56 protein-coding genes (1 of these 56 running past the window's edge) are annotated in these 57,671 nt (G+C 48.3%); 11 read left to right on the top strand and 45 right to left on the bottom strand.

The features are described 5' to 3' along the window. A protein-coding gene (gene msbA, locus Q3O60_RS12095; protein ID WP_305894197.1) for a lipid A export permease/ATP-binding protein MsbA crosses the window boundary here: on the bottom strand, positions 1-264 show its beginning. The gene continues 1,500 nt to the left of window position 1, outside the view; the window shows 264 of its 1,764 coding nt (coding positions 1-264); the start codon lies at positions 262-264; its stop codon lies off the left edge, out of view. 1 nt (position 265) lies between these two features. Further along, positions 266-2,482, bottom strand: coding sequence for a DNA internalization-related competence protein ComEC/Rec2 (locus tag Q3O60_RS12090; RefSeq protein ID WP_305894219.1), 2,217 nt, complete (start codon positions 2,480-2,482; stop codon positions 266-268). An 82-nt stretch (positions 2,483-2,564) separates the two neighbouring features. On the opposite strand from Q3O60_RS12090, the gene Q3O60_RS12085 reads away from it, so the two are divergent. Continuing rightward, entirely contained in the window at positions 2,565-3,086 is a 522-nt protein-coding gene (locus Q3O60_RS12085) for a DUF2062 domain-containing protein (protein ID WP_305894196.1), read from the top strand. Between the two features lie 8 nt (positions 3,087-3,094). Here the strand turns inward: Q3O60_RS12085 and Q3O60_RS12080 are convergent, their stop codons facing one another. The 3 genes from Q3O60_RS12080 to Q3O60_RS12070 are packed head-to-tail and all read right to left on the bottom strand — an operon-like array spanning position 3,095 to position 6,255. After that, on the bottom strand, positions 3,095-4,357 hold the full coding sequence (locus Q3O60_RS12080; RefSeq protein ID WP_305894195.1) for a lipoprotein-releasing ABC transporter permease subunit: 1,263 nt from the start codon (positions 4,355-4,357) through the stop codon (positions 3,095-3,097). Beyond that, entirely contained in the window at positions 4,350-5,051 is a 702-nt protein-coding gene (lolD, locus tag Q3O60_RS12075; protein ID WP_369812666.1) for a lipoprotein-releasing ABC transporter ATP-binding protein LolD, read from the bottom strand. Before lolD ends, Q3O60_RS12080 begins: the two co-directional genes overlap by 8 nt. A gap of 4 nt (positions 5,052-5,055) precedes the next feature. Continuing rightward, positions 5,056-6,255 carry a lipoprotein-releasing ABC transporter permease subunit gene (locus Q3O60_RS12070; RefSeq protein ID WP_305894194.1) on the bottom strand — a complete coding sequence of 400 codons (1,200 nt, stop codon included), beginning with the start codon at positions 6,253-6,255 and terminating at the stop codon, positions 5,056-5,058. Positions 6,256-6,348: 93 nt separating this feature from the next. On the opposite strand from Q3O60_RS12070, the gene Q3O60_RS12065 reads away from it, so the two are divergent. The 6 genes from Q3O60_RS12065 to ylqF all read left to right on the top strand — a co-directional run bounded on the left by Q3O60_RS12065 (position 6,349) and on the right by ylqF (position 14,120). Further along, complete coding sequence (locus Q3O60_RS12065; protein WP_305894193.1) at positions 6,349-6,957, top strand: PilZ domain-containing protein; 609 nt, start codon at positions 6,349-6,351, stop codon at positions 6,955-6,957. After that, on the top strand, positions 6,935-8,020 hold the full coding sequence (locus tag Q3O60_RS12060; RefSeq protein ID WP_305894192.1) for an agmatine deiminase family protein: 1,086 nt from the start codon (positions 6,935-6,937) through the stop codon (positions 8,018-8,020). The genes Q3O60_RS12065 and Q3O60_RS12060 overlap by 23 nt, the downstream gene beginning before the upstream one ends. A 32-nt stretch (positions 8,021-8,052) precedes the next feature. Next, positions 8,053-11,547, top strand: coding sequence for a transcription-repair coupling factor (mfd, locus tag Q3O60_RS12055; protein ID WP_305894191.1), 3,495 nt, complete (start codon positions 8,053-8,055; stop codon positions 11,545-11,547). Further along, positions 11,544-12,698, top strand: a complete 1,155-nt coding sequence (locus tag Q3O60_RS12050) for a CsiV family protein (RefSeq protein WP_305894190.1) — start codon at positions 11,544-11,546, stop codon at positions 12,696-12,698. Before mfd ends, Q3O60_RS12050 begins: the two co-directional genes overlap by 4 nt. Before the next feature lie 127 nt (positions 12,699-12,825). Continuing rightward, positions 12,826-13,125, top strand: coding sequence for a hypothetical protein (locus Q3O60_RS12045; RefSeq protein WP_305894189.1), 300 nt, complete (start codon positions 12,826-12,828; stop codon positions 13,123-13,125). A 59-nt stretch (positions 13,126-13,184) separates the two neighbouring features. Continuing rightward, positions 13,185-14,120 carry a ribosome biogenesis GTPase YlqF gene (gene ylqF / locus Q3O60_RS12040; RefSeq protein WP_305894188.1) on the top strand — a complete coding sequence of 312 codons (936 nt, stop codon included), beginning with the start codon at positions 13,185-13,187 and terminating at the stop codon, positions 14,118-14,120. Positions 14,121-14,159: 39 nt separating this feature from the next. Here the strand turns inward: ylqF and Q3O60_RS12035 are convergent, their stop codons facing one another. The 17 genes from Q3O60_RS12035 to Q3O60_RS11955 form a co-directional block, all read right to left on the bottom strand. Beyond that, positions 14,160-16,256: a YjbH domain-containing protein gene (locus tag Q3O60_RS12035; protein WP_305894187.1), complete on the bottom strand. Its 2,097-nt coding sequence runs from the start codon at positions 16,254-16,256 to the stop codon at positions 14,160-14,162. Further along, positions 16,253-17,029 (bottom strand): capsule biosynthesis GfcC family protein, encoded by a 777-nt coding sequence (locus Q3O60_RS12030; protein WP_305894186.1) that lies wholly within the window; start codon positions 17,027-17,029, stop codon positions 16,253-16,255. Before Q3O60_RS12030 ends, Q3O60_RS12035 begins: the two co-directional genes overlap by 4 nt. After that, on the bottom strand, positions 17,026-17,718 hold the full coding sequence (locus Q3O60_RS12025; protein WP_305894185.1) for a YjbF family lipoprotein: 693 nt from the start codon (positions 17,716-17,718) through the stop codon (positions 17,026-17,028). The genes Q3O60_RS12030 and Q3O60_RS12025 overlap by 4 nt, the downstream gene beginning before the upstream one ends. Positions 17,719-17,859: 141 nt before the next feature. Further along, entirely contained in the window at positions 17,860-18,186 is a 327-nt protein-coding gene (locus Q3O60_RS12020) for a hypothetical protein (RefSeq protein ID WP_305894184.1), read from the bottom strand. A 112-nt stretch (positions 18,187-18,298) separates the two neighbouring features. Then, the gene (locus tag Q3O60_RS12015; protein WP_305894183.1) at positions 18,299-20,278 is read right to left on the bottom strand and encodes a polysaccharide biosynthesis protein; all 1,980 of its coding nucleotides are present in this window, start codon (positions 20,276-20,278) and stop codon (positions 18,299-18,301) included. 83 nt (positions 20,279-20,361) lie between these two features. Continuing rightward, positions 20,362-21,285 (bottom strand): UTP--glucose-1-phosphate uridylyltransferase GalU, encoded by a 924-nt coding sequence (gene galU / locus Q3O60_RS12010; RefSeq protein WP_305894182.1) that lies wholly within the window; start codon positions 21,283-21,285, stop codon positions 20,362-20,364. Positions 21,286-21,296: 11 nt separating this feature from the next. Continuing rightward, the gene (locus tag Q3O60_RS12005; protein ID WP_305894181.1) at positions 21,297-22,472 is read right to left on the bottom strand and encodes a nucleotide sugar dehydrogenase; all 1,176 of its coding nucleotides are present in this window, start codon (positions 22,470-22,472) and stop codon (positions 21,297-21,299) included. 30 nt (positions 22,473-22,502) lie between these two features. Then, positions 22,503-23,918 (bottom strand): MBL fold metallo-hydrolase RNA specificity domain-containing protein, encoded by a 1,416-nt coding sequence (locus Q3O60_RS12000; RefSeq protein ID WP_305894180.1) that lies wholly within the window; start codon positions 23,916-23,918, stop codon positions 22,503-22,505. Between the two features lie 329 nt (positions 23,919-24,247). Further along, complete coding sequence (locus Q3O60_RS11995; protein ID WP_369812667.1) at positions 24,248-24,412, bottom strand: hypothetical protein; 165 nt, start codon at positions 24,410-24,412, stop codon at positions 24,248-24,250. Between the two features lie 103 nt (positions 24,413-24,515). Then, positions 24,516-25,073, bottom strand: coding sequence for a sugar transferase (locus tag Q3O60_RS11990; protein ID WP_305894179.1), 558 nt, complete (start codon positions 25,071-25,073; stop codon positions 24,516-24,518). Between the two features lie 53 nt (positions 25,074-25,126). Next, positions 25,127-26,077 carry an NAD-dependent epimerase/dehydratase family protein gene (locus Q3O60_RS11985; protein WP_305894178.1) on the bottom strand — a complete coding sequence of 317 codons (951 nt, stop codon included), beginning with the start codon at positions 26,075-26,077 and terminating at the stop codon, positions 25,127-25,129. 9 nt (positions 26,078-26,086) lie between these two features. Then, the gene (locus tag Q3O60_RS11980; RefSeq protein WP_305894177.1) at positions 26,087-26,893 is read right to left on the bottom strand and encodes a glycosyltransferase family 2 protein; all 807 of its coding nucleotides are present in this window, start codon (positions 26,891-26,893) and stop codon (positions 26,087-26,089) included. Then, a complete protein-coding gene (locus Q3O60_RS11975) occupies positions 26,880-27,740 on the bottom strand; it encodes a glycosyltransferase family 2 protein (protein ID WP_305894176.1) in 861 nt (286 codons plus the stop codon). Before Q3O60_RS11975 ends, Q3O60_RS11980 begins: the two co-directional genes overlap by 14 nt. Then, a complete protein-coding gene (locus Q3O60_RS11970; RefSeq protein WP_305894175.1) occupies positions 27,737-28,861 on the bottom strand; it encodes a glycosyltransferase in 1,125 nt (374 codons plus the stop codon). The genes Q3O60_RS11975 and Q3O60_RS11970 overlap by 4 nt, the downstream gene beginning before the upstream one ends. A 4-nt stretch (positions 28,862-28,865) precedes the next feature. Next, the gene (locus Q3O60_RS11965) at positions 28,866-30,101 is read right to left on the bottom strand and encodes a hypothetical protein (RefSeq protein ID WP_305894174.1); all 1,236 of its coding nucleotides are present in this window, start codon (positions 30,099-30,101) and stop codon (positions 28,866-28,868) included. After that, positions 30,074-31,213 carry a polysaccharide pyruvyl transferase family protein gene (locus Q3O60_RS11960; protein ID WP_305894173.1) on the bottom strand — a complete coding sequence of 380 codons (1,140 nt, stop codon included), beginning with the start codon at positions 31,211-31,213 and terminating at the stop codon, positions 30,074-30,076. The genes Q3O60_RS11965 and Q3O60_RS11960 overlap by 28 nt, the downstream gene beginning before the upstream one ends. A 1-nt stretch (position 31,214) precedes the next feature. Further along, complete coding sequence (locus tag Q3O60_RS11955) at positions 31,215-32,276, bottom strand: nitroreductase family protein (RefSeq protein ID WP_305894172.1); 1,062 nt, start codon at positions 32,274-32,276, stop codon at positions 31,215-31,217. A 333-nt stretch (positions 32,277-32,609) separates the two neighbouring features. On the opposite strand from Q3O60_RS11955, the gene Q3O60_RS11950 reads away from it, so the two are divergent. Together Q3O60_RS11950 and Q3O60_RS11945 are read left to right on the top strand one after the other, a co-directional pair. Next, positions 32,610-33,233 (top strand): DUF6088 family protein, encoded by a 624-nt coding sequence (locus Q3O60_RS11950; RefSeq protein WP_305894171.1) that lies wholly within the window; start codon positions 32,610-32,612, stop codon positions 33,231-33,233. Further along, positions 33,230-34,276 carry a nucleotidyl transferase AbiEii/AbiGii toxin family protein gene (locus Q3O60_RS11945; RefSeq protein WP_305894170.1) on the top strand — a complete coding sequence of 349 codons (1,047 nt, stop codon included), beginning with the start codon at positions 33,230-33,232 and terminating at the stop codon, positions 34,274-34,276. The genes Q3O60_RS11950 and Q3O60_RS11945 overlap by 4 nt, the downstream gene beginning before the upstream one ends. Before the next feature lie 49 nt (positions 34,277-34,325). Here the strand turns inward: Q3O60_RS11945 and Q3O60_RS11940 are convergent, their stop codons facing one another. The 16 genes from Q3O60_RS11940 to rfbB all read right to left on the bottom strand — a co-directional run bounded on the left by Q3O60_RS11940 (position 34,326) and on the right by rfbB (position 50,317). Then, complete coding sequence (locus Q3O60_RS11940) at positions 34,326-35,627, bottom strand: flippase (protein ID WP_305894169.1); 1,302 nt, start codon at positions 35,625-35,627, stop codon at positions 34,326-34,328. 175 nt (positions 35,628-35,802) lie between these two features. After that, positions 35,803-36,726 carry a Wzz/FepE/Etk N-terminal domain-containing protein gene (locus Q3O60_RS11935; protein WP_305894168.1) on the bottom strand — a complete coding sequence of 308 codons (924 nt, stop codon included), beginning with the start codon at positions 36,724-36,726 and terminating at the stop codon, positions 35,803-35,805. Between the two features lie 277 nt (positions 36,727-37,003). Further along, a complete protein-coding gene (locus Q3O60_RS11930; protein WP_305894167.1) occupies positions 37,004-38,071 on the bottom strand; it encodes a Slr4 family S-layer protein in 1,068 nt (355 codons plus the stop codon). Beyond that, entirely contained in the window at positions 38,068-38,955 is an 888-nt protein-coding gene (locus Q3O60_RS11925; RefSeq protein WP_305894166.1) for a type II secretion system F family protein, read from the bottom strand. Before Q3O60_RS11925 ends, Q3O60_RS11930 begins: the two co-directional genes overlap by 4 nt. Next, complete coding sequence (locus tag Q3O60_RS11920) at positions 38,955-40,616, bottom strand: GspE/PulE family protein (protein ID WP_305894165.1); 1,662 nt, start codon at positions 40,614-40,616, stop codon at positions 38,955-38,957. The genes Q3O60_RS11925 and Q3O60_RS11920 overlap by 1 nt, the downstream gene beginning before the upstream one ends. Further along, positions 40,613-41,029 (bottom strand): type II secretion system major pseudopilin GspG, encoded by a 417-nt coding sequence (gene gspG / locus Q3O60_RS11915; RefSeq protein WP_305894164.1) that lies wholly within the window; start codon positions 41,027-41,029, stop codon positions 40,613-40,615. The genes Q3O60_RS11920 and gspG overlap by 4 nt, the downstream gene beginning before the upstream one ends. Before the next feature lie 100 nt (positions 41,030-41,129). Then, the gene (locus Q3O60_RS11910) at positions 41,130-43,886 is read right to left on the bottom strand and encodes an SLBB domain-containing protein (RefSeq protein WP_305894163.1); all 2,757 of its coding nucleotides are present in this window, start codon (positions 43,884-43,886) and stop codon (positions 41,130-41,132) included. A 137-nt stretch (positions 43,887-44,023) separates the two neighbouring features. Next, positions 44,024-45,031 carry an NAD(P)H-dependent glycerol-3-phosphate dehydrogenase gene (locus Q3O60_RS11905; protein WP_305894162.1) on the bottom strand — a complete coding sequence of 336 codons (1,008 nt, stop codon included), beginning with the start codon at positions 45,029-45,031 and terminating at the stop codon, positions 44,024-44,026. Between the two features lie 110 nt (positions 45,032-45,141). Next, on the bottom strand, positions 45,142-45,702 hold the full coding sequence (gene rfbC / locus Q3O60_RS11900; protein WP_305894161.1) for a dTDP-4-dehydrorhamnose 3,5-epimerase: 561 nt from the start codon (positions 45,700-45,702) through the stop codon (positions 45,142-45,144). Positions 45,703-46,135: 433 nt separating this feature from the next. Further along, positions 46,136-46,297, bottom strand: a complete 162-nt coding sequence (locus Q3O60_RS11890) for a YhfG family protein (protein WP_305894160.1) — start codon at positions 46,295-46,297, stop codon at positions 46,136-46,138. Positions 46,298-46,410: 113 nt separating this feature from the next. Then, positions 46,411-46,872: a hypothetical protein gene (locus Q3O60_RS11885; RefSeq protein ID WP_305894159.1), complete on the bottom strand. Its 462-nt coding sequence runs from the start codon at positions 46,870-46,872 to the stop codon at positions 46,411-46,413. Then, on the bottom strand, positions 46,869-47,171 hold the full coding sequence (locus tag Q3O60_RS11880) for a nucleotidyltransferase domain-containing protein (protein WP_305894158.1): 303 nt from the start codon (positions 47,169-47,171) through the stop codon (positions 46,869-46,871). The genes Q3O60_RS11885 and Q3O60_RS11880 overlap by 4 nt, the downstream gene beginning before the upstream one ends. A 124-nt stretch (positions 47,172-47,295) precedes the next feature. Next, positions 47,296-48,024, bottom strand: a complete 729-nt coding sequence (locus tag Q3O60_RS11875; protein WP_305894157.1) for a nucleotidyl transferase AbiEii/AbiGii toxin family protein — start codon at positions 48,022-48,024, stop codon at positions 47,296-47,298. An 8-nt stretch (positions 48,025-48,032) separates the two neighbouring features. Next, complete coding sequence (locus Q3O60_RS11870; RefSeq protein ID WP_305894156.1) at positions 48,033-48,239, bottom strand: hypothetical protein; 207 nt, start codon at positions 48,237-48,239, stop codon at positions 48,033-48,035. Positions 48,240-48,320: 81 nt separating this feature from the next. Next, on the bottom strand, positions 48,321-49,205 hold the full coding sequence (gene rfbD, locus Q3O60_RS11865) for a dTDP-4-dehydrorhamnose reductase (RefSeq protein ID WP_305894155.1): 885 nt from the start codon (positions 49,203-49,205) through the stop codon (positions 48,321-48,323). Next, complete coding sequence (gene rfbB, locus Q3O60_RS11860) at positions 49,202-50,317, bottom strand: dTDP-glucose 4,6-dehydratase (protein ID WP_305894154.1); 1,116 nt, start codon at positions 50,315-50,317, stop codon at positions 49,202-49,204. The genes rfbD and rfbB overlap by 4 nt, the downstream gene beginning before the upstream one ends. Positions 50,318-50,445: 128 nt before the next feature. Between rfbB and Q3O60_RS11855 the strand changes: the two genes are divergently transcribed. Then, entirely contained in the window at positions 50,446-50,754 is a 309-nt protein-coding gene (locus Q3O60_RS11855) for a DUF6170 family protein (RefSeq protein WP_305894153.1), read from the top strand. Positions 50,755-50,775: 21 nt separating this feature from the next. On the opposite strand, the gene Q3O60_RS11850 is transcribed toward Q3O60_RS11855, so the two are convergent. The 7 genes from Q3O60_RS11850 to Q3O60_RS11820 form a co-directional block, all read right to left on the bottom strand. Further along, positions 50,776-51,669, bottom strand: coding sequence for an aspartoacylase (locus Q3O60_RS11850; RefSeq protein ID WP_305894152.1), 894 nt, complete (start codon positions 51,667-51,669; stop codon positions 50,776-50,778). A gap of 135 nt (positions 51,670-51,804) precedes the next feature. Next, complete coding sequence (locus Q3O60_RS11845; RefSeq protein ID WP_305894151.1) at positions 51,805-52,011, bottom strand: bacterioferritin-associated ferredoxin; 207 nt, start codon at positions 52,009-52,011, stop codon at positions 51,805-51,807. A 198-nt stretch (positions 52,012-52,209) separates the two neighbouring features. Continuing rightward, positions 52,210-53,412, bottom strand: coding sequence for an ABC transporter permease (locus tag Q3O60_RS11840; RefSeq protein ID WP_305894150.1), 1,203 nt, complete (start codon positions 53,410-53,412; stop codon positions 52,210-52,212). Then, positions 53,412-54,218 carry an ABC transporter ATP-binding protein gene (locus Q3O60_RS11835; protein WP_305894149.1) on the bottom strand — a complete coding sequence of 269 codons (807 nt, stop codon included), beginning with the start codon at positions 54,216-54,218 and terminating at the stop codon, positions 53,412-53,414. The genes Q3O60_RS11840 and Q3O60_RS11835 overlap by 1 nt, the downstream gene beginning before the upstream one ends. Positions 54,219-54,322: 104 nt before the next feature. Next, entirely contained in the window at positions 54,323-54,622 is a 300-nt protein-coding gene (locus Q3O60_RS11830) for a type II toxin-antitoxin system RelE/ParE family toxin (protein ID WP_305894148.1), read from the bottom strand. Next, positions 54,623-54,880 (bottom strand): type II toxin-antitoxin system ParD family antitoxin, encoded by a 258-nt coding sequence (locus tag Q3O60_RS11825; protein ID WP_305894147.1) that lies wholly within the window; start codon positions 54,878-54,880, stop codon positions 54,623-54,625. Positions 54,881-54,988: 108 nt separating this feature from the next. Next, positions 54,989-55,819, bottom strand: coding sequence for a DUF3025 domain-containing protein (locus Q3O60_RS11820; RefSeq protein WP_305894146.1), 831 nt, complete (start codon positions 55,817-55,819; stop codon positions 54,989-54,991). A gap of 154 nt (positions 55,820-55,973) precedes the next feature. On the opposite strand from Q3O60_RS11820, the gene asnB reads away from it, so the two are divergent. Beyond that, complete coding sequence (asnB, locus tag Q3O60_RS11815) at positions 55,974-57,638, top strand: asparagine synthase B (RefSeq protein WP_305894145.1); 1,665 nt, start codon at positions 55,974-55,976, stop codon at positions 57,636-57,638. Positions 57,639-57,671 lie beyond the last annotated feature (33 nt).

Here is a 57,671-nt window from a genome sequence, read left to right as displayed (position 1 = left end):
ATAGGTAGCAATAAAATGCGAAGCGCCACGAAACAAAAACATCACGATGATAAACAGAGGGGCATACTTTAGAAACTCAGTATCCTTTCCTTCGATGCCCTCATCAATAAAGGGTTGCAGCATGGAAATAAAGCCTACATCCACCAGAGCATAGCCCACCATGCCAAGCATAGCGCAGACAAAACCAATCTTGTAGGGCTTCAGATAGCTAAATAATCGCCGGCTTGTCGTGTTCGAGACATCACTAATCTGCAAATTGATCATCCTATGGTTCATTTGACTCTATTCTAACGCGTTGCTCCGATTGTGACAGCTTTGCTTGCACCGAATCCAACCAAAACGGCAATCGAGACGCTCGATTGCTATATATTTGCACAAAATCAGGGCTTAAGGCTATCTGTATTGCGCCATGATCAGCCGTGTTCCATAGCGGGATCTGCAATACATCCAATCGATCCTGTACCTGCGCAGAAGGATGTTGGAAACCGCGATGTCGCCCTGCACTATTCAAAGCAACACGAACCTGCAACTGCTGTAAAAAAGCTAAACTGCTGGACGTATTGCTGCCATGGTGTGGCAGCACCAATAGATCGGCGGTTAGATCAGGGTAACGTTGCAACAGCTGTTGTTCCTGCTGCCGGTGAATATCACCGGGTAACAAAATGTTCCAGCCATGCAGCTCTATCCAGACCACGCAAGAGCCATCATTACGTGGCCCATGTTCAGTGCCATCGTGCAATACCACCAGCCGGGCATCAAAAAATGTCATCGGCAATTGCTGACAAGGCAGCGACGCCGCTGCAGTAGGTATATCCGTCACCAGAGTTACCTCAGGGAAGGCTTGTCGGATATCGGGCCAGGTCCCGGTATGATCACTGTCATCATGACTCAACACTAAATAGTGCAATTGCTGAATGCCTACCTGCTGCAAATAAGGTAAAACATAGCGACGAGTGGCGCTAAAATCGCCCTGTCGTGGCCCGGCATCGTACAATACACCATGCTGTTGGTACTGCAACAACACAGATAACCCCTGCCCGACATCAATCACGTGCAATCGCCAGCCCGCATCCTGAGACCAATGTTGAGCCAAAGGCAGCAAACAGAGTAACGCCAGTATGACCGCCAGACGATGCCGAAATAAACAGAGCATAACCAGCGCCAGCATGCTCAGCACCGCCATAAACCAAGGTACTCCTTTTGCCGACCACCACAATACCGGCCGCTGTGCAGCCTGATCCAGCCACAGCACCAACGGACGAAACAGCAGATCAACCCAAGGCCACAGCCAGGCAGCCCAATCAGCATGCAGCCATTCAAGCAAGCATGTCAGCAATAGTGCAGGGATAGCAACCAGTGAACACCAGGGCACAAAGATCAGATTCGACAGCAGCGATATCAGTGAGATGCCATCAAAGAATAACAGCGATATAGGAATTAAACCGATGGACAACCACAGATGAAAACCAAACAGATGTTTGAGACGAGCCAACCAGCCATGATCTGGCATAGGAAAGCGCCACAAATAAAATAAGATCAAAGCCACTGCACTGACTGATAACCAAAAGCTTGCACTGAGAGCCCACATCGGCTGCACCAGCAACAGCAATGCCACCAACAGCAACCAGAAACGATGATAACTCAGCCGGTGATAAAACCAGCTGACACCGGCCACCAAGACCAAAGCAATCAAAGCTCTTACTGTAGGAATGGCAAAACCAGCCAGGGCGGCATACCCCAGTGCAGCACTGAGCGCCAGCATCGTTCGCACTCGTAGTTGTGTAGCGGGTAACCAGCCAGTCCAACGGATCGGTATGACCAACCACAAAACCCACCCATAAATCAGGCCAATATGCAGCCCGGAAATAGCGACCAGATGCCCCAACGAAGTATGACGCAATCCTTGCCATAACTCAGGACTAAAATCACGCTCTCCCATCGTTAATGCTAACAACAAGGGCGATGAAGGCAAATCGGTAGTCGCCTGCTGCAATCGCTGATACCAACGGTGGCGTTGCCCCATGGTTTGATGCAACAACTGAGCCTGTGCCGGATCGCTAACATAACCTCGTGCCAGTTGACCATGAATCAAAGCCGCACGCTCGGCAGAATAGCCTCCCGGGTTTGAGATATCATGTACCGGCTTTAAGCGCACGCTCAATTGCCAGTGCTGACCTTGCTGCAGTATGTCTGAGGCTTGAAACCAACTCAATCGTAATCGATAGCCTTTGGCAGAGCCTGATGTGACTAAGAAATCAAACTGACTCAACGGTCCGTGTTGCCGGGGTATTCCAATGATCTGCCCTTCAACCTGCTGCTGAACGTCTTGCAGTAAAGCTGCACCTGCCTGCTGATGCATAAGCAGGGTTCCATGCCAACTGAGCAAGTACAAACAAAGGCCGCAGTAAAACCAGCAGCGGCGCCACAGTAATAATGCTAGACTAAGTAACAGTAGGAAAAAAACAAAAAAAGGTGGCACCATTGGTAAAAATAGCGACAATATGCAGCCAAAGAGTACACCTAACCCCAGTGAAGTCATGTTTACTTTGAGTAAATGAGTTGTAATGCCAAAGAAGACTATTCGAAAGTTCTTACCAAATCCAGAGGTAATTCGACAAAGTAAGCTGCTGCAGCTGTTCGGTAACTTACTGCACGATGCCAACCTCTGGCATTTAAACCGGCGCTCGGCACGCGGGGGCATTGCTATTGGCTTATTTTGGGCCTGGATGCCAATGCCATTTCAAATGGTTGCATCGGCGGCAGCGGCCATCTTATTTCGGGTGAATTTACCGCTGGCAGTTGGTACCGTCTGGCTCTCCAACCCCTTTACCATGCCAGTGATGTTCTATCTCAGCTATCTGGTTGGGGCGGTGGTGTTGTCATCCCCTATCGAGCCTTTTGCGTTTGAAGCCAGCATTGAATGGTTAATCAGTAGCATGGCAACCATCGGCAAACCATTTTTATTGGGCTGTGTTTTAATGGGGTTAACGGCCAGCATTGTGGGCTACTTTGTGATTGACTGGCTCTGGGTGCTGTCTATCCGCCGTGCTCAACGCGATCGCCGTAACGGCATTAAGTGGCGTTAGGCTTTTTCTTACTTCTGCCCCAGCACAGCAGCAGGTAACGTTTTACTGGCCCGCCAGGCCGGATATATGGTTGCCACCAGGCTAAGAACCAAGGCAATAAGCACCGTCCAGACTAAATCGGTCCAGAGAAACAAAGAGGGAACAAAATCAATAAAATAAATATTGGGATCGAGCAGTGAGGTACCGGTCAACTCTGTGCTCCAAACAAAAATAGGCTCAATGTAGCGGCTAAGCAACCAGCCTATGACCGCTCCGCTCAAAGTACCTATCAGGCCATTCAACCACCCCAGCCACATAAAGGTTCGGATCACAGCGGCCGGAGCTAATCCCATGGTTAGTAAAATAGCAATGTCAGATTCTTTCTCCCGCACCGCCATCACCAGGGTCGCCACAATATTAAAACAGGCCACACCAATCACCAGTGCCAACACCAGATACACGATGGTGCGAACCATCTGAATGTCCTGATACAAATGACCTTGGGTCCGCATCCAATCCTGAAGATAGACATAGTCATCCGACAACATACCCAGTTCACGGGCTATCCGCGGCGCAGCGAATAAATCCTCCAACTGAAAAGCGAAGCCATGCACACTATCGGTTGGCATCTTTAGCCAGCCCGCCAACGCCGAGCTATCGACCCATACTTGCTGATAATCAAGCTGGCCACCGACCTGAATAATGGCCGTTACGGTTAACACCACCGTTTGACTGCTGGCCAATCGACCATCAGGGCGAAACTGTGGCAACATCAACTGCAGCTGGTCACCAGCACGAACACTCAGTGCATCTGCGACCCCTTGACCCAACACAATCGAGCGGCCATCCAACGAAGCAATATCGCCCTCGGTTAGGTACTGCTCAAAATTGGTGATCTGCCGTTCGGCATCCAATTCAATGCCTCTGATCATAGCGCCTTTCACTTGCTGGCCTTGCCGTAAAATGCCATTGCTCTTGATAAAGGGAGCGGACGCCGTTACCTCAGGATGTTGGCTCAAATGCTGCAGTTTAGCAGGCCAATCCATGATCTGAGCATCAACCGCTTGCAGCTCAACATGCGGGATCACCGCCAGTAAGCGATCTTTGAGTGCCTGCTCAAAGCCATTCATCACCGACAGTGCCAAAATCAATACCGCCACGCCCAGCGCAATGCCGATGGTTGATGAGGCAGAAATAAAGCGGATAAAGGCATTACTATGGCGTGTCGCCCGATAACGTCGCGCTAATTGCCACGAGAGACCTGCTTGCCTCAGCAGGGCTAACTTAGCCATCCGATCGCTCCAATACGCCGTCTTGCATCAGATAGTGCAGATCGCATTTAGCAGCCAGTTGCAGATCGTGGGTCACAATAATAAAGCTGGTGCCTAATTGCTGATTTAGCTCACGCAGCAACGCGTAAATGCTTTCGGCAGTTGTGTGGTCAAGGTTGCCTGTAGGCTCATCAGCCAGAACCAGCGCTGGTTTAGCCACTAGCGCGCGGGCTATGGCAACGCGTTGGCGCTCGCCGCCACTGAGCTCCGAAGGCCGGTGTGTCAGACGATGCGCTAAACCAACCCGGGTCAGCATGGCCTCAGCTTGCTGTTCCGCCACAGCTTTAGTTTCACCCCGGATCAACAAGGGCATCGCCACGTTTTCCAGAGCAGTAAAATCCATTAATAAATGATGAAACTGATAAATAAACCCGAGGTGCTGGTTACGCAGTTTAGCTTTTTGCCGCTCGGATAAACGAGCTACTTCCTGCCCCATCAGCTGCAGGCTACCGCTATCGGCCTGCTCAAGTGTACCAAGCAAATGCAGCAGGGTGCTTTTACCCGAACCTGAACTGCCGACAATAGCGACCATCTGCCCGGCGGACAACTCTAAACTCACCCCATTCAGTACCGGAGTCAGGTGCTGACCATCCCGAAACGACTTTACCAGTTGCTGGCCAGCTAACACTTTTTTATTCACGTTTGCATCATCCATCACGCTATTCATCACGAAGTACTTCCGCTGGTTCAATTTGCACCGCCCTCCAGGCAGGATAAATCACTGCCAGCATAGTTAACAGCAGGGCACTGCAAACAATCACAAGAATTTGAGAGACATTCATCACCACCGGCAGTTCAATCCCTCCGGCAATATAGATGCCAAACATACTGAGTAATGGGTTAATAAAATGACTGAGTAATGCACCAGCGATAGCCCCGGTGGTCGCGCCAATGACACCATTGCTCATGCCCTGCATAGCAAAAATGGTAAATAACTGGTAATTCTGCATGCCCTGAGTTTTCAAAATAGCCACTTCGGCCTGTTTTTCCGTCACCATCATCACCAATGCCGACACAATATTAAAAGCCGCTACCGCAACAATCAGCAACAGCATCAACCACATCATGGCTTTTTCCATCGCTACAGCGGCAAAAAGTTTACCATGGCTTTGCCGCCAATCCCGCACCTGGGTAAAATCAACTTGCTTGCTTAATAAGGTACTGAGTTTTGGTGCTTGAAAAGGCTCAGCCAATTGAATACGCCATTGCAATGGCGCCTGTGGTGCTAACTGCTGCAATTCGGAGAGCTTCACCACTGCCAACACCTGATCCAACTCGGACCCCGTATCCAACAGACCAGTAACCGTAAATAAACGTTGTCGCGGCATCCAGCCTAAAGGGGTATAACTGCCGCCTTGTGCCAGGGATAAACGCACAGAGTCGCCAAGAGAGACTTCGAGCTCTTCAGCCAGTTCCCGGCCCAATACAATGGGGAAACGGCCATTGTCTAACTCTTGCCAGCGCCCCAGAATCAAGCTTTGCGCCATAAATTCTGGTAACTGATCGACCTCAACACCTTGCAATTGTACCGGAGTAAGTTGACGAGGGGATTGCACCAGGGCTTCAGCTTCAACAAAAGGACTGATAAGGGCAATACTGGCATGGCGCTGCATGAGCCTTGCTTGCCAATCGTCAGCTGCCTGCTCTGAGGTTTGCACCACCAGATGTGGTAAAACGCCAAGAATGCGTTTTTTCAATTCGCCTTCAAAGCCATTCATCACTGAGCTGACAAGCGTCAACGCCATCACGCCCAGAAAAATTCCGGCGATAGAAAACAATGTGATAAAGGAAATAATGGCATTTCCTTTGCGGCTTTGGCTGTAACGCAGGCCGATCCATAAACTGACTGGAAGTTGCATCCTAATCTTCAGGACAATGTCACCGTAAAGTGGTAAAGTTGGACGCAATAGTATCAGACAATTCATCGTTCAGCATCCGCAAAAGGCCGCCTTATGGATCAAAATCAGCTGACACAGCTCAAAGAAGACTTTGCCGACTATTTCCAGATTGAAGATCGGATCCGTATCAATGCCGAGCCACTGGATAAAGATGGCGCAAACCTGTCGAAAGATGACTTCCTCGCGCTGATCCCGGAGCCTTTTTTGATGGCCGGCGAAATGATGCAACTGAACTCATCTTCACTACGCAGCTTATCGCGGCTAGGCGATGTTGCCGATGAACTCTGTCGATACTTGCAGCACATGGCCAGAAAAATGGATCTAATGATGCATTACGTGCTGCAACAACAAGATCAAATTGAGTTTCGTTACTACACCCATAGCTATGGTGGTTCAGGCTTATGTTTACTGAGCGAGCAACCCATGCAGGCAGGCGATTGGTTGCAGTTAAAAGTCTTTTTAGCGCAAGGTGAAGGCGCTGTTTTTTGCCTGGGACAAGTTATAGAATGTCGTCCACAGCAAGAACAATGGCTGGTCGATGTGGTGTATCGCCATATCCGCGATGAAGATCAAGAACTGATTGTCCGCGCCAGCTTGCATGAACAAACCCGGCAGTTAAAATTAAAAAAAGAACGTCGCTATGCTGACGACGCAAGCGAATAAAGGATCCAAAGTGTCAGATTACAAGCTGCCCAGTGAATGGGCCCCTCAAGACGGCATTATGCTCACCTGGCCTCACCACGACACCGACTGGGCCTACATGCTCGATGACGTTGAAGCGGTCTATCGTGAACTTGCCAAAGCCATTACCAGCCGGCAACAGCTGGTTATTGTCTGTCATAACGACTCGGTGCAACAGCATGTGGTGTCCTTGCTGAAAGACGATGGTATCGACTTTGATAGAGTGCATTTGGTGCAAGCTCCCTGCAATGATACCTGGGCACGTGATCATGGCCCCATCACGGTACTCAATCAGGATGGTGTGCCTTGTTTACTCGACTTTACCTTTACGGCCTGGGGCGACAAATTCAGCGCCAACCTCGATAACGACATTAATCAACGGTTGTTTCAGGCCGACTGCATCGCCGATGTGCCCAAAAAACGCATTGATCTGGTGCTGGAAGGAGGTGGCATTGAATCCGATGGAGCCGGAACCTTGCTGGCGACTAAAAAGTGTCTGCTCAACCCAAACCGCAACCCGTCACTCACTCAAACAGACATAGAGCAGCAGCTAAGCCATCATTTTGGCCTGCAGCGTATTCTCTGGCTGGAGCATGGCTACCTGGCGGGTGATGATACCGATGCCCATATTGATACGCTGGTTCGCTTTGCGCCAGATCGTACCCTGGTGTACGTTAGTTGCAGCGATCCAAAAGATGAGCACTTTCGCGAATTGCAAGCCATGGCGCAAGAACTAACCGAGTTAAAAACACTGGATGGCAACCCCTATCACCTGATCCCTCTGCCCTGGCCCGCCGCAAAATTTAGTGCAGAAGGCGAACGGTTACCGGCCAGTTATGCCAATTATTTGATCATGAATGAGGTCGTGCTGGTACCCACCTACCACGACAGTCAGGATGCAGTGGCACTGGCACAGATTCGCCGTGCCTACCCAAATCATGAAGTGATTGGCATCCATTGCCTGCCCCTTATTCAGCAATATGGCAGCCTGCATTGTGTCACCATGCAACTGCCCAAAGGTGTGCTCAAACCCCGTTCATGCTAACTGTTCATGCTAAAAAAGCGACAAGCCAACCTATGACCAAAAAAACCACTGCAGCTGTGTTGCAACAGCTGCCTGCGCTGAAGAAACAGGGCGACTTGATTAGCTGGGGCCAACTGCATGGCGCAGGTTTACCGCTCACGCTGGTTGAGCAGGCTCGTCAACACCCCTCGATTTACCTACTTGTGGTCGCAGATACGCCAACCGCTTTGCGGTTAGAGCAAGAGCTGCGGGTATTCGCTGACGAAGATGTCAGCATCCTCACACTACCCGATTGGGAAACGCTGCCGTACGATGTATTTTCACCGCATCAGGATATTATCTCGCAACGGCTGAAAACCCTGTATCAACTGCCACAACAGCAGCAAGCCATCGTCATTGTCCCGGTCAATACGCTGTTGCTTCGGGTCTGCAGCCCAGAATATCTTGCCCAGCATAGCTTGTTGATCGAAACCAAACAGCAACTCGATCTGGTGAAACTCAAGCAACAACTGACTGCTGTCGGCTATCGCGCCGTTGATCAAGTGATGGAACATGGCGAATTTTCCGTTCGTGGTTCCTTACTCGATTTATACCCGATGGGCAGCCAGTTGCCGTATCGCATCGACTTTTTTGACGATGAAATTGACGGCATCCGTATTTTCGATCCAGACAGCCAACGTACCTTAGAATCGATCGACCGCATTGAACTGCTGCCAGCACACGAGTACCCAACCGATCAAGCCGCCATCGATCGCTTTCGCAGCAACTACCGGGAACAATTTACGGCGCGTACTGAGCCGGAATCCTTATACCAACAAGTCAGCAAGGGCGTATTTCCAGCTGGAATCGAATATTACTTTCCTTTCTTTAGTGAAAGCAGTGCAACCCTGTTCGACTACCTGCCAGCCAACAGTCGTTGTTTGTTGGTAGGTGATATCGAGTTCAGTGCTGATAAGTTTTGGCGCGAATTGCAAAAACGCTACGATGATCGATGTGTTGATCCATTGCGGCCCATCTTGCCTCCGACTAGCCTGTATCTGCCTGTCGATCAGTTATTTTCCAAGCTCAAAGCCTTTGAACGGATAAAGCTGAGTAGTGCCACTCTGCCCGCTAAAGCAGGTAGCGGCAACGCCCCTTTTGCACCACTGCCTGAACTCAGCATTGTGCATCAAAACAAGCAGCCACTGCAGTTGCTGCAGCAGTTTTTACTGCAACTCAAGCAGCAGCAGGGTCAGGCACTGTTTTTTGTTGAAAGTGAAGGTCGCCGCGAAAGCCTGCTGCAGTTACTAAAAACCATTCAGCTCAGCCTGCCTCAGTTTGATAGCTTGACTGCGTTTTTACGCAGTAAAGATGATCTGGGTATTTTGGTCGGCCAACTGGAACAAGGTGCATTGGTGGAAGGCGCCACGCCATTAGCACTGATCAGCGAAAACGAGCTATTTGGTCAAAAAATCAGTCAACGCCGACGGCAAAAACGCAGCCAGCAAGTGTCTTCCGACACCATTATTCGTAATCTGGCCGAGTTGAGCCCCGGCCAGCCCGTCGTGCACTTACAGCATGGCATCGGCCGTTACCAGGGTTTACAAGTTCTGGACGCCGGTGGCATGAGTGCGGAGTTTGTTACCATAGAGTACGCTGGTGCCAGCAAGCTCTATGTACCTGTGGCCTCATTGCATCTGCTCAGCCGCTACAGTGGTGCTGAACCAGAGCATGCGCCGCTACACAAGCTGGGCACCGATACCTGGGAGCGAACCCGAAAAAAAGCGGCTGAAAAAGTACGGGATGTCGCTGCCGAGTTACTGGATATCTATGCCCAACGCGCTGCTCAAAAAGGCTATGCATTTAAACTGGATCAGGCCGAATATGCTGCTTTTGCCGATAGCTTTCCATTTGAAGAAACAGCCGATCAGCACGACTCCATTCAAGCCGTCTTAAACGACATGCAGCAAGCCAAAGCGATGGATCGTTTGGTGTGCGGGGATGTCGGCTTCGGTAAAACCGAAGTCGCCATGCGTGCAGCTTTTGTTGCAGTGCATGATCGCCATCAGGTTGCTATTTTGGTACCAACCACCCTACTGGCGCAGCAGCACTTTGAAAATTTTAGTGATCGCTTTGCCAACTGGCCAGTTCGGGTTGAAGTCGTCTCTCGTTTTATCAGCCCCAAACAACAAAAAGAGATTTTGGCCGATGCCAACGCCGGCAAAGTGGATATTCTGATCGGTACTCATAAATTACTGCAGGATGATATTCACTTTCAGAACCTCGGCTTGTTGATTGTCGATGAAGAACATCGTTTTGGCGTGAAACAAAAAGAAAAAATTAAAGCATTGCGGGCCAATATTGATATCCTGACGCTGACGGCAACACCGATACCGCGAACACTGAATATGTCGCTCTCCGGTATGCGTGATTTGTCCATCATCGCCACACCACCCGCCAAACGTCTGGCCGTGAAAACGTTTGTTCGCGAGTTCGATAGCGCACTGATCCGCGAAGCGGTACTCAGGGAAATTCTGCGCGGTGGTCAGGTCTACTTTTTGCACAATGATGTAGCCACCATCGAGAATATGGCGCAAGAGCTGGAAACCTTGTTGCCGGAAGCCCGTATCGCCATCGCTCATGGCCAAATGCGCGAGCGTGATTTAGAGCGCATCATGGCCGATTTTTACCATCAACGTTTTAATGTCTTGCTCTGCTCGACCATTGTTGAAACCGGTATCGATGTGCCAACCGCCAACACCATGATCATCAACCGGGCCGATAAATTTGGTCTGGCGCAATTGCATCAGTTACGCGGCCGCGTTGGTCGCTCTCACCATCAAGCCTATACCTATTTACTGACTCCACCGGTGAAGCGACTCACCAAAGATGCGAGCAAACGGTTAGACGCTATTGCAAGCTTAGAAGACTTAGGTGCAGGCTTTACCTTAGCGACCCACGATTTAGAAATACGGGGCGCTGGTGAATTGCTCGGTGATGAGCAAAGCGGCCAGATCCAATCGGTCGGCTTTCACCTCTATATGGACATGCTGGAACACGCCGTCGAGGCCTTGAAATCAGGCAAACAACCCTCACTCGACCAGATACTAAGCCAGCAGAGTGAAATTGAGCTGCGCATTCCGGCACTTTTACCAGAAAGTTATATTCCTGACGTCAGTATGCGGCTATCTTTTTATAAAAAGCTGGCCTCTGCTCAATCGGAACAAGAACTGGATGAAATTCAGGTTGAGTTAATTGACCGTTTCGGATTATTACCCGATGCCAGCAAGCATTTGGTCGCTGTGTCCGTCTTTAAATTGCAAGCACAAAGCTTAGGCATCAAACGCATTGAAGCGCATGCAAAAGGTGGCCTGGTTGAATTTATGGAACAAACACCGGTCGCACCAGGCTATATTATTGAATTGATCCAAACGCAGGCGAATACCTTTAAATTAGAAGGTGGGCAGAAGCTACGCTTCAGCGCCGAACTAACGGATACGCAGCAACGGCTAGCCTTCCTGCAGCGATTACTGCATAATTTCGCCAATCACCAGATGGAGAACGCATGAAACACAATTGGTTTACCGGCGCCCTGCTTTTGTTTATTAGCGTACTAGCGAGCCTGACTGCTAACCTGGCAGTTGCAAATGTGATTGATGCCTCCCGTGTTGCCAGTGGTGATCGTTGGTTTGAAGTGGAAATGATCGTCTTTCAGCGTCAACCCGATACCAACCTGATTGAGCAGTTTAATCCGGATGCCCAGCTGACTCCGCCCGCTCGCTACTTTGATCTGCTGCAGCCCTTGTATCAACCAGATATTGCCCCATTGTTACGTCAGCTTGAGCTCTGCCCAGAACAACAATCCGCAAACCAGAGCCAATCAATTGCGACTGGCCAATCAATTATGACTGATAGTATCGGGCAACCGGTTGATCTTAATCTCTATGTGGATGTGTTCACCCCACCTGTCATCGAAGGGTTTTGTATCTTCGAGCCCCAACCGTCACCATGGCAACACTCTTTGTTTGCCGACAATCAGTGGATAGCCAAGACACCAATGCCTGCATCATTGATGCAACAGCCGGTTGGAAAGTCCGCACATCAACCAATACCCTACTTGCTGCGACGCGACGCATTGCAGCTCGACTCCATTGCTCGTCAGCTGCAACAACAAGCGAATATTGACGTACTGTTGCACAGTGGCTTTCGTCAAGCTCCGGTGACCGATCGTCGCAGTATCCCCAGCCGCTGGTATGCCGGACACAATCTACGCCATAAAGACCCAGTTCAAACCAATGCCATGGGCCCACGGACACCAGCAAGCAGCCTTTCGCTACGGCCAGATCACTTGCTGGAGCGCATAGAACAACGCTATCAGCAACTAAGCACAGATGAACCGCTGCGACTTTATCGCCTCTCCAGTGCTGCTTATCAGGCAGATACACAGCAGGATATCGATGAAAACTCACCGTTATGGCAACTTGATGGCTTTGTGCGCGTTCATCTTGATCACTATTTATTTATCAATACCGACTTCATTTTGCGGCAACTGGCTAAGGACGATGAAGGTGCAATCCATCAGCATCGTATCCAGTTTAGTCGCCGGGTGATCAGTGGCGAAATGCATTACATCGACCACCCTCGCCTGGGAATGGTGGTGCAAATTCGTCGCTATCAACCGCCAACGGCAGAATCTGACCGCTCAAATTCCGCCCAATGATGGGTTGACAAGTGGTTTACCTTGAAGTAACCTCTTTTCGGTAACAAAACGATACATTTTCAGACTTACAATACACTCTGTGTCGCCCTAGAATGGTGCTATATCATAGAGTTTAACTGGGTGAAGCATGGAGCCACTACAGTCACAACCACAGTTTTCTGCATGGCAAATTATTATTCTTTTGTTACTGCTGGTTCTTACTACCTTAGGTCAGCCCTTGGTGTTATGGCTTTTTCCTATGCTAAGTGCATTGATCTCTGAACAAAGTCTGCAAATCCTGTTTCCTCTGCTTGGTATTGGTTTTATTACCCTTTTATTTGAGCAATGGGGCGTCATCCAGATGCGGCCCTACTTTATCAACTCAGGATTAACGTTGCCATTATTGGCTAGTTTTGCACTACTTTACCCCTTGTTGTCCTATTTTTAACAGAACCTTTCGGCAATAATCCAGTATACTAGGCGCTCATTTAGCGTTAAGAGTTCATTATGTCTATCAACTGGTTCCCCGGCCATATGCACAAGGCCCGCAAAGAAATTGCCGAGGTGATGCCTCAGGTTGATATCATCATCGAAATGCTGGATGCCCGTATTCCCTACTCCAGTGAAAACCCACTGGTGGCACAACTGCGCAAGCAAACCCCTTGTATCAAAGTACTCAATAAAGCCGATCTAGCCGATCCGGCCTTAACTCAGCAATGGGTTAGCCACCTTGAGCAAGAGCGAGGCATTCGTGCTCTGCCTACCAGCCAGCATGAACCAGAGCCCATTAAGCGCTTACTGGCTTTGTGTGAACAGTTATTGCCCGAACGGAATCTGAGCTTAAAAGGCGCCAGAGCCATGATCATGGGGATCCCCAATGTTGGCAAATCCACGTTTATCAATATCCTCGCAGGGCGCACCATCGCCAAAACCGGTAATGAAGCAGGCGTCACCAAAACCCAGCAACGTATTAAACTTGATAAAAATATCGTGCTTACCGATACTCCCGGTTTTTTATGGCCCAAGTTAAACCCACCCAGCTGCGGTTATCGTCTGGCCATCACAGGGGCCATCAAAGATACGGCGTTTGATTATGCAGATATCGCCCTGTTTGCGGCTGATTACCTGTTACAGGCCTACCCTGAAGCCTTAAAACAGCGCTTTCAGATCGATGAGCTGCCAGAGCAAGGGATCGAGCTGATGGATATCATCGGTGCTAAACGTGGCTGCATGCGTAAAGGCGGCGTGGTCGATTTGCAAAAAACCGGCAGCCTGTTGATTAGCGAGATCCGTACCAACCAACTGGGCCCTGTTACACTTGAAACCCCGGCCATGATCGTGCAGGAATGTGCAGAAGCCGAGGCCGAAAACGCCCACAAAGCAGCAGAAAAAGCAGAACGGGAAAAGCTTCGCCAGCAGCGCGCTAAAAAGAAATACCGCTAAAGAGCGGTATTTGCATCCATGCATGGCTTACGGTAAGGCTTAACCACCAAACCGGGAACGTCGCTCAGTGCTATCAATTAACTTATTGGGCCGGTTCAGCGGTTGGCCTCCATCACGAGCTATCGGGATCCATGGGATGTAACCACCACCACGCGATGGCCGCAACGACATCAGATCAAATGGGATTTGCAGATAAAATCCTTTCGTAAAGCTACCTTCACCATAATCCTCAGCTGACACATTAGTAATTGCAGCGAAAGCACCAACCTGAATACCGCTATCAAATCGTTTAGTAAAATCAAAGGTGACGCCGGTATCACGGGCTAAATAACGACCAATATTGAAGGTAAGTCGAGTGTCCTCTAAAAACTCAGGCTCCCAATACACGTTAACATGACCAGTCAATACCTTGTAATCACGCAAAGCAAAATCACTTTCGAATGAACGTTGCTGAACATAGTTGAGATCAAAGCCAATAGCCCAGGCACTATCAACAGGACGATACAGTACCTCGGTGCCAACACCTGCGTACATGGTTTCCAGATAACCACCGTAGGCCTGCGCATAAACATCTGGCAATATGCGCTGCTCGTAGTTAGCAAACAGTGCTTCCATGGTAAAACGGCTACGAGTTACATATTCCCTGATGTAGGTCCTCACACGAGGCAGAGGCGTATCCTCTGCATCCACGGTAAAATTAAATTTATCAAAATTCTCAACTAGTGTGATTTTCCCCACTGCGTTCAGACTAAACCGCTCATTTAAGCGATAACCTACCGATGGCATTACACCACCCTGAAACATATAAAAAGCTTCAGGGCTTCCGAACATTTGCAGCCAAAACGTCTCAAGCCCATAACCCAATCCACGGTTTCTCGCCTGATAGTTCCATTCGGTACCGTCATAAGTGGCTGGAGCGGTACGAATATAAGTGGACCGGATATCTGGTTGTAAACTTTCATAGCGTGCAGCAGCCTTAAACTCGGTGGCATTAACCACGGTTTCCAAGACTGGGTAGGTTCCGCCTTGTTCAATAATGCGGTACTCAGTTACAGTATCAGGTAACTCCGTCGCCAAAATACGGGCGATACGGTTGATGGACTCATCGTAATCACGGTATTTCACTTGAGAGCCGGCTAAGATGACCTGTTCATCAGTCACCTTTAACTTTGTGACCAGATAGCCAGCCTCTGCACGAAGCATTGCACGTAAGCGCCGATCTACAGGTCGCTCGTCGACGGGTCGCTCTGCCATTAAATCACGTGGTGCCCGATCAATTTTTGGTTGTTGCAACTGATGAAAATTCATCACATAACTCACGCCAAAACCCATCGTATTGCCACGTTGATAGTTCAGATTGACATCCAGATTATTCCAACGATACACCGCAGCAGCATTCCAACGGCTATCCTGCACCATATCACCTGCACGATCACGCGAGTAATCATTAGCTTCGTATTCAAGCTTTAATCGAAGTGGCTGCCATGGCGTCTGGTATTCCAAGCCACCAAACAAAGCAACTGGCCCTTTAAAAAAGTTTTGATAATCAATTTTTCCGCCCCGGCCTCCAAAGCCACCACCTCGGCGACAAAAGGAATCGCGAAGCTGACAAAAGGGGTTACTGATATCATCGGAACGCCCTAAATATCCCCAGCCCATGCCAAGATGTACGTCCAGATTACCAAAACGTTTGCTGGCACTGATAAACTCACTGTCAAAAAATCCGGTACCGCCAAAATCACGAAAACCCACACTGAGTTCTGGCCACCAGTAATCCTCTTGCAGCAAACGGAACTTAACATCAATGCCTTTATCTTTAAGAGTCTGGTCACCACTAAAGCCGGGAAAAGGGCTATAAAGTTGGGTACGAACATCGGTGTACCGAACCGTCGACTCCATCCAGGGAAAAAGCTGTATGCTCGCGGACCAGAAGCGATACTCTTCGTTATCAGAGTAATTTATGCTGAAACTACCCGCTTGCTTCATACGGGCTGTTGGCGTTTGAATTAAACCAGTCCCACCATGAGCTGCTTCTGACAAGAAAAACTCCCGCGAAGTAAACCCATTCTCTGCTAAGGCAGCCGTCCATGGGGCCAAAGCAAGCCCAATAGCAACAGACAACATCCGTTTTTTCATTCAACCACTATCCTATGAAGCGCAAGTTCTAATAAATCATCGTTTAAATGACGGTAAGCACGCGGTAACGCTCGCGGAGCAAAGGGGATCAACAGCTGCGCGCCAGGTTGCAACTCATCATACTGACGATTCCAGTAGGCAACACCAACCTGCTTCACCGTCGCATCAGGCTGCAGTATCCATACATGGCTCCGCGCCGAAAGCGGTAACCGATAACCAGACACCAAATAGTCCTTAGCAGGCGTAGCTCGTTGATGCTGCATCGGTGCCGCCTCTTGATACAAACCAATCGGGTGTATCACGCGAGGGCGTGTAGGAACTGATAAATAATACGCTCCCTCATCCAATTGTGGATTAAATGCCAACTGGGTACGGGCTTTGTCTACATCAATGACGATAGGGATCCGAGACGCAACCCGCCATTGCCGAACTTGCAAATACAACAACTGAATCGCATTCGCTTTGTGTTGTTGCTTTTTCGTCTGGTAATGATCGCGTAGTTGCTGTAGTTGCTGCAAAAATTGCTGCTGCTTCTCCTGCATACGCTCATCCCGCCGATGCAAGCTAGCTGCGGGCCAATAGGTACTGGCATTCGTAATTGCATACTGCAATACATCAAGTAACCGTGGCTGCTCGGTAAACTGCAGAAGCTGATCACCGAGCTGGACCTCAACAACGATCTGCGAAACTGATTGATCAGACGTATCAGAAGCAACAAGACTCGATGTAGACAACATCAAGATAAGTAATAAGGTATAACGGAAGTATCTCATGGTGAAGGCGACTCAATGACCATTTTAAGCTGCCGGGCCAACGGACTTATATAAGTAAATTCCAACGTAGGTCCTTGATGGGTTAGTTGTTGCTCACTTTTGACTAACAAGCCACTTTGGGCGTCAAACCAGAAGTAATTTTGAAAGCTTTTGTCAATATCCGGCAAGTGAACCGTTTCAACAAATACCCGGGTCGGGATCGCCTGCTCAAACAGTTGTAATGTTTCCATTTTCACTTCACGAAAACCAGACTCCATGGCATAACCACTCGCACCCATCCCCCAATCCACCAACCGAAGCCAAGAGGCGGCTTGAGCTAACTGATCAGGTCCTTGTTTCAGTGGGTCTGAGTGAGTATTGCTGACAAAGTTCAGCTCAGTAGTGAAATTCGCACTACGAACCAATCGTCCTTGCTCCAGCACCAGAACGGCTGAATCAGCAGAAACCCATTTATGCTGACCATGCTCAAGAAAAGCCAGTGTTAAAGCCACACGCGGGCCATCATTCACACGAACATACAGCAAGTCATAAGAGGAGCTTTGAACCTGATCCAAGGTCAGCTCGACATCAGGTGTGGTAGAAAAAGCTGTTTTCAAATCATTATAATAGACCCTTGGTGTGCCGCCACACGCCAACACCATACTCGCCAGGCCTGACACCGCAATGAGCCGGAAAAAAAATCGTTTCAACGTTGCATCCATTTAAAGCTCAACCAAATAGAACTCACGAAAACATAGCTTTTCAAAGCTTATTCATCCTGAGTTCATCAAAGCAATACGCATTAAAAAGCCGCCTGTAAGGCGGCTTAAATAATCAACACTGAAACGAGCTTAGCCGCCAGTGGTCGTTACTGTCATGGTGCCAGTACCGGTGCCGGTAACTGTGCCAGTCACTGGTGGTTCAATTGGCTGACACTCGCCGTCAACCAGCTCTTCACCCGGACCACAATCTTCACCGCCGCCGTCATCAATAGACGTACTACGGCTGTTAGAGATGATAGCTGCAGCAACTGCAACACCAACAACACCAGCCACAACATGTTCAGTTTTAACATCACCAAAAGCACCAGCGGCGCTTCCGCCAGCCTGGTCTTGAGCAGCAACACTACCAGCAGTGAATGCCAGAGTAGCTGCCATTGCAATAAATACTTTTTTCATTAAAGATCCCTCAAATGATTGCATTACGAATAATGTGATTAGAGTAAACGATAGAGTGGCTAAAAACAAGCACTTCACGCTGAAAATCTGAATATTTACATTTCATAACAAGTTAGGGGGCCAACTTAGCTTCAACTTCATTCATCACCGCTGGTTTGGCAACATTATCGACCAACAAGGTTGGCCCGGTTAGCTCATCTGTGGCCTGCGAATTAGTCACATTGTACACCAGATCACTCGGAGCTTCCTGATAAAAGAACTCAGCAGGAGCATTACGTAACAACTGAATAATACTCTTTACTGAGAAATGATGGCAGTGGTGATCCAATTCCTGCAACAATGGCATCATTTCGCTCCAATCCAGGCAAATTTCATCCGCCGCCATTATACGAGGATGATCTGTTTGTCGAACATTTTCACCAATCAATAGTTCTTCATACAGTTTTTCACCCGGCCGTAGCCCCGTATAACGAATTTCGATATCACCATTTGGATGTTGAGCATCTTTGACTTCCAGACCCATCAAATGGATCATTCGCTTGGCTAAATCAGCAATCCGTACCGGCTCCCCCATATCCAATACGAAAACATCACCACCTTGCCCCATAGCCCCGGCCTGAATCACCAACTGAGCCGCTTCCGGGATGGTCATAAAATAACGGATAATTTCTTTGTGAGTCACGGTTACCGGACCACCACGACGGATTTGCTCACGAAACAGCGGTACCACTGAGCCAGAGGAACCAAGCACATTACCAAAACGTACCATGCAAAAACGAGTGTAGCTCTGGCGTTGCGACAATGCCTGCAGCACCAGCTCAGCCAGGCGCTTGGATGCCCCCATCACATTGGTTGGCCGCACTGCTTTATCGGTTGAAATCAATACAAAATTTTCTACCCCAGCCGCTATAGCAGCTTCAGCAGCATACCAGGTACCAAAAACATTGTTACGAACCCCTTCCACCACATTGTATTCCACCAAGGGCACATGTTTATAGGCTGCGGCATGGTAAACGGTTTGTACTGAAAAGCTCTTCATCACCGTTTCAATCCGGCTGCGGCGCTGAACCGTTCCCATCATGGGCAGTAGCTCAATATCCAACTGCTCTTTACTGATAATGGACGAAATCTCCTGCTCTATGCTGTACAACGCATACTCTGAGATCTCAAACAAGATCAGACTTTTGGGTTCGTAGTGGATAATTTGACGACAGAGCTCTGAACCAATAGAACCACCGGCTCCGGTAACCATGACGACTTTACCGCGAATATTGGCATGCATTAACTTCAATTTAGGAGATACTGCGTCACGCCCCAGCAAGTCTTCAATTTTTACATCCTGCAACTCATCGATGCGCATGGCACCATCCACCAAGTCACTCATGCCGGGAATGGACTGCACAGGCACTGGCAACTCTTCCAGTTTATCCAACACATCCCGGCGGCGGGAGCGCCCAACGGAAGGAATTGCGAGTAAAACACGATTGATGCTGTACGCTTTCGCCAGGCTGGCAATATGAACCGGGTTACCAACCGGAATACCCAAAATAGTCGAGCGCTGTAAGGTTGCATCATCATCAACAAACAACACCGGATGGTACTGCTCACCATTAAACAGTGACAAAGCCAGTTGCCGGCCAGCTGAGCCTGCGCCATAAATCAGTACCCGCTCTTTATGTGCATTATTGCGTTGCACCAAAAACATCCGGGCCAACAAACGGCTACCGCCGGATGTCAACAATGCAATCAAGGCGTATACAAAAATGAGATTGCCTTTATCTTCAACGTGAAACACTGCAAACAATAAGGTCAGTACAAAAGCGCTGGAAACAATACCGGCCAACACCGCACCCAGCGCATGCTGACCAATGTACCGTATCACCGCACGATAAAGTCCCAACTTTGTAAAAATAAACAAGGTGATAGGTAACGATATAGCAAAAGACAAGGCGATATCAGGCACCGAGACCATAGAGCCATTTTGGGTCAGAAAGTAAGCGACGACCAAAGAAAACATCAGAAAACCAATGTCGGCGCACACCAAAATAATACGTTTAAACGAACGCGGAAGGTTTAATAACCAGCTCAGCACAATGATTCTCCAAAGGCCCAATGCAAAACAAAACAGCGAGAGTATAACGTAAAGTTATCTTTGCGCAAAACTCTGGCGCGGCATCAAGATGCCGCATCCTCAGGTAAGAGTGGCTTTTCGACAAGCAACCGCTGTAAAAACTGCCGAAACTCCGCTCCTAAAACAGGGTCACGCATGCCATACTCGACAAAAGCAGCCATATATCCTAATTTATTACCGCAATCGTGACTTCGACCGGCAATGTGATAGGCATTAACCGCTTCTTTCTCCATCAGCATGGCAATGGCGTCGGTTAACTGAATTTCATCACCTGCCCCAACTGGTGTTTTTTTCAGGCAAGGCCAAATGTTAGCACTGAACACATAGCGACCAACAACCGCCAAATTGGACGGTGCTTCTTCTTGCTTTGGTTTTTCCACAATCGCGGTCATGCGCGATGACTGATTCGTCATCAACTGATGCCCTGCGACATCGGCCACACCATAGCTACTGACGCTTTCAATAGGTACCGGCTCGACCATAACCTGACTGGTCCCACTTTCAGCAAAGAGCTGTACCATTTTTGCCAGGTTATCTTTGCGTAAATCGCTGTCGTATCCATCGACCAATACATCAGGTAACACCACAGCAAATGGTGATTCACCAATTAACGGTAACGCACAAAGTACAGCATGCCCTAACCCTTTGGCTTCCCCCTGACGAACATGCATGATAGTGACATCTTTCGGGCAGATCCCTTGCACTTCATCCAGCAACTGACGCTTCACCCGCTTTTCTAACATCGACTCCAGCTCAAAGCTTTTGTCAAAGTGGTTTTCAATCGAGTTTTTAGACGAATGCGTCACCAGTACAATATGCTTAATACCGGCCGCAATGCACTCCTTGACCACATACTGGATCAATGGTTTATCAACCACAGGCAGCATTTCCTTCGGGATAGCTTTGGTGGCAGGTAACATCCTGGTTCCTAATCCCGCAACGGGGATCACAGCTTTTTCGACGTTCATAAGACTCCCTTTTAGTCGTTCCCGAACAAATCCCGGGTATATACTTTCTCAGCAACATCACTTAATGCATCGCTACGCCGGTTGGCAACAATCACATCAGATAGCTGTTTAAATTCGTTCAGGTCACGGATCACCCGGGAATGATAAAATGAATCAACCTGCAATTCAGGCTCAAACACGATCACTTCAATGCCTTTGGCCTTAATGCGCTTCATGATGCCCTGAATCGCTGAGGCTCTGAAGTTATCAGAACCAGTCTTCATCACTAACCGGTAAACACCGACTACCTTGGGCTTACGCTTTAGAATGGCTTCAGCAATGTAATCTTTGCGGGTACGATTCGCATCAACAATCGCCTGAATAATGTTGTTTGGTACATCCTGATAATTGGCCAGCAGCTGCTTGGTATCTTTTGGCAAACAATAGCCGCCATAACCAAAGCTAGGGTTATTGTAATGATTGCCAATACGAGGGTCGAGCCCAACACCATCAATAATTTGCCGTGAATCCAGACCATGACTCTCAGCATAGCTATCAAGCTCGTTAAAGTAAGCAACCCGCATCGCCAAATAGGTATTGGAAAACAATTTAATGGCTTCGGCTTCGGTATTGTCGGTAAACAGTACCGGAATATCCTGCTTGATAGCACCTTGGCACAACAAGTCAGCAAAGCGCTGAGCTCGCTCAGAGCGTTCCCCCACAATAATACGCGATGGATACAGGTTATCGTACAAAGCCCGGCCTTCCCGGAGGAATTCGGGCGAAAAAATCAGATTATCGGTTGTCATTTTTTTGCGTAAATTCGCAGTAAAGCCAACCGGAACCGTGGATTTAATGATCATCACTGCCGAAGGGTTCACTTGCATCACGTCCCGGATCACAGCCTCAACGCTACTGGTATTAAAAAAGTTGGTTTCAGGGTCGTAATCCGTCGGAGTAGCAATAATAACAAAGTCTGCATGGCTGTAAGCGGCAGCTTTATCCATCGTGGCTTGAAAGTTTAGAGGCTTATTGGTAAGAAAGTCTGCAATCTCAGCATCATCAATCGGCGACTGGCCCGCATTTAACATGGCCACTTTTTCTGCCACGATATCCACAGCGATCACCTTATTGTGCTGTGCTAGTAGCATGGCATTCGATAAGCCCACATAACCTGTCCCGGCTATGGCGATATTTAAACCCGACATTATCTGCTGTTTTCCCTAATGTAAGAATGACTAGCGCGCAATAATAGCATTAATATTTTGAACTAAAAATGAATGACGTAAACTTTGCTTGGCCGGCTCATCACCATGCACTATACGCACTTCGGTGGGTTTATGCCGCATCCGGCCAACAAAGTTTAACAAATCTTTTTTATCAGCATGGGCTGAATAGCCTCCCAAGCTGATAATTTCAGCCCGAATAGAGATTTTTTCACCATCTATCATGGCATAACCATCCGGCCGGTTGCCATAACGCAAAATAGCAGCGCCAAGTGTACCGCGTGCCTGATAACCGACAAACACCACCTGATGCACAGGGTCAGGCAGCATTTGCTTCAGATAGTTCACCACACGGCCACCTTCGCACATTCCACTGGCGGCGATCACTACAGCGGGCAAGCGACTTTGCGCTAAGCGTTGCACCAATTGGTGATGCCCGGCAGCACTATCCACCGTGATTAATTGCTCAAAGTTAAGCGGATGACGACCCTGGCGCAGCCGTTTTTTTGCTTCCGCATCCCAGTGTGGCTTCAATTGCCGATACGCCGCCGTAAACCGAGCCGCCAACGGTGAATCTACAATCACCTGCAGTTCATCCCAGCGTAAATGCTGATGAATTTTCTGTCCGCGCAAACGGTGGATCAGCCCTTCCAGTTCGTACAACAACTCCTGGGTACGGCCAATACTAAAAGCCGGAAACAACACAGTGCCATTATCTTGTAATGCATGCAGCAAGGTTTGTTGCAACCGCTGACTGCGCTTGCGCCTGTCTTCATGCTCACGATCACCATAGGTGCTTTCCAACACCACGACATCAGCTTTATAGGGCGGCTTTGGCGCTGGCAACAAGGGGGTGTGTGGCGCTCCCAGATCGCCAGAAAACACCGTATAAAACCAGGGCTGCTTGCTGGCGATGCGATGCCGTATTTCCAGATAGGCCGATCCCAGAATATGGCCAGCCACCTGAAAACGCACCTGTGCTTGCAACCCCTTCGAGCCAGCAGGCGGTGATGGTAAATCACACCACTCTTTATAGCGACAAGGCACCAACTGCCGCTGCAGCACCTTTAAAAACGTCTTAATCAGCTTGGCATCGCGTGTGACACCCACTTTTAAGGCATCTTCCAGTACCAGTGGCAGCAACGCAGCTGAGGCTTCCGTGCAGTAAATTGGCCCGCGAAAACCAGCCGCCAGTAAATACGGAATACGCCCGACATGATCAATGTGCACATGGGTCACCAGTAGCGCCTGTACCCGAGACAAATCGAACTCTATGCTGGGTGAACCAGCAGAACCACCAGCAGCGGTTTCATCGCCCTGAAACAAACCACAATCAACCAGAACGCTGTACTGCTCAGCAATCACATACTCATGGCAAGAACCTGTGACGCCATTAACGGCGCCATGGTGAATGAATTGGGGATGCATATTAAGTTCCTTTTTATGCGGGATCACCGGGTAGACCTTTTACAAATTTGATGTACTCACAGCATCCTTGCACTCTATTGTTCAGAATATAATCCCTCTAAACTCAAATCCCCCCTGTATCCCCCCTTTACTGAAGTGGGGAAAAAGCATGGCAATCTGAGAGTGCAGCGACCTTATACCCTTTAATGGAGAAAGACCAAAATACTTACACAAAATATAAATAAATAAAACAACAAAAGAAAGTAAAAAAGACACACTTGAATGCAATCGCCGATTACAGCGCTCACTCCCCCTCTTTGAAAAAGAGGGAGACGGGGAGATTTACTTCATCATTTAACTGCCTGTGAGTGGTCGCCGCAGGGATGGCCGAACAGATCGGCAGCATGCTGCGCACTGTCAAAACTGAATGAGCTGGTCTGATGGATAGGCACTGCCACCGAATGTTGATTATCCGGCTGGTAGCCATGGTGCAAAGCAATGGTTTCACGTTTCATGTGGTATCCTTGTAAGCAAAAGAAAACCCATAAAACCACGACGTACCCAAACTGTCAATATAAACGTCTGGACGTCTAAAAATAAAAACCTGCCCCTGCGGTGTTAACTGGGTTTGACGCGATCGCCGCTGCCTTTGCCGGCTACGGTCATGAAGATGTATTTGAAGTAATTGGCGATAGACAGCTGCTGAAGCATGCGCTGGTCGGTTTCGGCCAGTAAGGTAGGGGTAGACATATCAATCTGATTCACCTGAGCCAGGCCGGTGATGCCCGGGCGGGCTTGCAGAACACCGCGGCTATCGCGCTCGTCGATTAATTCCTGCTGGTTGAATAAGCAAGGACGCGGGCCCACCAGGCTCATCTCGCCTTTGAGTACATTCCACAACTGCGGTAACTCATCCAGTTTGCTTTTGCGTAAGAAGTGACCAAAGCGGGTGATATCGCTGGCGCAGGCTAAATGGCTGGCGACATGAGCGGTCTCTGGTTTCATGGTGCGAAACTTCACTAAGGTAAACGGCTTTTTATCACGCCCTACCCGTTGCTGACGAAAGATGGGTGAACCGGTATCAAAAAAACCAATAATGGTCAGCACAACCAGCACAGGAAAGCCCAAAACCAGACCGGTCAGGGAAAACAGAATGTCAAACAACCTAATTAACATAGTTCCTCAATGGCGGGCCACACCCGCAGTTTCTCACTATTTGGTGCCAACTCTTACTGGCCCGAACCACCTATTGCCTGACGGATCCCCTGCTCTAAAGTCACAGGCGGTTGCCAGTTCAACGTTTGCCGGGTGTGTTGAATATCCACCTGCAATGAACCACATAGTCTGTCGACAATAGCCTGTTTACCCAGCAGGCGAGCTGCCAGTCGTAACCAGGACGTTGGTACGGGAACTAAATGCGGTGTTTTACCATGGGCGCGGATCATACACTTTAGTAGCTCAGTGGTCGATACATCCTGGCCGTCACTGACTAAAAAGGTTTGGTTTGCTGCATTTGGATGCGTAATACATAAACAAATCAGGTCGACCAGATTATCCAGCGCCACTAAACTGCGCTTGTTATCAATGGCCCCAAGTGGCAATGGCAGGTTCTTTTTGGCTAACTTGAGCAACTTACCGAAGTTTCCCGGAGCATCAGGGCCATAAACCAATGGAGGCCGGATGATCACCACTTCCATACCGGTTTGCCGGGCGATCTCTTTCAACGCCATTTCGGCTGCTAACTTGGAAACCGCATACGGCTCTTCTGGAGCCGGACGATCATCTGCCTTAAATGGAGTTGTATTGCTGATACCGTTAACACCTATCGAACTAATAAAGATAAATCGTTTTACCCCCGATTTGGCCGCTTCATTAGCCAGATGAACGGTAGCATCAGTATTTACTCGCTGAAACTCATCAAGCTCTATACCTGTTACATGGGCTTTACCAGCCAGATGGATCACCGCCTCACAGCCATCAAGAGGCAGTGAAGACGAGTTAATATCCTGCAACTCGCTAATCTTTACTTCAGTCAAATCATCATGTCTGGCGAGTACCGAACCTGAACGTACAGGCGCGATCACAGCGTAATGCCTTGAAAGTAAGCCCGCCAGAACATGGTGCCCTATGAAGCCGGATGCACCCGTTAACAAAATAGATTTTTTCTTTTGTGCAGTCATGAAAGATGGTTAGCCTATGAAGAATTTATGGTAAACGCCTGTCATTTTTTTCTTCAGGAAAACAATAAACATATACCAACTAATGTTATAAGCCGCTGAGAAAAAACCACACTCGCCAACATCACGGAGCACTCGCCAATAGTAAGTAAATGCATCTTTTTTATTAGCCGACAAAGAGCCTGTGCGGATCCGATAGAAGCCAAGATTAGCCGGCAAGCCATAGGCAAAATCAATCTGCTTTAAGATCTCCAGCCAAAGCGCAAAATCCTGACGTTTTCGTACCAAAGGCATGTACACTTTTCCAAGCTGCTCTGCATCGTAAACAGCAGTTAGACAACCGATGTAATTGTGTTTTAGTAACTGACTGAAACTGATTTTCTCTGGCACCTGAATCGATTCTTTTACAGCACCAGCCTCGGTCATGGTTGAGTAGCCTGAAAAAGAAAACGCTATCGCATTCGACAACATAAAGCCGATTTGTTTCGACAATTTATCAGTCGACCACAGATCATCAGAGTCAAGAAAAGCAATAAAACGCCCCCGAGCATGCTCAATGGCTCTGTTTCTGCTGCCAGCACCACCTAAATTATGTCTGTTATCCAGTAATTGAATTCTTGGATCGGTGATAAACGACTTGATCACGCCTCTGGTATTGTCGGTCGAACAATCATTTACTATAAGCAGTTCCCAATTGGTGTAATCCTGATCCAGCACACTGCGTATTGAAGCCGCTATAAATTCACCTGAGTTATAAGCTGGCATGATTACAGACACTAAAGGCTGCGACTGTTCCTGTTCTTTTTTAACGTCTGGCATGATCAATCAACCGCTTTAACCCTTTTAAATTTGTATTCATATACAGCGCAACCGTTGTTTTCCAGTTTCCTGCATTGATGTATTTTATCACCTGCCGTAACGAAAATGCCTCCCCAGCCATGCGAATACGCATCACTTCCAGTGATGCCAGGTGTTGTTTGCCTAATAAATGGGCATGTTTGTATTTAAACATCTCTAAGGCCGTTAAGCGTTTCACCGGAGAATGGCTGATACGGTCTTGCTCATGGCCGGTATGCCAGACATAGGTCGCGCTGGCAATTTTTTCTGCCGGGCCGAAGCGCTCCATCAGCCGTACCCAGGTATCGTAATCCTGAAAAGCCGGAAAGTTCTCATCAAAGCCCCCCACAGCACGCAGCCGTTCGGTCAGGGTAAACACCTGGTTGGTAAATTTGTTGTAATGCAACACATCGCTTAACTGATGCACGCCCAGATCAAGCCGACGGGCAAAACGCTGCTGGCCGTTATCTTCCAGCAACGACGCCGATACAAAAGCCAGCTCAGGTCGAAAGGCACGGTGCAATTCAGTGATGTGCTCTGGCAACAACTCATCATCATCATCCATACCGGTAATAAACTCGCCACTGGCGATAGCCAAGGCTTCATTACGGGCTGCGCAAGCGCCTTTGGCCTGTGGCTGACGAAGCACTTTTAATTGTGGATAGCGGCTTTGGTAATCGGCCAATACCTGTGGGGTATTATCGGATGAACCATCATCCACCACAATCACTTCCACATCCGGGTAGGTTTGCGCCAGCGCTGACTCCAGCGCACGTTGCAGCATCACTGCCCGGTTGTGGGTCGGCATGTACAAAGTCACCCGGCTCATGAGCGCGCCTCTTTCGCGGCCAGCACTTGCTGATACGCCGCCATCATTTGCTGCACATTTTTGTGCCAGTCGTACTCATGCTGCACCCATTCCCGGCCCTGCTCACCTAAACGCTGACGTAGTGCTGGATCGGTGACTAACTCCTGCAAAGCAGCACAGGTCGCAGCTACATCGTCCACCGGCACCAATAAGCCGGTTTGGCGATGTTGCACCACTTCCGGCAAACCATCCACGTTACTGGCTACCACAGGTATGCCGCAGCTGCTGGATTCAATAGCCGACACGCCAAAGCTTTCCCGACGGGATACCACCACCGCAATGTCCAGGCTGTTGTGATAACCTGGCACCTCGTCGTAGGGCACCCGGCCAGTAAAGCGCACTTGATCAGTGATGCCTTCATCGGCAGTCAATTGCTGCAATTCAGCTTGCTGGGAGCCACTACCGACCAGCAATAAACCCAGCTTCTGCTCTGGCAAGTTACGACTAAGCATGGCAAAAGCGCGTATTAATACGTCCATACCATAATGCGGTTCCAGTGTTTTAACCGCACCAATCACCAAAGTACCCGCTGGAAATAACTCAAGCCCGTTAGCTGGCTGGAAAAAATCGGTATCAATGCCAAAGGGGATCACCTGCAACGGCTTATCGGTGTATAACGCAGTTTCACGAGCCATATCGTTCGAAGTCGAAAAAAGCGCACAGGCCTTAGCTAAATTAAAACGCAATACTGATTTATGCAGCCAGGACTTTCGCGGAAAGGCATACACATCCGAACCCCATACCGATAGTACATAAGGTTGAAAACCACATAACGCGCCAAGTAAGCCATAGCTGGACGCGAAATGGGCATGCAGAATATCGGGTTGAAAGCTACGAATAAGGGCTTTCAGCCGTGGCAACACTTTCAGATAAGACAGTTTCGACCAACGCGTTTTAGCCTGGCGTACCAATTGCTCATCCGCACCCAGCGTGGCCACCGTGATAGCAGGATGCTGCTGATACAAATCAGCTGGAGCCGATGACAACCCAGCCACCAATACAGTACACCCCTGCTCAGCCAGCGAGCGCGCCCATTTAATGGTATGTGGTGAGGTAGAGTCAGCGAGTAAGAGTATTTTCATCAGATTATCTTTTTGAAAGCGATTTCGGTTTTGCCATAAAAGCAACTAACGCTAAAAGGAAATAGAATGGAGGAAAGTAAACAGCGGAGCTAACTGCGATGACAGCAGCAAAGGCAGGTGAAAATAACACAAAATACTTAATACCAAAGTGGCCAGAAAGTGCCTTTATCGCTGCCAAGTACATAACGTAAAACAGTAGTCCCGAAAAAATAAATATCTCTAAATAGAAAAAGTGAGGTGAGTAATAGGTTTCATAGACCCCTAAAGTGTTATTCATAAAGCTTATATTTATTGAGCCAAAACCAGCGCCAAACAAAAACTTCCAGACATCAAAGTTTTGCAGAATAGTAGTCATTTCGCTTAATGTATAAGCCCTGATGGCAATAGAGGATAATCGGCCTGATTCCACTAACTCTTTCAATGAGTTATCGTTTGAAATAAGCTCAACTGCATACTCAGCGGCAAGAAATATCGCCAAAAAGTTGTTATAAAAGAGGTAAACAAAAACTGGCGATACTATAGCTAAAAATAATAAACCATAAATCCGGTAACGGGGGTTACTGTACATTGCAAAAAAGACAAATTGCATTGCGGTTAATGCCAAAACCAATTTTGCATGAATAAAGAGGCAATAGACAATTAGTAAGAGTGTGATGAACAGATACTTTTTAAAGCCACCTAATACATAAATCGCACAAGAAAAAATCAATACAGCATAGGCATTTGTATTCACATTTGCCCAGAAAGAAGAACCAATTTGAAACCTGTCGCCCACTGGGTTCAAACCAAAAAAAGATAAACCAACAATCATCTCCACAAAGCCAATCAACAAGTTTAAGCTGCAGAAAACAAACAAAAAGTTAGTTAATGTGTGATTATTTAATTTTGATAAGGCGTGATAAGAGGCAATAAACACCATGAAACAAAACACAGTGTAAAAAAGGTACATAAAGTATCTGGCATTAATTGCACCATTCAGTGCATGCACTGCAAACCAGATAAAACAGCAGCTAAGCAAAAGAGCACACGAGGTCAGCATGCCCTTATCTGCTTTCATATACTTTAGCGAAGTAGCTATAAGGATCAGGATCACAAAAAATACGGCGACAAGATGAGCTTTCAGCAGGCCAATTGATAAAGCTGGCCCTACTAAAATCAGTGCAGTAAACACCCACAACTTTAGCTCATCTTTGCGTATCGTCAGGTTCATGATCAGACCAGGCTCACCACCTTCTGCCACATCTGCTCAGACAATTGCTTAAAATGCGCCCTTGCCTGTTGTTTTTCCTCAGCATCTACCGTGGCGATGGCTTGCTCCAGGGTTTGCTGCAATGCCTCGCGGCTGATTTCCGGCGAAATTAATGAGTCACTTTGCTGGTACTCTTCATACAGACGCTCGTATTTATGGCTCCAACTAGTACCGATGCATGGCACACCTTGCGATAACGCACTGACACAACCATGAAAACGCGAGCAAATCACCGCTTTACTGGCACCAATAATGCCTTTTACTTTTAACGGGTCCGCTTCATTTAAAATAGGCAGTTCGCCACCGGCTTGTTGCTGTACCTGGCTGCAAATGGCTTCATCGCCTTTACCTTCATGGTTCAGTAGTACCGGCTCTAGTCCCATATCACGCACAATATGCACCGCATCTACCAACACCCGCAGGTAATGCTGCTGCCAGGCGGCATGTTGGTTACGGCTGCTGATCATATTACTGTTCGGAATGATCAGCACTTTGTTGGCACCATTGGTGAAATCATCCGGCACGATACCCTGCACCAGATTGGTAAAATCCGGGAACTGCACCAGGTTCGATGTATCGCCTATCAAGCCTTTGACATGAGCGAAACTGGTTTCTTCACGGGCGCATATTAAACTGGCTTTGGGTAACGCTTTTAACAAATACGACCGGTCTTTTTCACGGGTAAATGGCCCCAGCGCCTGTGGTAAAAAGATGTATTTCTTGCCATTGGCATGAGCACGCTTGACTTCACCCGCCATCGCTTTAGTGGATAAAAAGCCCCACTGATCACCATAGGCAAAGCCAGAGGCATCCAGCACAACATCGATATCGGCTTCAGTGACAACACCCCAGGTGCGCTTTAACCAACGACGCAACGCTTTGGGTAAGTAATAGCTGATGCTGTTCAGATCAAGAATATTTTTACGGATCGACCACTTCTGATAGGCGCCAAGCTTTGCCCGGTTGATATAGGATGAATTAGGGTTCGGTGCCAGCACCAGTTCGGCGTCAGGCCAGTGTTGCTGCATTTGCTGTAATACCGCCTGCAACATCAGTTCCGCGCCTTTATTGATAAACTGCACGCCCTTAATTTCGATCATCATGTTAGTTCACTTCCTTAATCAGTAACTGGTCGGTTTTCTTCTGTGAAAATGGGATGCCGCCTTCAGGCTGCGCATAGCCGACAGCCAGCAGCATCACGGTGCGCTGGTGGTACGCCAGCCCCAACTGCTTGCTCAGCATTTGTTCACGTTGTTCGATATCCGGCCAATTGATTGGGCAGGTTGATAACCCCAGGGTTTCACACGCCAGCATCAGTTGCATGCTTGCCAGTGCACCATCGATGTAAATGACATGCCGGTCACGCTCTGCGGGGTAAGCACTTAAATCGCCGACCACGGCAATCACACACTGCAGGTTTTCTGCAAAACCGACGGTACCCATGGCGCAGCGAGCTACACCGGCCGCTTTCTCAGCTTCATTGACCACGTAAAATTCAAAAGGTTGCCGGTTACAGGCGGAAGGTGCCAGGGTGGCGGCCTGCACGGCCTGACGGATCAGTTCTTCCGGCACTGCTTTCGGCTGATACCAGCGCACCGAGCGGCGGCGCTTAAATAAAGTCAGTAGTTCGGCATAATCTACCGGGCAAGCTGGTAATGCCTGATGTGGGTACGGCACGCTCTGGTTCGGTTGCGCCATGTTGCTGTGCCCCTCGAAGCGAGCCCGTGCGGCATCAATTTTTTTGCTGGCACCGGCGATACGAAAATAATCACTCAGTACATCAGTGGCCCATTTGCGTTCTTCTGCGCACAGTTCAGTGCTTTGAATGGCATCCAGATAACAACTTACTGTTTCACCAATATAGGCTTCGGCAAATACGTCCCGCCGCGGCTGCATAATCAGGCCTTTTTCCAGCCGGTGAATGTTACGGCGCAGCAGCACACAGCTTTGACCAATCGCCCGCAGAGATTTCTCGTATTGCAAACGGCCTTGCAGCACGGCTTTGTGTTCGCGATAAAACTGGCGGCTAAAAAAGGTGTAATACAAAGACGCTAAAAAACCATTGCTGGCAAATAAGCGGATCAGGCGCACATTGATACGGGCCAGCCAGGCTTTAATGCCAGTAATAGCAGAGGCTGGCAACAACTTAATCAGTAGTCTTTTCATACGATTTGATAACGTCCTGTCATGGTAAGAGGATGATGAAACATGCTCGGACTAAAAGCAGGTGATCTTAATAGAAACAAGGGATGAGGGGAAGTAAAGATTTGCAACCGGGGATCTGGCTCACTCTGAATTTTCTTTCAATGCTTTTTATCGATGAGCAGGGGGTGATCTGCGGTTATAGCTCAGATGAGACTTATTTACTTGCCAGTAAATAAAACCCACTAAATATATAGGCGTAAAAACTTTAATCCTGACACATTTTACTTTGTATAGCTTATTTTTATTGGTGTATACTAGAATACACTACCACCAAAACGTCAGAGTTTAACTACAATGTCAGTCTCAGCTTTAGTCGCACACAGAGTATCCCGCTTGCAAAAGGGGACACCTTTTACCATAGAGGGCTTTTATGCTCTGGGCTCTGTGACATCAGTACAAAAAGCCATGAGCAGACTGGCACAAGAAGGTACTGTTGTTCGGGTGGCCAAAGGGATTTATGCCAGACCTAAGCCTCTGAAAAGTTTTCCATCCATCCAGACATCAGCTACAGCTGAAGAAGTGGCATGGTCATGGGCGCGGAATCATAACTATGCTCTGGTGCCGCAAGGGCTTGAAGAAGCTTATCGGCTAGGTTTGCAAACGCAAGCCCCGGTTAAAACTGTGTTCTGGTCCTCAGGCCCGTCCCGCGAGTTTAAGGTAGGCAACCAACAAGTCGTGGTAAAGCACACAGCCCACAGTAAATTGCGTTGGGCAAATAAACCAGAAGGCGCTTTCTATCGTGCCTTGCTGGTACTGTCAGCCGAACATACTCCGCTGCAACACCTTAAGGCAGCCCTAAAGCGACTTAACTTAACCAGTAACGAAGTCATACCTGTTATACGTAAGCTAAAATTACAGCCAACGCTTATCTCCTGGCAAAACAAGCTGACCATGCTGGAAAGCGAGCTGCTGTCATGAATTTATTTGAGCTCTATGCTGACAGAGCTAAACATGCAGAGCTAACTGAATTATTTAACTTTGCATCCACACAGCACCCATTTGGCCTTGCTGCTAACTTTCTCGAAAAAGATCTATGGGTGACTGAAGTGCTGAGACTGCTCTATGACGAGCAACTGCTTGGTGCTATGTCAATCGCCTTTAAAGGTGGGACGGCATTGAGTAAGTGCTGGCACGTTATTCAACGTTTCTCCGAAGATATTGATTTATCAATTCATTGGGCTGAGCTCTCTGGTTTAACAGAGCAGCAGGAGTTTGCAGCCTGGCAACAGAGTATTAAAAACGATAGCCAGGCAAAGAAGTTCCGCAGGAAACAGCAGCAATTGCTACAGGATTGGACTGAACAGTTTGTTGACTATTTAAACCAGCGCTTCTCAGCCTACCAGATTGAAGGTTTACAAGCTGTCGTGGAACCGGATTCTGCTGGTGAAAAAATTGATATTCACTACCCCAGAATGACTAAAGGCACAAAAGATTACCAGCTTGATCATATTTTACTGGAGTTTGGTGGCAGAAACCGAGGAAAGCCGACTAAAACCATCACAACCAATTGCTACCTAAGCGAAGTCAAAGAGTTTGCTGAACTGCCCTTGCCGCAAGCGAACGTTCAAGCCTATGAAAACGACTTTGTATTATGGGAGAAGCTGACAGCTTTGCATCAGTTCAGTACTCAGACAAAAGAGCCAAACCCCACCCGATTGGCAAGACACTGGTATGATGTATCCTGTCTATTGAAAGCAGGTTTCGCTGATGCATTTAACAGCAGCGAAGCGATGCAAGCGGTGGTAGAAATGAAAAAACATCGTTGGTCAATGCCGGGTGTCGACTACGAGGCCATTTTATCAGGCCGGTTATCTATAGTGCCACAAGGTAATCGGCTACAAAGCATCATTGCAGACCATAAAGCAGCTATTAACGGTCAGATGTTTTTTCAGCAACCTGAGTCATTTGAATTAATAATGAACCAACTCGCTGACTTTCAGGACAAGTTTAATAGTCGATAGCACATGGGTGCACAGGCGGTGCTTGAATGCAAACCTCTTGTCAGGCACTTCACCTCCAATATCGATATCCCAGCGTGAAAGGCAGTAGCAGCGACCTGGTCATGACTTTGGCGATGGGTCGGGTGCTGCTGGCAAACCAGAAAGCTATGTACGAGGCGACCAGATAGGACAGTATGGTGGCCCAGGCGGCCCCTATGCCGCCGTATAACGGGATCAGGTACCAGTTAGCAGCAATATTTATTAACGCGCCCAGGCCGTGACTGACGAGCGAGAATGCCAACAGATGTTCTGCGATCAGCCACTTACTCACCAGTGCCCGCATGTAGATAAAGACGCTGCCCCAGATATGAATGGTCAGGATGGCTGCGGCTGGCAGATAGTCCTGGCCGAATAAAATGCGGACCAAGGGTGTGGCAATCAGGGTGATGCCAATGGCCAGTACTAAAGCCGCAACGAACAACACATCACAGATTTGCTGTAAGCGTTGTTGGTAGCGATCTGGGTTGGTTTGCTTCAATTTTAACAAAGCTGGGAACAACGATATGGCAATGGCTGTGGCGAAGAAGTACCAGACTTCGGATAAACGTGCGGCAACGGCGTAGACACCGACGGCTTCACGGTTAACCATTTGCGCCAGCATCACCTGATCTACTTTCAGGTAAATCACCGCTGCTATGCCCGATAACACCAACCAGAAGCCTTGCTTGAGCAACTGCAGGCCATAACTGGCATCCAGCTCGTTCCACTGAATGGCTCCCTGCGCCCGGCGATAAATCAGCATAAAACCAATACCAATGCAGGCCATTTCTAAAGCAAATAAGCCACAAATCAGCAATAAACCAGCGCCACTCAGGGCGGCGATAATCTTGGCGATACTGAACAGTACAATGACCGATACCCGCATTCGGGCCACAGCTTTGGCAGCCACATGCGCCTGAAACCAAAACTCGATGACATGAAAGGCAGTTAGCAAATTTGCCAGTGCCAGCATGGCCATGGCCCATTGATCAACCGCACCAGACAGACCCCAGCCAGTCACTGCCAATATCAGACACAACGCGGTACCAACGCCAGCACCAAGCAAGCGAAAGCCACTGGCCGTCGCCATGATGGCATCATTGCGCTCTGGTTGATTGACCAGTTCACGGGTAATAATGGCGTTTAAACCCAGCGATGTCAGCGGGCCTACCAGGGCGATGATCGCCAGCAGGTAACTAAGGCTACCGTACCCTTCCGGGTTTAAACTGCGGGCCAGCAACAAAGCCACCAGTAAATTGGCCGCCATGGTGATGACTTTTTCCGATGCCAGCCAGGATGTATTAGCCAGCACTTTTTTTAACAGTGGATTCAATGCGTTTTGGTTCCTTGTGAAATCTTCCCTGGGCTCTTTAAATCTCCCCCTAGCCCCCTCTTCAAATCTCCCCCAACCCCCTCTTTCATAAAGAGGGGGCTTAAGAGCGCAGATCTAGGGTCTGGCACGATCCCCTCCCCACTTTAGTAAAGGGGGGATACAGGGGGGATTTGCTCTAAGCCTTTACCGTTGGCCGAACCAGGAACCTGATTAACACCACTAAACACGCCAGGAAGCCGCCGAATAAGGTGCCGATGATGCAGATCAGGGCTCGGCTGGGTTTGGCTTTCTTCTCGCTGGCGATTGGTGGGTCGATGATTTTAAACACATACTCATCGCTGACCTGGGTCAGCATCAGGGTTTTGGTTTGCTCTTCAATCAACTGGAACAATGCTCTGCGTATCTCTTCGACCTGGGTTTTCTGTAATTGCTGCTCCAGGTAAGTCATGCTGCGACGGGCTTCTTCCATGTCACGTTGTTTCATAAAGGCATTTAATTCAGTGATCAGTAGCTGCACCCATTGCTGGGCAATGTGAGGGGAATAATGTTCTATGCTGACGGTCACCATGCCATTGTCTTTCGACTGCCGTACTTGCAGCAGCTTGATAAATTCTTCGTAGGTTTCCTGCACCGATGGCTTTGACTGACGAGGTGGTTTGGCATCGCGCAGCCAGGTGTCGGTACTGGCATCGTAGATGCTTTCATCCAGAACCAGTTCATTGCTGGTTACACGCCAGTCTTTGGCGGCCATCACTGGTACAAATAAATCGTGCTGCTCGATTAAACGGCCAATAAAGTCACGCGAGCGTAAAACCTCCAGCGCCAGCGCAGTTTTATCGGTGCCCTGCCCGCCCAGATTAACACCGGCTAATGACGCTAAGCCACCTAACTGACCTAAAGCACCCATGCCCGGTTTTTGCTGGGTGTTGGCGGGGGCTAATAAAGCATCTGAGCGATACACGTCAGACAGGCTGAGCGCATAAAACACGGAGCCGACAGCAAATAGCGCCGTGAAGCCAATAATAAATAATTTTGCCCGCCAGAAAGTGCGAAACAGTTCGGCTAAGTCTACATCCTGAGTTGGCGTTTGTTCGGCCATGAAAACATCCTTTGCTGGAAAAGAAAAAAACCTACCGAATGATAAAGGAAATTGCCGATGGGGGGAATGGTAAAGCGATGCTTCGAGGAGTATTCCACGTACGCCAGACGAAAAAAAACCCTCTGCCTGGCAGAGGGTTAATCATTTAATGAAATTGGCCGAACCGAACCAAATTCAGTATATCGTAAGCTGAATAAAAAATCACCGTCAGCCAACAAAATAATCGGCATAAAAAAAGACAGGCCGGAGCCTGTCTTTTTCAAAGGAGAACTAAAACTTAGTTGCCTTTGTACTGATCAGAGATCACGTTGATACGGCTTTCGTTCTGACGGTAGAACGGAACCAGAGTGATGTCATCAGAGTTAGCGTCAATGTTGAAAGTAACGCTTAATTTCTTCTGTGAACCATCAGCAATATCGAAGGCTTTACGGATATCAGCTTCAGAAGCACGAGTCACAGTACCAGCACGAGCTGTAGCGTGAGTAGCACCACCGTATGTGAAGTCCATGACGACTGGGCCGTATTCATCACCATTTTGGTCAACTGCTTCGATGGTAACTTCAGCATCAGTTGCACCCAGGTTAGAGATCTCAACTTGTGCAGTTAAACCAAAACCTACTGGCAGGTAAGGAACGTTAACAGTTGAAGCGTCAACTTTCCACTGGCCAGCGTCAGCTTTAGTTACATAAGTAACTGGGTCTGTAATACCAGCGATGTTTTGCTTAACAGTAACGTCAAATTTAGTCGCTAACAACATTGTTGCAACATTATCTTTCAAGAACACGATATCGTGATCCTGTGCAGCAGGAGCATCATCGAACGCAACAGCAGCAGGTACCGTGAAAGTCAGCAGAGTTTCAGCAGTATTTAATCCTACAGTAACACCGGCACCGGCTAGGGTCCATGCACCTACAGGTCCGTTACCATCTTTGAAGTTACCACCAAGCTCAACCACCAAGTCACCGGCAGTAGCGGCCAACAACAGATCGTCGTTGTCACGAACAGTCAGAGTCAAAGTATCAGTACTGGTAGCTGGAGCCTGGTCAACAAAGGTATCACGAGCAACATCGCGAGTAATCAATTCACTCAGTGCCGTTTTTACAGAGTAGCTGAACTGATTTTCAACAGAAGTCAATGATTTAGAACCAGTGTCAACTGTATCAGTACCTAAAGATGCTACGTAAGAAACACCGAACTCACCTTGTAACGTTACTTGACGCAGGTCAACACGGAAAGCTGAATCTGCATCAATTGGGTTACCCAACTGCACATTGAAGGTAATAGTACCATCTTCACGATCGATGACTACGTTATCGAAAGTAAAGTTACCGTTACCAACGTTCAACTGAACGTCACCACAAGATTGAATACCAGCAGCTGGAGTACCACAAGCACCACCAGCAGCATCAGTGTCATGCTGGTATTAAAACGGATCCGCTCAATCTGATAAATAGCCGTTTTAAACACCGGCAACCTGGTGAGGGTATCATCCAGCCAGCCGGACAGTAGCCCTTTATCTAGCGCTACTTTAATACCCACGGCCGAAGCGATCAGCCCCGCCAGTAAAAACCACTGGTACTTTTGCATCCAGTTACTGGCACCCAGCAACAATTCGGTATAAAGCGGCAGCATGTCGTTTTCATCAAACAAGCCTGCCATTTGCGGCACAATGTAATTAAAAACAAATATCACAGCGATGACACAGACAGCAAAGATCACGCTGGGGTACGTGAGCGCCTGGGTAATTTTACTTTTTAATTCTTTACGAAACTTTAAATCGCGCGCCAGACCAGCAAAGACTTCACTCAGCTGGCCACTGGCCTCACCCATTTTGACCAGGTTAACATAGAGTTCATCAAAATCAGGCTGGGTCCCTAAAGCATCAGCCAGTGACTCGCCCCGCTTAACGGCTTGCGATAACTGCGTCAATAAACGACCTGTTGCACTGTTTTTGCTGCCACGGGCCAAAATATGCAGACACTTATCAATTTTCACCCCGCTACGCAGCAACAAACTCAGTTCAGCAGTGATAAATTCCAGTTCATCCAGTGTCAGGCGGTCTGAACGTAAAAAGCTCAGCGAAAACTGCTCGGCTTTGGGTTGGATCTGGATCAGGTGCAAGCCTTGTGCGCTGATATCCAGCTGAGCTTTCTCCAACGAGTCGCTATTGATTTCGCCCTGGATTTGGCTGCCACTGCTGTCGTAGGCTTTGTATTGAAAGGTTGTCATTAGCCAGCCACCCGAATCACTTCTTCTACCGTGGTCAGCCCCTGAATCGCTTTTAACAGGCCATCTTGCAACAAGGTACGGTTGCCCTGCGCACGCCCCAACTCACGGGCTTTTTGCGGAAAGTTTTCGTCTTTTGGTAAAGCTTTAATGTCGTCGTCACATCGCAGGTACTCTACCACTGCCATTCGGCCTTTGTAGCCGGTATGGGCGCAGTGATCGCAGCCTTTTGGCTGATACAATTGTGGCGTCAGCTGATACCGGCTGGCCAATTGCTCCAACTGATAGTTTTGAATTAACTCCGCAGCGTTTTCAGCTGGTTGCTTACAGTGCGGACAAAGCTTACGTGCCAGGCGCTGAGCAATGATAGACACGATGGCTGCGTTTAATAAGTATTCCTGAGCGCCCAAATCCAGCAGGCGCGTGTAGGCCGAGGGTGCATCATTGGTATGCACCGTAGAAAATACCAGGTGACCGGTCAGGGCTGATTGCATGGCAATTTGCGCGGTTTCGTTATCGCGGATCTCCCCCACCATGATGACATCCGGATCTTGCCGCACGATGCTGCGTAAGCCTGCCGAAAAATCAAAGCCAATCGACGGTTGTACCTGCACCTGATTGACCCCTTCGAGCTGGTACTCGACCGGATCTTCCAGCGTGATAATTTTCACTTCTGGCTGATTAATAGCATTAAGAAAAGTATACAAGCTGGTGGTTTTACCTGAACCAGTTGGGCCGGTCAGCAGGATCACCCCAGCGGTTTTCTTTAAGTCCTGTAAAATGTACTGCTCGATATCCGCCGATAAACCAAGCACTTCCATGCTGTAGTTGATGGAGTCTTGTCGTAAAAAGCGCATGACGATACTTTCGCCCTCATGCAAAGGCAAGGCTGATACACGAATATCCAGCTCTTCGTTGGCTATTTTCATGGCTATTTTGCCATCTTGCGGCCGCCGTTTTTCAGCAATATCCATGCCGGATAGAATTTTAATACGCGATGCGATGGGCAGGCGCATGCGTGGTGCCAGAAAGTCGGCTTCTTGTAAGACGCCATCGATACGAAAACGCACCCGATAACGGCCAGCTGATGGCTCTAAATGCATATCAGAGGCCCCTGACTTCAGAGCTCTGGCTATCAGGCTATTGAGCAAATTGACGGTGGGAGCCTCATCAGCCAGCTCACGCAGTCGGTCTTCCTCTAAATCCGATAGCTCGTCGCCCAACTCACTGAGATTGTCGCTTTGCCGAACGCTTTTTTGCTTCAGCTGTTGCAGCTGTGGTTCCGTTAGCACAAATAAATGCAAACGCTGCTGCAACTGGCTAATCAATTGGTTGCCTTCTGCCGAAAGCGGATCTTTCGCTAAAATCGTGCACTGTTGGTCGTCATGCTGCAGCAAAAACCAATTCAGTGGTAACAGTGCCTGATACAGTGAATTGTCTTGCATGGCATCAAAGCTGGCACCAGCCACGATGTCATCATCGGCTTGCGCTAATTGTAAGAACTCGGCATAAAACTGCGGCAAGGCATCTTCTGATAATGCCCCCATATTGACCAGAATATGCTCTAGCCGGCCACCGTATTTCTTCTGAAAAGACTGAGACTTTTCAATATCAGCACTGTTAATCGAAAACGACTGGGTCAGGATAGACTGAACATCGTTCATAGATAGATGATATCCTCATCTTCCCCTTCACCACCCGGCACACCATTTCGACCGTAAGAACGCAACATGTATGGGTTGCCATCTTCGCCAGGTACCCGATAAACGTATGGCTTATCCCATGGATCCATGGGTACATCGCGTGGCAAATAGGGGCCATCCCAGTTAGGGGCTGACGAACGGCGTAACTCTTCCAGCTGCTGCGGATAATCGCCCATATCCAACCGGTAGGTATCGAGCGCTGTGGCGATCATCTCCATCTGCATTGACGCTGTTTGCGTTTTGGCAGAGCCAACTTTAGAGAACATGCGCGGCGCAACCAGAGACAATAGCAACCCCAGAATAACAATCACGATCAATAGTTCTATTAGGGTAAAACCACGCTGTTTACGGCGTAATGGGAATGCTTGCATCATCGGTTCACAACTCCTAAAACTTAGCGGACATCATGCCTCTAAGAATGATAACGGGTTAAAAAGTTCAGTGAAAGGCCCCTGCCTCTCACTGAATACGGCATTATATTCTGGAAATTGCTGCCAGGGCCACTGCGCTCTGGTAGAAAATCTGCGTTACTTGCGCCCATAAAGTAATGTTATCTTTGTACTCGGTATCGAGCGGCACAATGATGGTATCGCCCGGTTGCAAGGCTTCGTTTCGGCCACGGAACCAGCGATTGTTCGATAGCATCACCGAACCATCGGCGCGGATCACGTAGACGCGTTTGGTATCGGCACGTTGACGAGTGCCCCCTGCAAGGCGGATGTAATCATCAACTGTCAACTGGCCGTTAAAGCGGTGCGTACCGGCATGCTGCACTTCACCCATGACAGAAATAGAGGTATCGCGGCGTGGTACATGCAATGTGTCACCATCCTCTACTAACAGATCAGCCGTTGGGTCACCAGCAATGATGTAAGGCAGGTTCACCACCAAACGACCGACGGTATCTTGCATTTCCAGTTGGTTGATCATGGTTAAGGTATCTTGTGGCGATGCCTGAACCGACTCGGCTGACAGTGAACGGGTGGCAATTTCTGAGCGCAACTGGCTCACCATGCTCCTCAGTTGCTCACTCTCCCGTTCACGAAGATGCTCACGGGTAAAGACGGCGCCATTGACAAAGGCATTTTGTGTGACACCGCCGGCTCGCTGTATTACCTGAGCCAGCGTCTCACCTTGCTGAATGGTGTACAAGCCAGGGAAACGAACCTCCCCTCTTAACTCGATGGTCTGGTCAACCCGCCATTGTGGGATCGCAAACACATTCAAACGATCACGGCTTTGCAAAGCCAACTGTTGGCCACCATTTAGCTCTTGCTGTAAATTAACCTGCAGGTGCTCAACACGCACCCCTTGCTCAGACTGCGGTTGCCCCTTGGCCCGGGTAAGTTCGGCGCGGGTGATAAAGGCGGATTCATTTAAGCCTCCAGCTGCACGCACCAAGTCGGCCACCTGACCACCTTTTGCCAGTGGGTACTCGCCGGGTACTTTCACCTCGCCAGATACCGATACTAATTGTGGTGTCTGGCCATTGCGGGCTTGACTGCGCAGTTTTTGCAGCACCGGGTACATCAATTCGGTACGACTTAAATGAGCGGATAATGCCAGTAGCTCGGCATCAACAAAGACTTGTTGCAATATATGCAGCATATGTTCTTGCAGATCTTGCTCTTGCTGTTTACGCAGTGCCTCGCGCATTTCGCGATCGGCCATGAGATCCATTTGTTGCTGCAATAATGTCCAGTCTGGCTGTTTTCGCTCTGGTTCAGGGGCAATAATGGCCTCAAATGCCTGATTAGCCAGTTGATCACTGCTGAGCCAGCGAAGCTCTTCCGGCCGATCGTAGTTGTCTTCCAGCTTTTCACGCAGGTACTGATTTAATGCATGGCGCTGATAGCTGTAGTTTTCCTGATGAAAAGCCATGATAATATCGCGTGGTGCCAGCCTGAGATTGGCAGCCGACTGTGGGTGCTCCAGTGCGTCTACCAGGCTGAACTGGTGCACTTCGATATCCCCTTGACTGTTGATTTCACGCAATACAATCAGGTAATCCAGATCGGTGGTCAGATGCACATCGGATAATAGTGAGCGAATAACATCGCTAACCCGGATGTCATCGCGCCAGGCGTAATGACCAGGGCGGACAAAGGCACCCGCCAGGGTAATGCTATTGGTCAACCGGGGCGAGGTGCCCCCCACCCGCAATACATCGCCAGCCTGAACTTTGACCTGCCGATCTTTGTTGTGAGTTAAATCAACATTCAGTAAATCGCGTAAATTATCCTGATTAAAACGTTCCAGCACGGCTGCTTTCGGGTAACCCCCTTCACGCACTCCGCCCGCCATGGCTAATAATGAAGCAAGATCATCGTTGGCTTTCACTTCAAACAAGGCCGGGCGTCTTACCTCGCCCCGTACTTCGGCAATGGCCTGAACCGGGGCAACAAACACCACGTCCCCATTTTGCAAATGAATATCCTGGCGGGAATCGCCACGCAGCAATAAATCGTATAAATCGAAGCGCGCGGCGATGTCGCCAGCACGGTTGACATGAATTTCGCGCAAGGCACCAATCTCGCTGACCCCACCGGCAGCAAACAATGCCTGTGTGACAGTAGACAACGCAGAAACAGTATAGGTGCCAGGGTATTTCGCTTCACCGGCGACCATGATATTAATGGATCGCATCGGGCCCATACTGACGGCCACTTCAACACCAATCATACTTTGCGCAACGCGCTCCGTAATTAAACGCCGGGCCTGGGCGAAGGTTAAACCGGCCAGTTGAACGGTGCCTAAATCAGGAATGCTTAGCTGGCCATCCCGGCTTACTACTAGTTCGTACTGAACAAATTGCTTGCCAAAAAACTGCAGCAATAAGGTGTCATCAGGGCCAAGTTGATAGCTGTCAGGTACCGGCACATTGCCGACCGGCGCAAAGGTGCTGATCTCGGCATCAAACAGATTCATACCAAATCGCTTGGGCTTGCCATCGTCTTTTTCTTTATCTTTTTCCAGCTCAAGCAATTCACGCTGCTGGCGCTGCTGCTGACCCGTTGGATCTTGCCGCTGATCCTGGCGTTGTCCTTGTGGCTGACGCTGCAGTTGATTCAGGTCAATGCCATATTGTTTGGCCAGCCGTTCTTGCTCGGCGCGGGGCAACTGCCGGAACTGTTCCATCATGGCCGGTGATGGCGTAACATTGGCCACGGCAGGCAGCGCCAGCCAACATACTGAAAATACGGCTAGTATTCGCAAAAACTTAGACACCATGGTTCTCCATTTTGGGTTTTCCATCTATCTTGCATTCCGTTATTTTTTTGTCAACCGGCTGATTCTACCGTCAAATGCAGGTACACGCCAGAGGCCTGACGGCCTTGTTGTTCAAAGCATACCCGATAACGCCAGTATCATACGGCAAAGTCGACATCAACATTGGGTTGATTGCTCATCATAGCAGCGATCACTTGTTTGACCGGGGCATGATTAAACACCACCTCATACAGCCCCATCACCAGCGGCATATAAATATCGTATTGCTGCGCCTGCTGCCGCACTTCTTTTAAGGTGTTTACCCCTTCCGCTACTTCGCCCAGTTCAGTCACCGCATCGTCGAGGCTTTTACCCTGCCCCAGAGCAAAACCGACCCGATAGTTTCGGCTGAGTGGCGAGGTGCAGGTGACAATTAAATCACCAATGCCCGATAAGCCAAGAAAGGTCATAGGGTTGGCCCCTTTAGCTACTGCAAAGCGGCTCATTTCGGCCAGGCTGCGGGTGATTAGCATGCTTTTAGTATTTTCACCTACCCCCAAAGCAGCACTCAGCCCGGAAGCAATAGCATAAATATTTTTCAGCGTGCCGCCAAGTTCCACACCAAACACATCCTGACTGGCGTAGGCACGAAAGGTTTTGCTGCATAAAATGCTTTGTACCCGGCTACACAGAGCTTCGTCGTCACTGGCAATCACCGAAGCGGTAATATGGCCTTTGGCAATTTCTTTCGCCAGATTGGGGCCGCTAAGCACACCAATACGGCCATTGGGCACTTCTTCACGTAATATATGGCTCATCAGTTTAAAGCTACTTGCTTCCACGCCCTTAGTGGTGCTGATTAGCAATTGCTGAGGTTGCAGCCAGGCCTTCGCTTGCTGAACTACATTACGAAAACTACTGCTTGGAATAGATACAAACACCGCTTCAGCATCCCGAATAACCCACTCCATATCAGTACTAGCAATTAATTGCTCAGATAACGAATAATCTGGCAGATAGCGAGCATTCTGGTGGGTTTGATTGATTTTTTCTGCGATCTCCGGATCACGGAGCCACTGACGAACCTGATAGCCATTTTCGGCCATGATGTTGGCAATGACGGTACCGAAGCTTCCGCCGCCTAAAACGGCAATATGTGCAGTCATGTTGATCCTGTGATTGCTTTTATAAGTCGTACTCGTTGAGGCTACCGTATGAGCTATCCGGCAGACATGACGCTAGATGATACTGTTCGAGCGCAATCGCTGTAAAGAGTTCAGGGGAAGTTATCATTGTTAAAAAACTCAGCCTTTGCCAGTGGTACGCCTAGTTTATCTTTATCCGATACCACAGGTGGAGCAGCCAGCGGCCATTCAATGGCGAGTTCCTGGTCGTTCCAGTCAAGGCAACGCTCCGATGACGGATCATAATAGCTGGTGGTTTTATAGAGAGTTTCTGTCGACTCCGCCAGTGCCAGAAAGCCATGGGCAAAACCCGGTGGGATCCACAGCTGCTGACGGCTCCCGGCAGTTAACTCGTAGCCCAGCCACTGTTTGAAGGTGGCTGAATGTTGGCGCAAATCAACCATCACATCATAGATACGCCCTTGCAGCACCCGTATCAGCTTGCCTTGTGGCTGATTGATCTGATAATGCAAACCACGCAACACCCCAAGCCCGGATAGAGAATGATTATCTTGCACAAACCGGATATTGCCCTGCAAGGCCTGATCGAACTGCCTCTGGTTGAAGCTTTCCATAAAGAATCCACGTTCATCTTGATGGACTGTTGGCGTGATCAGCAATACATCGGGGATGGCCATAGGTTTAATGTGCATAAGTGTGAATGTCGCTTGTTGTGGTCTTATTTAGTGAGTTGTAATTATACCAATGCGTTTAGCTTTGCCTCAACGACGTCATCGTCTATTGCCAGCTATGGCATTATCATCTAATCGCGAACCAAATAATCGAAGCATTTATTTGCTTCTTTTTCGATAAATCATACATTGCAAAACCGTGTGCTTTGTTTAGAAATATCAACAGTTCTGATTTTACCAGCCCACTCATACAAGTCCTGTAATAAGTGTCGATGAATATCACATAGGTAAGAAAACGTAAGGTTTGCAAAGTCTGGCTTAAACTCAGTAAGCCGGAAGGAAGTTAAAGCGACTTAAGCTGAAGCAAGCTCAGTCTCTGAAGTTAACTCAAGTAAATTAATTAAAACTGAAGTTTTGTCATAAACAGTAGCTATCATTCCCTGCACCATATTTATCAATCATGCGGCCTTTGCAGCTCTTTGAGTCTGGCTATGACTTTTGGATGCAACCTCGTTTGCTCATTCAATGGCTGCAAACCTTCTAAACGCAAACTTTCATTGAAGTTGGTCACTTTGGTTTCTTCAAAGCGTTTTGTTATTAACTCTTTGTCGTTCACAGGGGTAACCTCCGAAACAAAACATGCTGTTATTTTAGCTTGTTTAAACGCCATCAGCAAATAGAGTTATCGGGTAGCACAGCTGCCGTCATGGCGCTGGCAGAGCCAGCTAGTTACAGATACTTCTGAGCAAATACGACGACACGCTCTAACTCATTAAGCAACATAGCAGCCATATCGAAGGCTTTGCTAAGCAATGTCGCCTGAATTTCGGGATCATCTGGATAATCATGGGCAAACTGATTGCGCATTTCCCGAAATTTTAGCCATTGCTCTGCAGAGGTTAGAGCGCCGATTTTTTCTAAGCGATGCAGTTTATCTATAAAGGTGTCGAGCTCACCTTCTTCATGGGTCAACTCCAAAATAGCAGGCAATAATTTAGCACCCATGGCATCCTGAAGTTTTGAAAAACGTACAATAAACTGATCGAAGATAGCCAGTTCAATCTGGCTTAATTTATCAAGAGATTCTGGTGTAAAAGGTTTCCGTTTTCCCAGCTCTTGCATAGCCCAACGCAGGCGCTCGGCATGTGTTTGGCAAATTTCAGCTATGCTAAGGAAAACATCATGGTTCATAACAAAACCCCTTGCTGCTTGGCTACCTGATAAATTGGTAGTACTAAACCTTTTTTGCGGTTGATAACAAGATCTATTTTTTGTTCGCCAAGCTGCTGGTGAAGCTCTACCAATGCGTTTAGCTTTGCCTCAACGATGTCATCGGCCATTGTCAGCACGGGCTCGATGTACAAATCAATATCACCACCTCTGGCATTATCATCTAATCGCGAACCAAATACTCGAATTTCAGAGCTATCACCAAAGTGCTTCGATAAAACCTGCTTAATGAGTGTTTGTTGATGGCTGGATAATCGCATTCAGTATTGCCGGTTAAGAACAGTGAATTAATTATAACAGTGGCTGTGTTAACTGACTAGTTACCCTGGCAAAGCCAGCTGGTGACAAGCAGCGGAGCTGCCGTGACCGCCGCGTAGCGGCTAGTTACCGCACCGTAGGTGCCAGTAACCGGCTCGAAGCGGCTAAAAGCATCTTATTTGCACAAGGAAGTATCACGTTAGTAAAGTAAGCAGCATTAACTCCCATTCCTGCGGCGGCTTCAGCATAAGCTGTAGGATCTTTAGTAAGTTGAACCAGTCCAGACTTTAATGACTGATCAATCTCATTTTTGCCATAATGGCTATACGCTTCAAGCAATGAAACTTGCGGGATTTCACCCAAATAACTGCACATGACAACGATATCGAATATATCCTTGTACGGCTTAACGCCTAGCCGGTCAGCATTAGCCAGCAACTTTGTTACAAAACAAGATTCATGATTGATGTAAGGCACTGGAAATAAGGGTGCCTCTATATCAGGCTTCAATTGGTAATTGTCAAAGGCGACAAACTCAAGCTTGATATTTACACCTGCCACCACGATAAAAGTACGAACTCCATAACGATCAAAAATAATTTTACGGCCATAATTAAAATCCGTCCTGACAAGATCTCCCAAAGATAGGTTTGTTACCTGCTGGCGGACAGCCCGATAAGCATTTTTATCCTTGCACAGAAAATCAATATCGACAGACTCACGGTATTCATCAAACTCCAGCGCAATTCGGGTGCCTCCACCAAACATAATGTTGTGTTCAGCAAGGTACTCGCTATTGAAGTTTTCTAAGCAAGTAGCTATCAGTTGATGGCGTTTACGCTGATAAGAGGGCATGAGGGCAGTTAAGCTCTAACCGGCAAAAAACCACCAGCACGGTTAGCAAGTTGCTGAATGAGCAAACGCTCGGTTTCTGTAAGCTTCGTTTTATCAACAAAAGGCCAGCGACGCTCATACACATCCAAAGCATCTTTTTCGGCCAAGAACCTGGTCTGGGTGTCCCATAATAGCCGATCCAGCTCGGGATATTGCTTGCGATCGATTGTGTTCATGGCTACCCCAGACATGCTGTTTGCACTAGATTAACTTTACAACAGTGATAAGAAACTGTCTAGTCAGTGGCAGCGTAGCGGCTAGTTACCGCTGGCAGAGCCAGCTAGCGCTTCCAGCCAGTCGGGTAACTCAATGCCCAATGCATTTTCCAGCTTATCTATACAAAGCCGAGAGTTCATCGGTCGCTGGGCCGGAGTTGGGTAATCGCTGCTGGGGATTGGCGAAATGGCCTCTGGTAACAAGGCCAGCTTGTCACCTTGCTTGATTGCCTGGCTGACAATGGCTTTAGCAAAATCGTACCAGCTGCAATGGCCTCGTGGTGCCAGATGATAAACGCCGCCCTTAATCGCCTGACCTTGTTGGTAACGCTGCAACGCCAGCAGGCTGATGGCAGCAATCATGTTGGCAGGTGTGGGTGCACCGATTTGATCCACCACAATACGCAGCTCAGTTTTTTCTTTAGCCAAGCGACGTATTGTGTTTAAGAAGTTTTTACCATGCGTCGAATACACCCAGCTGGTGCGAAAAATAACAGCTTCAGGGCATTCTTTTAGCACGGCTTTATCGCCCTGTAGTTTGCTATGGCCATACACATTCAGTGGCGCAGTTGAGCTGTCTTCCTGCCAAGGTTCTGTGCCAGTCCCCGGATACACATAATCAGTCGAATAATGCAGCAGATAAACGTCATGTTCAGCTGAATGCCGCGCCAGCAATGCAGGCAGATGCGCATTCAGTGCCATCGTTTCTAACGATTCGGTTTCTGCTAAATCCACCGCAGTATATGCCGCGGCATTGAAAATGACAGCTGGTTGATGCTTTGAAAGATAAACTTGAACAGCATTGGCATCACTCAGATCTAACTCGGTTCGTGTTGGAGACAATACAGAAAAGTTTTCTTCAAGCTGGCGGATTAGTTCAGTACCAACCTGACCGGTGCTGCCCGTCACCAAAACCTTGCCGCTCATTGCACAGCCTTGCAAACTAGTGGCTGCCACCAATCCTTTCTTGCCAGATACCATTGTACTGTTTTACGCAGCCCGGATTCGAAAGTTTCTTGCGGTACCCAGCCAAGCTCACGCTCAATTTTACTGGCATCGATGGCGTAGCGTAAGTCGTGGCCTGGCCGATCGGTGACGAAAGTTATCAAACTTTCGTAGTGTTGAGTGTTAAGTGCTGAGTTATGAGTGTTGGGTGCTGAGTTATGAGTGTTAAGTGTTGAGTGTTGAGTGTTGAGTGGAAAACCACACTCATGAATCGGCGCTAACTCGTCCAGGATGGTGCAGATGGCCTGTACGACTTCAATGTTTTGTTTTTCGTTGTGGCCGCCGATATTGTAGGTTTCGCCGATGGTGCCTTGGGTTGCAACACAGACCAGTGCTCTGGCATGGTCTTCAACATAGAGCCAATCGCGGATTTGTTTGCCATCGCCATAGACTGGCAACGGCTTGCCGGCCAGCGCATTGAGAATGGTCAGCGGGATCAACTTTTCTGGAAAATGGTAGGGGCCGTAGTTGTTAGAACAATTGGTAATGACACAGGGCAAACCATAGGTGCGCTGCCAGGCCCGAACCAGGTGATCGGAGCTTGCTTTGCTGGCTGAGTAAGGTGAACTTGGCGCATAGGCTGTACTTTCAGTAAAAAGCGCCTCGGTTTGTGCTAAATCACCAAACACTTCATCGGTTGAGACATGATGAAAGCGAAACTGGCTTTTAGCGGCAGCTTCTAGCTCTAGCCAATAACTTCGGCTCGCCTCGAGCAAGCTGTAGGTTCCGACGATATTGGTTTGTATAAACGCAGCAGGGCCATCGATGGAGCGATCTACATGGCTTTCCGCTGCTAGATGCATCACCAGATCGGGTTGAAACTGTTGCATCAATTGCAGCATGGTTGCTTGATCGCAAATATCGGCCTGCACAAACTGGTAGCGCTGGTGGTGTTCGACTTCTTTTAACGAAGCCAGATTACCGGCATAGGTCAATTTGTCGATATTCAGCACTTGATGTGGCGTGTCTTTAATCAGATACCGCACCAGTGCCGAGCCAATAAATCCTGCACCGCCTGAAATGAGTATTCGCATAGCCGTGTCTTACTCTCTTGTATTCAAGTTAGGTGATCATAACTTGGCAAACAACGTAAAAACATAATATCACGACTTTTCTTTAGTGCTTTGTTACAATTGAAGCGTTCTGTAAAACGAGGTACCCGATGCATTTTAGCAGTCACCAAATTCCAGAATTAAATGGCTTGAACTTTGCCGAGCGCATGAGTGTGGTTCGGGGGGCGTCCGATAAGCTTAGCGTGCCGCAAAAGCTATTCCTTAATTTGATTAAGCTAGCTATTTTATTCATATTTTTTATGTACATTGCCCGGGCAGGCGATTGGACTGCGTTGCTGTATATCGTTGGCTTGGTGGTGGTGTACCCACTGATCACTCGTCCACTTACTTTTATGTTGTGTCAGCCCTACTTTGCTGAAGTTCGCCGAAACTTAGAGCGCCAGCAGCAAGATAATTAGCTGGCGCTTGTATTGACGCAATTAAGAGCTGATTTTTAACGTTACTTTTTCATTCAGCGACATGGCCAGGTTGTTGTCGTAATAGGCGGCTTCGTTGATAAAGCTGGGGTACACCACACTATCGCCTTCATAGCGTATTTCCCCGCCGTCAAACAAGGTGAAAATCGGATCGCCTGGCTGGATAGCTTTAAAATCTTGATCCTGCACATGCTTATGCACCATGCCCAAACGCTCACCCTGCTCATTGAGTGGCAGCATAATGCTGTGCAGATAACGAAAGGCTTCCACTTCGGTTGGAAGCTCGGGCAGTTCGCTGCGGTTGTAGAGATCGGCAAAATCCAGGATATGCTGCGTCATGCTGTGCATCTGTTCCAGCACGTCTTGGCGGATCACCGACTGCGGCTGCGGCCCTACTTCAACAATCACCCCATAGCGGCCGGTAGTGCACAGTAAGCGATGCTCTTCGGCTGACAAGTGATCTTCATCGCAACTGATGACGGCCTCTGGCATCTGCATTTTTACATAGGCCGCTAACTGGTTATAAAAATCACCGGCCTGAGTCAGGATAAGCACCGGCCCCATGTTACTGGTGGTGTTGTGCAAATCGATGACTAAGTCTGCATGCGGGCTGCCTTTAGGGCCTAGCACCGAGTCAATGACCTTGGCCCGGCTCTGTTCGTAATTGCTTAAGCTCGGGTTGTCCAAATCGTCACGACGAAACTGCCGGTTTAAGTCGGCATCCAGATAGCGCTTATTGGCAGCAAAGGCTTGTGGGTTGGCAAACAAGGTCCAGGCATGAAAGCTTTGGCGTTGCAGTAGTTCGGGTTGGCGCTGATAGCGACGGATGAGATAAACCCCTGAAAATTCATTGCCGTGTGTACCACCCACAATAGCCACTTGCTTTATGTCTGCCATAGCCAACTCCTTATTTCATCAGATGCAGGCAAGTATGCCGTAAAAGCCGGTGAAAGAAAATTAAAAAGGAATATAAGCGGGTAAAAATACAGAAAAAAAGAATAAAAAATCAGAATGGAAAAGTGAAGCTGTTACTCAGGCAACAGAAATAGCCAGTTCAGCGCCAGCTTGATGCTGCAACACTAACTCGTTATGCAAAATCTGACCAGCCTGGCAGGTGCATTGACCGCACTGACTACCTACCCCGGTACAGGCTTTTAGTTCACGCATGGTCTCTACCCCGGCAGCAACGTGTTGCTTGATGGCTTTGTCGGTAATACCTTTGCATAAACATACGTACATAATTTGCTCCCGTTGTGGATAGACTTATAGTAATCTAACTGAGAACCATTATCAATAGTATTTGTAAATTATAGAACAAATCCCCCCTGTATCCCCCCTTTGCTAAAGTGGGGAAAAACCATGCCAGCACCCCGCTCTGCGCTCTTAATCCCCCTCTTTGAGAAAGAGGGGGTTAGGGGGAGATTTTAAGGGGGGGTCCTACCGGAACAACACCTTCTCTTGCTGGAACCAATGCACACAGAAAGCGATAAACAAAGCAGCTAACACCACCGTGGAAGCAAAAATCATCAGCAACAGCCCATAATCAACGGTACCTTTGATCAGTTCTTTAATCGCCAGAGCCACATTAGTGAGTGGGATCATGGCGGTGGTTTTGGTTAGCTCAACCCCTGGTAAAATAGAGGCGACCAGCGGTACAAACACCACAATCGACAATGGGCTCATGTAGTTCTGCGCTTCTTTGAAGGTTTTGGCGTAAATAGAAATCGCCAGCAACAAGGATGCGAAGATTGCGGATGTCGGCAGTAACATCAGGAAGATAAGCGACAGATCAAGTACCGAGATGCTTGATACCACGTTGGCGACAACATCCATGCCGGTGAAGGAGCCAATCACCGCCGCCCAGACACCAAAACTGACCACCGTTATGAGCGTCGTCGCAAGCCCGGTACTAAGCACAATCAAAAACTTACCCAGTACAATGGCAGAGCGACTCACCGGACAAATCAATAAGGTTTCTAAGGTACCGCGCTCTTTCTCCCCTGCCCCCATATCAATGGCTGGATAGGATGCACCCATCAAACACAGTGGAATTAAAATATATGCGATTAAGGCACCAATTTTTTCACCAATATTTTCCCGCGTATCGGCAGTATCAACCCGCTTGAGATCAACCGGGTTTAAAATGGCATGCAATCGATCAGGATCGACGCCCAGTTGGGTCAGGTTATTGACTTGCAGATCTTCGGTGTACTTATCCATCAACTCATTAAAATAACGGAACATAAAGTCGAGTTGCGACGATTGGTTGTAGATCAGTTGCCATTCACTTTGTTCAACTGCGGATTGGCGCTGCTGAAAATCGGCAGGGATCACCAAAGCAACATCAAAATCACCTTGTCGAATGGCATCTGCCAACGCATCGACTTCGGTTAGCTCGGTGTCTACCCGGGTAAAGTTTTTATGATAGTACAAAGCCTCTGCAAACTCAGGCGCTTGAGCCGGGTTAATGATGGCATACCGATGCTCTACCTGCATGGCTTTGCTGGTGGTGCTCGACATAACCAGTCCCATCACAGCAAAAATGACGGGGAAAATCAGGATCGGCAATAAAATAACAAAGATCAGCGTTTTTTTATCGCGCAATAATTCTTTCAGTTCTTTCAAATACACCTGCCACATTACGCAGCTCCTTGTGTTTCAGCTAATTGAGCCTGGTTGATGACCGATAAGAAGGACTGACGTAAATCGCCCTGCTCGCTGCATGCCCTGAATTCATCGATACTTCCGGCGAAGGTGCTGACGCCCTGATCAATCACCACCACCCGATCACACAGGGTTGCCACTTCATCCAAGTGGTGCGTGGAGAAAATAACCGGGGTTTTCAGCGCTTTTAGTGAATGAATAAAATCCAGCACAGTTTGGGTGGTCATAATATCCAGGCCAGTGGTTGGCTCATCGAGGATCACCACTTTAGGAGAATGCACCACCGCACGGGCAATGGCAGTTTTTTGTTTCATGCCGGTCGACATATTATCGGCCCGACGATTGGCAAAATCATGCATATTCAATAGGGTAAACAACTCATCAATACGTTGCTTTAACAGCGCTGATTTCATGCCATGCAAGTGACCAAAGTAGGCAATATTTTCCTCAGCGGTCAGTTTGCCGTACAAGCCGGTATCGCTGGATAAAAAGCCAATTTGTTGGCGCGCTTTTAACGGTTGCTTTAATACATCAACTCCATTGATAAATACCGAGCCGGCATCTGGCTTTAATGCGGTAGATAACATACGTAAGGTGGTGGTTTTACCAGCACCATTTGGGCCAAGTAAACCTAATACTTCGCCTTGTTCGCAGTGAAAACTTACATCTCGCACTGAGTGAAAAGCGGTTTTACTGAAACGCACATCCTTTTTTTCGCTTTCAGATAACTTGGAGCCTTTGCCAATGGCAAAAGACTTTGCCAGATTTTTAATTTCAATCATACATGGATCCCTATGCTGAACAGACCCTGATTATTAAACAGCACGTCGGCGGTTTCAATGAAAGCAAATGGCTAAATGCTCGATAAATTGTAACAAGATACGAGCTACTTCAAATATCGGTTCGGATCTTGTCGGCAATGCAGAATACGAATTATATGTATTTGATTGATGGTGATTCGATAAAAAATGGTATGGCTTTCTACAGGTGAACTGCGCACAGCTGTAATTAACTCCGAGCGCTCATGGCCCAGCATGGGTTGCTCTAGCAATAAACGAAATCTTTCTTTCAATTGTTCCAGATACTTGTCTGCCCTGGCCTGCCCCCAGCGTGCCACACTAAACTGATAGATTGTTTTCAGATCATCTTTTGCGACCGGTGCTATAACCAGCTGATATTGGTTCATTTAACTTTTAATATCGACAAAAAGCTGATCAAGCGCTGATTGAGAATCAATCAGAATCCCCTCATTTTTATCGAGCTGAGCAACACCAACGTTTAGCTGTTCACGTAAGCTGGCTAATTTCAGCTCATTTACCCAGTCTTCATGCGTTTCCATAAAGCGCAGGGCTTCACGAATAACTTCGCTGGCATTATTGTACAAGCCACTTTCGACCTTAGCCTTAACACGATGTTCAAGTTCGGGAGTCAATGATACATGCATAACGAAGTACTCAATTAAAATCTGGGTTTAAGTAAACTAACTATAGCAATAATACAAAGATTATCAATCCTTGTAACTGCAATCACCAAGTGCTTTTTAAGCTCTGGCTTAGCGCCCTGCTTTGCCCCGCCGTTTTGGCCGGAAATAATCGGTATTGCTATAAAACTCAGGCTGTTGGTTGTCGTCGTACCAATTGGGAACCCCCAGCAACGGCAAAGGGGTCAGTTGATCCGCTTCAAACAAGACCTCAGGCTGCTGCAATTGCTGGCAAAGCTGTGCATCCAGATGCTGGTATTGTTTAGTTAAAGGCCAGCTGAAGTAATGATCCGGCACTTTTATAAACCAGCACTTGGCCGTGAGGCCCAAAAATGGCTTGGTGGCCATTTCATAAATGGCATGACCAAAGACGACGGGCTGAAGTTGTTGCCACCACAGAGCACGCTGCTGGCAAAAAACATGCTGCCACTGATGCTGACGCAGCGCTTCAACCATGTCTGCCTGTGCTTCGCTGTAGGCGATCAGCACGCCACATTCATCCAGTAACGTCAGCTTGTTACGCAATGGTGTTCTTGGACTGATACCGGACTGTTGAATGTCTTGCATATGCAGTTGATTGATACAGGCTTTGCTCTGCGGGAACAAGCACCAGATCAGTGCACCAAAAAAATCATGGTAGTTTTCGGCCCGGGTTGGGATCTGCTGCGTTGCATAAATATAGGCTTCGTAATAACGGCCATCTTGCTCTAGCAGCTCATTTTCCACAAAGCAATAGTCGCTCTGACGTCGCCATGCGTTCAGCTGCTTGGGCGCAGGCCATTGTGGTAAAGCCGATACGGTGAACAAAGTCTCTAAATCAGCAAACACAGGGTTCTCGATGAAGTAATGAGGTTGCCATTCTGATGATGGCGTAAAACGATTGTTTATGCGCGCTGTTTGCATAGCTGAACTCTTTTGAATTGATGGCTGAAAGTCTACCACTGCAATTACCTTGAAAAAGCACTTGCTTTTTATACTGGCCATGGCACATTCAACGGGTACGGATAGACGTACATACTGCCAAACTAAACTTAATTTTATCTGCAGAGGTTATATCATGTGTTCGATATTTGGGGTGCTTGACATCAAAACTGATGTTAAAGCGTTGCGCCAGCAGGCGCTACAGTTATCTAAGCTTTTACGTCATCGTGGTCCGGATTGGTCGGGGATCTGGAATGACAATAATGCCATCTTAGCGCACGAGCGTCTGGCGATTGTAGATACTGAAAATGGAGCCCAACCTCTGGTCAATGATCAACGAAATCACGTTCTGGCAGTGAATGGCGAGATCTACAATCATAAGCAACTGGAAAAAGAGCTGGCAACACCCTATGGCTTTAAAACCAAGTCGGATTGTGAAGTGATCTTGCCGCTGTATCTGGAGCATGGCAGCGATTTTATTGATCGCCTGCATGGCATGTTTGCTTTTGTACTCTACGATGCCGAGCAACAGCGTTATTTAATTGCCCGTGATCACATCGGTATTATTCCGCTGTATTATGGCTACGATGAGCATGGTCAGTTGTTTGTTGCTTCGGAGCTGAAGGCTCTGGTACCGGTGTGTAAACAAGTGAAGGAATTCCCGCCAGGGCATATTTTTGATAGCCGGGTCGGTGAGTTACAGCCGTATTACAAGCGGGACTGGCACGATTTTGAAGCTGTAAAAGACAACGAGGCCGATCCGGTGGCGCTGCGTAAAGCGCTGGAAGACAGCGTGAAAAGCCATTTAATGTCGGATGTGCCCTACGGTGTCTTGCTGTCGGGTGGCCTGGATTCATCGCTGATTTCAGCCATCGCTCAGCAGTATGCCAAACGTCGGGTAGAAGATGATGACCAATCCGAAGCCTGGTGGCCACGGCTGCACTCTTTTGCCGTTGGCTTGCCTGGCTCGCCGGATCTGATTGCCGCACAAAAAGTCGCAGATGCAATTGGTACCGTGCATCACTCAGTGCATTTTACCGTGCAGGAAGCCTTAGATGCGCTTCGCGATGTGATTTACTTTCTGGAGACCTATGACGTCACCACCATTCGCGCATCGACGCCAATGTATTTGATGGCCCGTAAAATTAAAGCCATGGGCATTAAGATGGTGTTGTCGGGTGAAGGTTCCGATGAAATCTTCGGTGGCTACCTGTACTTCCATAAAGCACCGAATGCCAAAGAGTTTCACGAGGAAACCTTGCGCAAAATAGACCGCTTGCACATGTTTGATTGCAACCGCGCCAACAAGGCGATGTCGGCCTGGGGTATTGAAGCCCGGGTGCCCTTTTTGGATAAAACCTTTATGGATGTCGCCATGCGCCTGAACCCTGAAGCGAAAATGTGTGGCAACGGTAAGATGGAGAAGCATATTCTGCGTCAGGCCTTTGATGGCTTATTGCCTGATGAGATTTTATGGCGTCAGAAAGAGCAGTTCTCTGATGGTGTGGGTTACAGCTGGATCGACAGCTTAAAGGCCCATGCCGCTAATGAGGTCAGCGATCAACAAATGGCGACCGCGAGCTTCCGCTTCCCGGTGAATACACCGGATAGCAAAGAAGCCTATTATTACCGGGTGATCTTTGAAGAGCATTTCCCACATGCTGGTGCCATTTCTTGCGTACCAGGTGGTAAATCGGTGGCTTGTTCAACCCCGGAAGCACTGGCATGGGATGCCAAAATGGCTGAAATGACCGATCCGTCCGGTCGTGCGGTGCGGGATGTGCATACCGAAGCGTATTGATGACATCAATCCAACATAGGGGCGCATGATTGC

This window comes from Alkalimonas collagenimarina, assembly GCF_030717845.1.
GTDB classification, from domain to species: Bacteria; Pseudomonadota; Gammaproteobacteria; order Enterobacterales; family Alteromonadaceae; genus Alkalimonas; species Alkalimonas collagenimarina.
The sequence above is the reverse complement of the archived record's forward strand: the minus strand, read 5'-3'. Positions and strand labels throughout refer to the sequence as shown.

Bases quoted from the DNA above. Each gene is read 5' to 3' on its own strand.
- Q3O60_RS12020 (WP_305894184.1), bottom strand. From the start codon at position 18,186: ATGAAAAAAGTATTTATTGCAATGGCAGCTACTCTGGCATTCACTGCT.
- Q3O60_RS12005 (WP_305894181.1), bottom strand. From the start codon at position 22,472: ATGTCGGGTTTAAATATCGCCATAGCCGGGACAGGTTATGTGGGCTTA.
- ylqF (WP_305894188.1), top strand. From the start codon at position 13,185: ATGTCTATCAACTGGTTCCCCGGCCATATGCACAAGGCCCGCAAAGAA.
- Q3O60_RS12030 (WP_305894186.1), bottom strand. From the start codon at position 17,029: ATGAGATACTTCCGTTATACCTTATTACTTATCTTGATGTTGTCTACA.
- Q3O60_RS11835 (WP_305894149.1), bottom strand. From the start codon at position 54,218: ATGATTGAAATTAAAAATCTGGCAAAGTCTTTTGCCATTGGCAAAGGC.
- Q3O60_RS11840 (WP_305894150.1), bottom strand. From the start codon at position 53,412: ATGTGGCAGGTGTATTTGAAAGAACTGAAAGAATTATTGCGCGATAAA.
- Q3O60_RS11995 (WP_369812667.1), bottom strand. From the start codon at position 24,412: ATGAAACGTGAAACCATTGCTTTGCACCATGGCTACCAGCCGGATAAT.
- Q3O60_RS11945 (WP_305894170.1), top strand. From the start codon at position 33,230: ATGAATTTATTTGAGCTCTATGCTGACAGAGCTAAACATGCAGAGCTA.
- Q3O60_RS12070 (WP_305894194.1), bottom strand. From the start codon at position 6,255: ATGCAACTTCCAGTCAGTTTATGGATCGGCCTGCGTTACAGCCAAAGC.
- Q3O60_RS11870 (WP_305894156.1), bottom strand. From the start codon at position 48,239: ATGAACACAATCGATCGCAAGCAATATCCCGAGCTGGATCGGCTATTA.
- Q3O60_RS11820 (WP_305894146.1), bottom strand. From the start codon at position 55,819: ATGCAAACAGCGCGCATAAACAATCGTTTTACGCCATCATCAGAATGG.
- Q3O60_RS12080 (WP_305894195.1), bottom strand. From the start codon at position 4,357: ATGGCTAAGTTAGCCCTGCTGAGGCAAGCAGGTCTCTCGTGGCAATTA.
- Q3O60_RS11905 (WP_305894162.1), bottom strand. From the start codon at position 45,031: ATGACTGCACATATTGCCGTTTTAGGCGGCGGAAGCTTCGGTACCGTC.
- Q3O60_RS11830 (WP_305894148.1), bottom strand. From the start codon at position 54,622: ATGAACCAATATCAGCTGGTTATAGCACCGGTCGCAAAAGATGATCTG.
- Q3O60_RS11985 (WP_305894178.1), bottom strand. From the start codon at position 26,077: ATGACTGCACAAAAGAAAAAATCTATTTTGTTAACGGGTGCATCCGGC.
- Q3O60_RS12035 (WP_305894187.1), bottom strand. From the start codon at position 16,256: ATGAAAAAACGGATGTTGTCTGTTGCTATTGGGCTTGCTTTGGCCCCA.
- Q3O60_RS12050 (WP_305894190.1), top strand. From the start codon at position 11,544: ATGAAACACAATTGGTTTACCGGCGCCCTGCTTTTGTTTATTAGCGTA.
- Q3O60_RS11935 (WP_305894168.1), bottom strand. From the start codon at position 36,726: ATGGCCGAACAAACGCCAACTCAGGATGTAGACTTAGCCGAACTGTTT.
- Q3O60_RS11855 (WP_305894153.1), top strand. From the start codon at position 50,446: ATGCATTTTAGCAGTCACCAAATTCCAGAATTAAATGGCTTGAACTTT.
- Q3O60_RS12045 (WP_305894189.1), top strand. From the start codon at position 12,826: ATGGAGCCACTACAGTCACAACCACAGTTTTCTGCATGGCAAATTATT.
- Q3O60_RS11825 (WP_305894147.1), bottom strand. From the start codon at position 54,880: ATGCATGTATCATTGACTCCCGAACTTGAACATCGTGTTAAGGCTAAG.
- Q3O60_RS11910 (WP_305894163.1), bottom strand. From the start codon at position 43,886: ATGGTGTCTAAGTTTTTGCGAATACTAGCCGTATTTTCAGTATGTTGG.
- Q3O60_RS12000 (WP_305894180.1), bottom strand. From the start codon at position 23,918: ATGCATCCCCAATTCATTCACCATGGCGCCGTTAATGGCGTCACAGGT.
- rfbC (WP_305894161.1), bottom strand. From the start codon at position 45,702: ATGCACATTAAACCTATGGCCATCCCCGATGTATTGCTGATCACGCCA.
- Q3O60_RS11960 (WP_305894173.1), bottom strand. From the start codon at position 31,213: ATGATGATCGAAATTAAGGGCGTGCAGTTTATCAATAAAGGCGCGGAA.
- lolD (WP_369812666.1), bottom strand. From the start codon at position 5,051: ATGGATGATGCAAACGTGAATAAAAAAGTGTTAGCTGGCCAGCAACTG.
- galU (WP_305894182.1), bottom strand. From the start codon at position 21,285: ATGAACGTCGAAAAAGCTGTGATCCCCGTTGCGGGATTAGGAACCAGG.
- Q3O60_RS11925 (WP_305894166.1), bottom strand. From the start codon at position 38,955: ATGACAACCTTTCAATACAAAGCCTACGACAGCAGTGGCAGCCAAATC.
- Q3O60_RS11950 (WP_305894171.1), top strand. From the start codon at position 32,610: ATGTCAGTCTCAGCTTTAGTCGCACACAGAGTATCCCGCTTGCAAAAG.
- Q3O60_RS11980 (WP_305894177.1), bottom strand. From the start codon at position 26,893: ATGCCAGACGTTAAAAAAGAACAGGAACAGTCGCAGCCTTTAGTGTCT.
- gspG (WP_305894164.1), bottom strand. From the start codon at position 41,029: ATGATGCAAGCATTCCCATTACGCCGTAAACAGCGTGGTTTTACCCTA.
- Q3O60_RS12060 (WP_305894192.1), top strand. From the start codon at position 6,935: ATGCTGACGACGCAAGCGAATAAAGGATCCAAAGTGTCAGATTACAAG.
- Q3O60_RS11955 (WP_305894172.1), bottom strand. From the start codon at position 32,276: ATGAAAAGACTACTGATTAAGTTGTTGCCAGCCTCTGCTATTACTGGC.
- Q3O60_RS12085 (WP_305894196.1), top strand. From the start codon at position 2,565: ATGCCAAAGAAGACTATTCGAAAGTTCTTACCAAATCCAGAGGTAATT.
- Q3O60_RS12090 (WP_305894219.1), bottom strand. From the start codon at position 2,482: ATGGTGCCACCTTTTTTTGTTTTTTTCCTACTGTTACTTAGTCTAGCA.
- Q3O60_RS11845 (WP_305894151.1), bottom strand. From the start codon at position 52,011: ATGTACGTATGTTTATGCAAAGGTATTACCGACAAAGCCATCAAGCAA.
- rfbD (WP_305894155.1), bottom strand. From the start codon at position 49,205: ATGAGCGGCAAGGTTTTGGTGACGGGCAGCACCGGTCAGGTTGGTACT.
- Q3O60_RS11975 (WP_305894176.1), bottom strand. From the start codon at position 27,740: ATGAGCCGGGTGACTTTGTACATGCCGACCCACAACCGGGCAGTGATG.
- Q3O60_RS11990 (WP_305894179.1), bottom strand. From the start codon at position 25,073: ATGTTAATTAGGTTGTTTGACATTCTGTTTTCCCTGACCGGTCTGGTT.
- Q3O60_RS12065 (WP_305894193.1), top strand. From the start codon at position 6,349: ATGGATCAAAATCAGCTGACACAGCTCAAAGAAGACTTTGCCGACTAT.
- asnB (WP_305894145.1), top strand. From the start codon at position 55,974: ATGTGTTCGATATTTGGGGTGCTTGACATCAAAACTGATGTTAAAGCG.
- Q3O60_RS11850 (WP_305894152.1), bottom strand. From the start codon at position 51,669: ATGGCAGACATAAAGCAAGTGGCTATTGTGGGTGGTACACACGGCAAT.
- mfd (WP_305894191.1), top strand. From the start codon at position 8,053: ATGACCAAAAAAACCACTGCAGCTGTGTTGCAACAGCTGCCTGCGCTG.
- Q3O60_RS11970 (WP_305894175.1), bottom strand. From the start codon at position 28,861: ATGAAAATACTCTTACTCGCTGACTCTACCTCACCACATACCATTAAA.
- Q3O60_RS11875 (WP_305894157.1), bottom strand. From the start codon at position 48,024: ATGCCCTCTTATCAGCGTAAACGCCATCAACTGATAGCTACTTGCTTA.
- Q3O60_RS11885 (WP_305894159.1), bottom strand. From the start codon at position 46,872: ATGAACCATGATGTTTTCCTTAGCATAGCTGAAATTTGCCAAACACAT.
- Q3O60_RS11880 (WP_305894158.1), bottom strand. From the start codon at position 47,171: ATGCGATTATCCAGCCATCAACAAACACTCATTAAGCAGGTTTTATCG.
- rfbB (WP_305894154.1), bottom strand. From the start codon at position 50,317: ATGCGAATACTCATTTCAGGCGGTGCAGGATTTATTGGCTCGGCACTG.
- Q3O60_RS11920 (WP_305894165.1), bottom strand. From the start codon at position 40,616: ATGAACGATGTTCAGTCTATCCTGACCCAGTCGTTTTCGATTAACAGT.